This window comes from Marinobacter alkalisoli (assembly GCF_045449855.1).
Taxonomy (GTDB): domain Bacteria; phylum Pseudomonadota; class Gammaproteobacteria; order Pseudomonadales; family Oleiphilaceae; genus Marinobacter.
This window is the reverse complement of the sequence record NZ_JBJJLC010000042.1, coordinates 1-57,671: the sequence shown is the minus strand read 5'-3', so window position 1 is coordinate 57,671 and position 57,671 is coordinate 1. Positions and strand designations below refer to the sequence as shown.

Annotated in this window: 50 protein-coding genes and 2 riboswitches (1 of these 52 running past the window's edge); of the genes, 40 read left to right on the top strand and 10 right to left on the bottom strand. The window is 57.8% G+C overall.

The genetic code is table 11. From position 1 onward, the window contains the following. Both dnaN and dnaA read right to left on the bottom strand, forming a co-directional pair. Positions 1-429 carry the start of a DNA polymerase III subunit beta gene (dnaN, locus tag ACJO5Y_RS16625; protein ID WP_406988782.1) on the bottom strand. The gene continues 672 nt to the left of window position 1, outside the view, so the window shows 429 of its 1,101 coding nt (coding positions 1-429); the start codon lies at positions 427-429; its stop codon lies off the left edge, out of view. 56 nt (positions 430-485) lie between these two features. After that, on the bottom strand, positions 486-1,937 hold the full coding sequence (dnaA, locus tag ACJO5Y_RS16620) for a chromosomal replication initiator protein DnaA (RefSeq protein WP_406988780.1): 1,452 nt from the start codon (positions 1,935-1,937) through the stop codon (positions 486-488). A 647-nt stretch (positions 1,938-2,584) separates the two neighbouring features. Between dnaA and rpmH the strand changes: the two genes are divergently transcribed. From rpmH to ACJO5Y_RS16590, 6 genes are all read left to right on the top strand, one after another. Beyond that, complete coding sequence (rpmH, locus tag ACJO5Y_RS16615; protein WP_008172542.1) at positions 2,585-2,719, top strand: 50S ribosomal protein L34; 135 nt, start codon at positions 2,585-2,587, stop codon at positions 2,717-2,719. Positions 2,720-2,734: 15 nt separating this feature from the next. Then, positions 2,735-3,139, top strand: coding sequence for a ribonuclease P protein component (gene rnpA, locus ACJO5Y_RS16610; protein WP_406988778.1), 405 nt, complete (start codon positions 2,735-2,737; stop codon positions 3,137-3,139). Beyond that, positions 3,139-3,432: a membrane protein insertion efficiency factor YidD gene (yidD, locus tag ACJO5Y_RS16605; RefSeq protein WP_406988777.1), complete on the top strand. Its 294-nt coding sequence runs from the start codon at positions 3,139-3,141 to the stop codon at positions 3,430-3,432. Before rnpA ends, yidD begins: the two co-directional genes overlap by 1 nt. Before the next feature lie 4 nt (positions 3,433-3,436). Beyond that, on the top strand, positions 3,437-5,143 hold the full coding sequence (yidC, locus tag ACJO5Y_RS16600; protein ID WP_406988776.1) for a membrane protein insertase YidC: 1,707 nt from the start codon (positions 3,437-3,439) through the stop codon (positions 5,141-5,143). Positions 5,144-5,239: 96 nt separating this feature from the next. Then, the gene (mnmE, locus tag ACJO5Y_RS16595) at positions 5,240-6,604 is read left to right on the top strand and encodes a tRNA uridine-5-carboxymethylaminomethyl(34) synthesis GTPase MnmE (RefSeq protein WP_406988775.1); all 1,365 of its coding nucleotides are present in this window, start codon (positions 5,240-5,242) and stop codon (positions 6,602-6,604) included. A 144-nt stretch (positions 6,605-6,748) separates the two neighbouring features. Continuing rightward, positions 6,749-7,495, top strand: coding sequence for a substrate-binding periplasmic protein (locus ACJO5Y_RS16590; protein ID WP_406988774.1), 747 nt, complete (start codon positions 6,749-6,751; stop codon positions 7,493-7,495). Between the two features lie 60 nt (positions 7,496-7,555). On the opposite strand, the gene thpD is transcribed toward ACJO5Y_RS16590, so the two are convergent. The 6 genes from thpD to ACJO5Y_RS16560 form a co-directional block, all read right to left on the bottom strand. Next, entirely contained in the window at positions 7,556-8,491 is a 936-nt protein-coding gene (gene thpD, locus ACJO5Y_RS16585; protein WP_406988772.1) for an ectoine hydroxylase, read from the bottom strand. Between the two features lie 134 nt (positions 8,492-8,625). Next, complete coding sequence (locus tag ACJO5Y_RS16580) at positions 8,626-11,079, bottom strand: GNAT family N-acetyltransferase (protein WP_406988771.1); 2,454 nt, start codon at positions 11,077-11,079, stop codon at positions 8,626-8,628. Between the two features lie 13 nt (positions 11,080-11,092). Next, positions 11,093-12,271, bottom strand: a complete 1,179-nt coding sequence (locus ACJO5Y_RS16575; RefSeq protein WP_406988770.1) for an MFS transporter — start codon at positions 12,269-12,271, stop codon at positions 11,093-11,095. 1 nt (position 12,272) lies between these two features. Continuing rightward, positions 12,273-13,610, bottom strand: a complete 1,338-nt coding sequence (locus tag ACJO5Y_RS16570; RefSeq protein WP_406988769.1) for a lysine N(6)-hydroxylase/L-ornithine N(5)-oxygenase family protein — start codon at positions 13,608-13,610, stop codon at positions 12,273-12,275. Further along, on the bottom strand, positions 13,600-15,177 hold the full coding sequence (locus ACJO5Y_RS16565) for a pyridoxal phosphate-dependent decarboxylase family protein (protein WP_406988767.1): 1,578 nt from the start codon (positions 15,175-15,177) through the stop codon (positions 13,600-13,602). Before ACJO5Y_RS16565 ends, ACJO5Y_RS16570 begins: the two co-directional genes overlap by 11 nt. A gap of 215 nt (positions 15,178-15,392) precedes the next feature. Beyond that, positions 15,393-17,213, bottom strand: a complete 1,821-nt coding sequence (locus ACJO5Y_RS16560) for an acyl-CoA dehydrogenase C-terminal domain-containing protein (RefSeq protein ID WP_406988766.1) — start codon at positions 17,211-17,213, stop codon at positions 15,393-15,395. A 441-nt stretch (positions 17,214-17,654) separates the two neighbouring features. On the opposite strand from ACJO5Y_RS16560, the gene ACJO5Y_RS16555 reads away from it, so the two are divergent. The 24 genes from ACJO5Y_RS16555 to ACJO5Y_RS16440 all read left to right on the top strand — a co-directional run bounded on the left by ACJO5Y_RS16555 (position 17,655) and on the right by ACJO5Y_RS16440 (position 47,446). Next, positions 17,655-18,749, top strand: coding sequence for an efflux RND transporter periplasmic adaptor subunit (locus ACJO5Y_RS16555; protein ID WP_406988764.1), 1,095 nt, complete (start codon positions 17,655-17,657; stop codon positions 18,747-18,749). A gap of 3 nt (positions 18,750-18,752) precedes the next feature. After that, the gene (locus ACJO5Y_RS16550) at positions 18,753-21,899 is read left to right on the top strand and encodes an efflux RND transporter permease subunit (RefSeq protein WP_406988762.1); all 3,147 of its coding nucleotides are present in this window, start codon (positions 18,753-18,755) and stop codon (positions 21,897-21,899) included. Positions 21,900-22,281: 382 nt separating this feature from the next. Continuing rightward, a complete protein-coding gene (mnmG, locus tag ACJO5Y_RS16545) occupies positions 22,282-24,168 on the top strand; it encodes a tRNA uridine-5-carboxymethylaminomethyl(34) synthesis enzyme MnmG (protein ID WP_406988760.1) in 1,887 nt (628 codons plus the stop codon). A gap of 9 nt (positions 24,169-24,177) precedes the next feature. Beyond that, a complete protein-coding gene (rsmG, locus tag ACJO5Y_RS16540; RefSeq protein ID WP_406988758.1) occupies positions 24,178-24,822 on the top strand; it encodes a 16S rRNA (guanine(527)-N(7))-methyltransferase RsmG in 645 nt (214 codons plus the stop codon). A gap of 22 nt (positions 24,823-24,844) precedes the next feature. After that, entirely contained in the window at positions 24,845-25,639 is a 795-nt protein-coding gene (locus ACJO5Y_RS16535; protein ID WP_406988756.1) for a ParA family protein, read from the top strand. A gap of 50 nt (positions 25,640-25,689) precedes the next feature. After that, positions 25,690-26,562, top strand: a complete 873-nt coding sequence (locus ACJO5Y_RS16530; protein WP_406988755.1) for a ParB/RepB/Spo0J family partition protein — start codon at positions 25,690-25,692, stop codon at positions 26,560-26,562. Between the two features lie 193 nt (positions 26,563-26,755). Further along, a complete protein-coding gene (locus tag ACJO5Y_RS16525; protein WP_406988753.1) occupies positions 26,756-27,163 on the top strand; it encodes an ATP synthase subunit I in 408 nt (135 codons plus the stop codon). Between the two features lie 15 nt (positions 27,164-27,178). Then, complete coding sequence (gene atpB, locus ACJO5Y_RS16520) at positions 27,179-28,033, top strand: F0F1 ATP synthase subunit A (protein ID WP_406988751.1); 855 nt, start codon at positions 27,179-27,181, stop codon at positions 28,031-28,033. A 56-nt stretch (positions 28,034-28,089) separates the two neighbouring features. Beyond that, on the top strand, positions 28,090-28,317 hold the full coding sequence (gene atpE / locus ACJO5Y_RS16515; protein ID WP_203299202.1) for a F0F1 ATP synthase subunit C: 228 nt from the start codon (positions 28,090-28,092) through the stop codon (positions 28,315-28,317). A 94-nt stretch (positions 28,318-28,411) separates the two neighbouring features. After that, the gene (locus ACJO5Y_RS16510; RefSeq protein ID WP_406988749.1) at positions 28,412-28,882 is read left to right on the top strand and encodes a F0F1 ATP synthase subunit B; all 471 of its coding nucleotides are present in this window, start codon (positions 28,412-28,414) and stop codon (positions 28,880-28,882) included. A 12-nt stretch (positions 28,883-28,894) separates the two neighbouring features. Next, a complete protein-coding gene (locus ACJO5Y_RS16505; protein ID WP_406988747.1) occupies positions 28,895-29,431 on the top strand; it encodes a F0F1 ATP synthase subunit delta in 537 nt (178 codons plus the stop codon). 28 nt (positions 29,432-29,459) lie between these two features. Continuing rightward, complete coding sequence (atpA, locus tag ACJO5Y_RS16500) at positions 29,460-31,004, top strand: F0F1 ATP synthase subunit alpha (RefSeq protein WP_406988746.1); 1,545 nt, start codon at positions 29,460-29,462, stop codon at positions 31,002-31,004. 66 nt (positions 31,005-31,070) lie between these two features. Next, complete coding sequence (gene atpG / locus ACJO5Y_RS16495) at positions 31,071-31,931, top strand: F0F1 ATP synthase subunit gamma (RefSeq protein ID WP_406988745.1); 861 nt, start codon at positions 31,071-31,073, stop codon at positions 31,929-31,931. Positions 31,932-31,986: 55 nt separating this feature from the next. Continuing rightward, positions 31,987-33,381, top strand: a complete 1,395-nt coding sequence (atpD, locus tag ACJO5Y_RS16490) for a F0F1 ATP synthase subunit beta (protein WP_406988744.1) — start codon at positions 31,987-31,989, stop codon at positions 33,379-33,381. A 37-nt stretch (positions 33,382-33,418) separates the two neighbouring features. Then, positions 33,419-33,841, top strand: a complete 423-nt coding sequence (locus ACJO5Y_RS16485; protein WP_406988743.1) for a F0F1 ATP synthase subunit epsilon — start codon at positions 33,419-33,421, stop codon at positions 33,839-33,841. Between the two features lie 164 nt (positions 33,842-34,005). Continuing rightward, positions 34,006-35,373: a bifunctional UDP-N-acetylglucosamine diphosphorylase/glucosamine-1-phosphate N-acetyltransferase GlmU gene (glmU, locus tag ACJO5Y_RS16480; protein ID WP_406988742.1), complete on the top strand. Its 1,368-nt coding sequence runs from the start codon at positions 34,006-34,008 to the stop codon at positions 35,371-35,373. Positions 35,374-35,416: 43 nt separating this feature from the next. Beyond that, a complete protein-coding gene (gene glmS / locus ACJO5Y_RS16475; RefSeq protein ID WP_406988741.1) occupies positions 35,417-37,249 on the top strand; it encodes a glutamine--fructose-6-phosphate transaminase (isomerizing) in 1,833 nt (610 codons plus the stop codon). A 111-nt stretch (positions 37,250-37,360) separates the two neighbouring features. Then, positions 37,361-38,335, top strand: coding sequence for a helix-turn-helix transcriptional regulator (locus ACJO5Y_RS16470; RefSeq protein ID WP_406988740.1), 975 nt, complete (start codon positions 37,361-37,363; stop codon positions 38,333-38,335). A 113-nt stretch (positions 38,336-38,448) separates the two neighbouring features. Then, positions 38,449-40,554, top strand: a complete 2,106-nt coding sequence (locus ACJO5Y_RS16465) for a TonB-dependent siderophore receptor (RefSeq protein ID WP_406988739.1) — start codon at positions 38,449-38,451, stop codon at positions 40,552-40,554. A 173-nt stretch (positions 40,555-40,727) separates the two neighbouring features. Next, positions 40,728-40,826, top strand: a riboswitch (glycine riboswitch). A 188-nt stretch (positions 40,827-41,014) separates the two neighbouring features. Then, positions 41,015-42,241, top strand: a complete 1,227-nt coding sequence (locus tag ACJO5Y_RS16460; protein ID WP_406988794.1) for a D-amino acid dehydrogenase — start codon at positions 41,015-41,017, stop codon at positions 42,239-42,241. Positions 42,242-42,541: 300 nt separating this feature from the next. Then, on the top strand, positions 42,542-44,047 hold the full coding sequence (nhaB, locus tag ACJO5Y_RS16455) for a sodium/proton antiporter NhaB (protein WP_406988738.1): 1,506 nt from the start codon (positions 42,542-42,544) through the stop codon (positions 44,045-44,047). A gap of 85 nt (positions 44,048-44,132) precedes the next feature. Beyond that, on the top strand, positions 44,133-45,620 hold the full coding sequence (locus ACJO5Y_RS16450) for a SulP family inorganic anion transporter (RefSeq protein WP_406988737.1): 1,488 nt from the start codon (positions 44,133-44,135) through the stop codon (positions 45,618-45,620). An 85-nt stretch (positions 45,621-45,705) separates the two neighbouring features. Continuing rightward, positions 45,706-46,557 carry a universal stress protein gene (locus ACJO5Y_RS16445; RefSeq protein WP_406988735.1) on the top strand — a complete coding sequence of 284 codons (852 nt, stop codon included), beginning with the start codon at positions 45,706-45,708 and terminating at the stop codon, positions 46,555-46,557. 76 nt (positions 46,558-46,633) lie between these two features. Next, positions 46,634-47,446 carry a substrate-binding periplasmic protein gene (locus tag ACJO5Y_RS16440; RefSeq protein WP_406988733.1) on the top strand — a complete coding sequence of 271 codons (813 nt, stop codon included), beginning with the start codon at positions 46,634-46,636 and terminating at the stop codon, positions 47,444-47,446. Position 47,447: 1 nt separating this feature from the next. On the opposite strand, the gene ACJO5Y_RS16435 is transcribed toward ACJO5Y_RS16440, so the two are convergent. Beyond that, entirely contained in the window at positions 47,448-48,170 is a 723-nt protein-coding gene (locus ACJO5Y_RS16435; RefSeq protein WP_406988732.1) for a DUF3047 domain-containing protein, read from the bottom strand. Positions 48,171-48,255: 85 nt separating this feature from the next. Next, positions 48,256-48,477: riboswitch (cobalamin riboswitch) on the top strand. Between the two features lie 164 nt (positions 48,478-48,641). Between ACJO5Y_RS16435 and ACJO5Y_RS16430 the strand changes: the two genes are divergently transcribed. Together ACJO5Y_RS16430 and ACJO5Y_RS16425 are read left to right on the top strand one after the other, a co-directional pair. Beyond that, positions 48,642-51,413, top strand: a complete 2,772-nt coding sequence (locus tag ACJO5Y_RS16430; protein ID WP_406988730.1) for a ribonucleoside-diphosphate reductase subunit alpha — start codon at positions 48,642-48,644, stop codon at positions 51,411-51,413. A gap of 15 nt (positions 51,414-51,428) precedes the next feature. Then, positions 51,429-52,487: a ribonucleotide-diphosphate reductase subunit beta gene (locus ACJO5Y_RS16425; RefSeq protein WP_406988728.1), complete on the top strand. Its 1,059-nt coding sequence runs from the start codon at positions 51,429-51,431 to the stop codon at positions 52,485-52,487. A gap of 14 nt (positions 52,488-52,501) precedes the next feature. On the opposite strand, the gene ACJO5Y_RS16420 is transcribed toward ACJO5Y_RS16425, so the two are convergent. Beyond that, on the bottom strand, positions 52,502-53,467 hold the full coding sequence (locus ACJO5Y_RS16420) for an integron integrase (protein ID WP_406988726.1): 966 nt from the start codon (positions 53,465-53,467) through the stop codon (positions 52,502-52,504). 661 nt (positions 53,468-54,128) lie between these two features. On the opposite strand from ACJO5Y_RS16420, the gene ACJO5Y_RS16415 reads away from it, so the two are divergent. The 8 genes from ACJO5Y_RS16415 (at position 54,129) to maoP (ending at position 57,570) form a co-directional block, all read left to right on the top strand. Further along, a complete protein-coding gene (locus ACJO5Y_RS16415) occupies positions 54,129-54,416 on the top strand; it encodes a hypothetical protein (RefSeq protein ID WP_406988725.1) in 288 nt (95 codons plus the stop codon). Positions 54,417-54,496: 80 nt separating this feature from the next. Beyond that, positions 54,497-54,838 carry a hypothetical protein gene (locus ACJO5Y_RS16410; protein ID WP_406988724.1) on the top strand — a complete coding sequence of 114 codons (342 nt, stop codon included), beginning with the start codon at positions 54,497-54,499 and terminating at the stop codon, positions 54,836-54,838. Between the two features lie 108 nt (positions 54,839-54,946). Then, positions 54,947-55,150: a hypothetical protein gene (locus tag ACJO5Y_RS16405; protein WP_406988723.1), complete on the top strand. Its 204-nt coding sequence runs from the start codon at positions 54,947-54,949 to the stop codon at positions 55,148-55,150. Between the two features lie 123 nt (positions 55,151-55,273). After that, positions 55,274-55,735: a hypothetical protein gene (locus ACJO5Y_RS16400; protein WP_406988722.1), complete on the top strand. Its 462-nt coding sequence runs from the start codon at positions 55,274-55,276 to the stop codon at positions 55,733-55,735. A 112-nt stretch (positions 55,736-55,847) separates the two neighbouring features. Beyond that, on the top strand, positions 55,848-56,258 hold the full coding sequence (locus ACJO5Y_RS16395) for a hypothetical protein (RefSeq protein ID WP_406988721.1): 411 nt from the start codon (positions 55,848-55,850) through the stop codon (positions 56,256-56,258). A 95-nt stretch (positions 56,259-56,353) separates the two neighbouring features. Next, positions 56,354-56,752 carry a GFA family protein gene (locus tag ACJO5Y_RS16390; protein WP_406988719.1) on the top strand — a complete coding sequence of 133 codons (399 nt, stop codon included), beginning with the start codon at positions 56,354-56,356 and terminating at the stop codon, positions 56,750-56,752. A 101-nt stretch (positions 56,753-56,853) separates the two neighbouring features. Next, on the top strand, positions 56,854-57,132 hold the full coding sequence (locus ACJO5Y_RS16385; protein ID WP_406988718.1) for a hypothetical protein: 279 nt from the start codon (positions 56,854-56,856) through the stop codon (positions 57,130-57,132). 87 nt (positions 57,133-57,219) lie between these two features. Further along, positions 57,220-57,570, top strand: a complete 351-nt coding sequence (gene maoP / locus ACJO5Y_RS16380) for a DUF413 domain-containing protein (protein ID WP_061333867.1) — start codon at positions 57,220-57,222, stop codon at positions 57,568-57,570. The last annotated feature ends 101 nt before the right edge of the window (positions 57,571-57,671 follow it).

The following is a 57,671-nucleotide window of genomic DNA, read 5'->3' as shown; positions in this document are numbered from 1 at the left end:
CGCCGTGGCATCGAACATACGTCCCAACTCCTTCTGGGGCACCTCCAGACGAAAGCTCTCGGCATCATCCTCAACATTGGGAAAATGCTCGGCCGGCAACGTCGACAGGGTGAAATGACTTGCCCCGCAACGCAGGTGCAAGCGGTCGCCCTCCAGGGCCAGTTCAATGGGCGCTTCATCACCCAGTGCCCGGCAGATATCCGCCAGTTTGCGGGCCGGCACCGTGATCTTCCCGGGCTGATCCACATGCACCGGCGTGATCCGGCCCACCAACTCCACTTCCATGTTGGTGCCGGTCATGGTGAGGGTGTTGTCCTCGGCCACCAGCAACACATTGGACAGCACCGGCATGGTCTGTTTGCGCTCTACCACCCCGGCAATGGATTGCAGCGGGGTAAGCAGTGATTCTCGGCTGATCGTCAGTTTCATGGCACTCAGCATTCTTTTATTGGAAGGTGAATGTTTGTCCGCAACCATCCCGGTCATCAGGTGGTCAGCAGCCTCATAAAGTTCTGATAATCCTCACGGATACTGGGATCCGTCTCCTGCAGTTCCACGATCTTCTTGCAGGCGTGCAGGACGGTGGTGTGATCACGGCCCCCAAAGGCATCGCCGATCTCCGGCAGACTGTGGTTGGTCAATTCCTTGGACAAGGACATGGCCACCTGCCGCGGACGGGTGACCGTCCGGGTTCGCCGTTTTGACAGCAAATCCGCCACCTTGATTTTGTAATACTCAGCCACTGTGCGCTGAATATTATCAATGCTGACCTGCTTTTCATGCAGAGCCAGCAGGTCTTTCAGGCTTTCGCGAATGAACGGCGGGGTAATTTCCGACCCAGTGAAGTGAGCATTCGCTATCACCAAACGAAGCGCCCCTTCTAGCTCCCGAACATTCGATCGGATTTTCTGGGCAATAAAAAAAGCCGCTTCGCTGCTCAGCTTGACGTTAGCCTGCTCGGCTTTTTTCATCAGGATCGCAACCCGGGTTTCCAACTCCGGAGGCTCCACCATCACCGTCAGCCCCCAACCGAACCGCGACTTGAGCCGCTCTTCCATATCCACAATTTCTTTCGGGAAGCGGTCGCACGTCACGATGACCTGTTGCCCACCCTCAAGCAACGCATTGAAGGTGTGGAAAAACTCTTCCTGGGAACGCTCTTTGCGGGCGAAGAACTGAATGTCATCAATCAACAACGCATCCACCGAGCGATAGTACCGTTTGAACTCATTGATGGCGTTCAGTTGCAGCGCTTTGACCATATCCGCAACGAACCGCTCGGAACGCAGGTACGCCACCTTGGCCCGGGGGTTGCGCCGCACGATGTCATTGCCGATGGCATGCATCAGGTGAGTCTTACCCAAACCGACGCCGCCGTACAGGAACAATGGGTTATACGCGCCGCCCGGGTTTTCCGCCACCTGCATGGACGCGGCCCTGGCCAACTGGTTGGATTTACCCTCAACAAACGTTTCGAAGGTAAAGCCCTCATTCAGGAAGCTCTGATGCTTGATATCACCTTCTACCTGAACCGACCGCCGACCTCTGTCATGGGTGGGTTTCACGGAAGGAGACGAGACCGTCGCCGCCACGCCTTTCTCTTCTTCAGTCACCGAACTGCCGGCTTCTTCCTGCGCAGCCCCACCTGCCTGGTTGTCGGGCTCTGAACGTGTCACCAGATCGCCGGCCTTGGGCGCCGATCCGACTTTCATATTCACGCGGGGCGCCTGCCCCCCGTTCAAATCCTTCAGTACTTCTTCTATACGCCTGAGGTATTTTTCGTTCACCCAGTCCATAACAAACCGGTTGGGCGCAAACAGCATCAACTGACCTTCACGGTGGTCAGACTGTAAGGGCCTCAGCCAGGTGTTGAACTGTTGGGCGGGAAACTCGTCCCGGAGTACTTCTAGACACTGATGCCAGATGGTATTCGGCACAACAGCCTGCCTCCGATGCCTCAGAATTTTCTCAAACCGGATTGCTTCAACCCGATGCCAGAGATGACCCGGAATTCTACCCCGCGGGCCCTTCAAGTAAAAGAGGAAAAACCGGTTCATGAACAGCCTGTGGAAATTTATTTTATTTATTTTCAAGTTTTTACAAACTTACCTACAGGGTTGTGTACAGAAAAATAATGCAACTGTCGGTTACCCACAGCCCTGTGTGTATACCTTGCGTTTAACCCTGTGCGTATCCTCTTGACCCATGCAGGGATAAGTCGGGTTTTAACCACCACCCCGAATTACTCACAATCCCTGCATCGCTTATGCACAGATCTCACGCCGCCTTGTCAACCTCTTTGTAAACCTCTTAAAGCCATGAATTTCAAAGTCTAAATTCGCTTATCCACAGAAAAGGCGCTCAGTAATAACAGTAATAATTAATCCTTAAGAAGATTAAAAAAGACTTACTAATATTATTAGTGACTGGCCAGATGATGCCTTCCTCCGCACTTTCCACACCTCCGCCTGCATTAGCCATTGAATTCATCCCTCAGTTTGCATAGAATGCCGCTCCTGTTTTGGCTGTTCATTTTCCAGCCAACCATTGAATTTCCCAATACCTGAAATGTGAGATCATCACCATGAAAAGAACGTTTCAACCAAGCGTACTGAAGCGTAAGCGCGTTCACGGTTTCCGTGCTCGTATGGCCACTGCGAACGGTCGTAAAGTGATTTCCCGTCGTCGTGCGAAAGGTCGCGCACGTCTGTCTGCTTAAGACATCGTCCGCCTCATGAAGGCTTTGAGTTTCCCGAAATCCCACCGGTTACTGAAACCAGGCGATTACGGCAAAGTCTTCAACGACGTAAAAATCAGAGTTCCGCACCGGAATTTTCTGATCCTGGCAACTCCCAATTCGTTGGGACACGCCAGGGTCGGTCTGGTGTTTTCCAAGAAAAACCTGAAACTTGCCGTTCAGCGTAATCGTGTAAAACGACGTGTGCGGGAAACCTTCAGGCTCCAGCCCGATCTACCGGGCCTGGATATTATCGTTCTTGGCAGGCAGGGTCTGGCTCAGCTTGATAACCAGACCGTCACTGCTACGCTGAATGACCTCTGGTCACGGCTGAAACGAAAACATCGACATATTCAATCGTCGACACCGGATCCCTCTCCCACCGGTAAAGGAACGGATTAATGCGCAAACTGCTGCTCCTGCCAATCCGTCTCTACCAGTATGCAATCAGTCCCCTGATGGCCAGCCACTGCCGGCATTATCCAACCTGCTCGCAATACGCCGTTGAAGCCATCACCCATCATGGTGCTTTCAAAGGACTTTTTTTTGCCGTAGGACGATTGTTGAGGTGTCATCCATGGGCGGAAGGCGGGTATGATCCGGTACCGGGTACCGACCATTGCGGGGAAACCCCGGGATTAACGTCCTGTGGGCAGGCTACCCATTCCCATAACACGAACCAGACCAAACAGTAAGTTTATGGATATTCAACGCATCGTATTATTTGCCGGCCTCGCTATTGTCAGTTACCTGATGGTACTTGCCTGGAATGAAGATTATCACCAGCCGCAGCAGCAACAGGTTGCCGAGCAGACCACCTCTTCAGCACAGACCGGCAGCGCCGATAACCTGAAGCTTCCGGAAGAGTCTGGCGACGTGAGCGATGGTGAATTCGCCACTCCCGAGGATGACAGCCAGAGTGTCAGCAGCATGGACGGCGCAAGAAGCGGCGAAGTCAGCGACCAGTTGATTACCGTTCGCACCGATGTGCTGGAACTCAAGATTGATCCCGTGGGCGGCAACCTGGTGGAAAGTTCCCTGCTGGATTACGACAAATCCCTCGATAGCAAGGCATCCCTCAAGATTCTCACCAACTCGGGCAACCGCACGTATGTTCTTGAGAGTGGCCTCATTGGTCGCGACGGTATCGACAGTAGCCGTAACGGCAACCCTCCGGTCTATGAATCCGCTACCTCCAGTTATGAGTTATCGGAAGACGCCAATGAACTGGTTGTTGATCTCACCTTTACCACGGAATCCGGCGTTGAAATCACCAAGCAATACCAGTTTGCCAGTGACAGCTACGAAATAGGCATGCGCTACCTGGTCAACAATCAGTCCAACCAGGACTGGAAAGCCAACCTGACCGGCAAGATTGTCCGTGACCAGACTCCGGATCCCACCGCCCAGAACAGCCTCGGTATCAAGGCTTTCCTTGGTATGGTGGTGAGCACGCCGGAAGATCCCTATGAGAAGTATGATTTCGGTGACCTGACTGAAAACCCGATCAATCAGTCGGTGACCAACGGCTGGCTGGCCTTCCTGCAACATTACTTCCTGACCGCCTGGGTCCCGGAACGGGATCAGCCGGCCCAGTTCCAGACCACCCAGCGTGGCCAGCTTCATGTCATGGGCTTTGTTTACCCCGCCACGACGGTAGCACCGGGTGAAACCGCTGAAATCGGCGCCCGTGCCTACATTGGCCCGAAGATCATTGACCGGCTGGAAGCCGTCGCGCCGAACATGGATCGCACCGTCGATTTCGGTTTCCTGTTCTTCATCGCACTGCCGCTGTTTATCGTGCTGGAATGGTTCTACGGCCTGGTTGGCAACTGGGGTGTGGCCATCATTCTGCTGACAGTGCTGGTCAAGGCAGTATTCTTCCACCTGTCTGCGACCAGTTACCGTTCCATGGCGCGGATGCGGGCGGTGGCGCCGCAACTAACCCGTCTGAAAGAGCTGTACGGGGATGATCGTCAACGCATGTCCCAGGAGATGATGGCGCTGTACAAGCGGGAAAAGATCAATCCGCTGGGTGGCTGTCTGCCAATCCTGGTGCAGATGCCGGTGTTCATTTCCCTGTACTGGGTACTGTTCGAGAGCGTACAGCTGCGCCATGCACCGTTCATGCTTTGGATTAACGACCTGTCGGTGATGGACCCCTACTTCATCCTGCCGATCCTGATGGGCGCCAGCATGTTCCTGCAGATGAGCCTCAACCCGACGCCGCCGGACCCCATGCAGGCCAAGATCATGAAGATGATGCCGCTGATCTTCACCGTGTTCTTCCTGTGGTTCCCGGCAGGTCTGGTACTGTACTGGTTGGTGAACAATATTCTGTCCATCTCCCAGCAGTGGTACATTACGCGGAAGATTGAAGCGGAAGTTGCGGGAAAAAAGCACTGATTTGCGGATCCCGTGTCTGACACCGTAACCTGACAGAGGCTCCTTCGTGGAGCCTCTGCTGGTTCAGGACCACAGAAAAGGACCATCGAAAGCACCATGCAATACGTCACCGATACCATCGCCGCCATTGCCACCGCGCCCGGTCAGGCCGGTGTCGGTATTGTCCGGGTGTCCGGCCCGGGCGCGCGGGACATTGCCTGCCGCATGCTGGGGTATGAACCACAGCCTCGCTACGCCCATTACGGACCGTTTTACGACCAGCGCCATCAGCTGATCGATGAAGGTATCGGTCTGTTCTTCCCCAATCCCAACTCCTTCACCGGCGAGGATGTCTTTGAACTCCAGGGTCACGGCGGCACGGTGATTCTGGATCTGCTGCTGCGCCAGGTCTGTGAACTGGGTGCTCGCCTCGCCCGGCCCGGCGAGTTCTCCGAACGGGCATTCCTTAACGACAAACTGGACCTCACCCAGGCGGAAGCCATTGCCGATCTGATCGAAAGCAGTTCGGAGCAGGCTGCACGATGTGCTGTCCGCTCCATGCAGGGGGTGTTTTCCCGTCGTATCGAAAGTCTGGTGGATGCGGTCACGCACTTACGCATCTATGTGGAAGCCGCTATCGATTTTCCGGAAGAAGAAATCGACTTTCTTGCCGATGGCAAGGTGGCCGCTGATCTGCAAGACCTGATTACCGACCTGGATGGCATACTGGCAGAAGCGGAACAGGGCACGATCCTCCGTGATGGCATGAAAGTGGTGATTGCCGGCCGGCCCAACGCCGGTAAGTCGAGCCTGCTCAATGCGCTTGCGGGCCGTGAAGCGGCCATTGTGACCGCCATTGAAGGCACCACCCGGGATGTGTTGCGGGAACATATCCACATCGATGGCATGCCGTTACACATCATCGATACCGCCGGGCTACGGGACAGCCCCGATGAAGTCGAGCAGATCGGTATTGCCCGGGCCTGGGATGAAATCCGTCAGGCGGACCGGATCCTGTTGATGGTGGATGCTACCACCACGCCGGAAACCACCCCCCATGAGATCTGGCCGGACTTTATCGATCAGTTGCCGGCATCGGCGCCGGTGACGGTGATCCGCAACAAGGTGGACCTGTCCGGGGAAACCGTCGGACTTGTGGATAACCCGGCTGCCCCGGTCATTCGCCTTGCCGCCAAGTCGGCGGAAGGGCTAGAGATTCTGCGGGATCACCTGAAGGAGTGCATGGGGTTTGCCGCCACCACCGAGGGTGGTTTCCTGGCCCGGCGCCGGCACCTGGATGCCCTTGAGCGCGCCCGCACCTCCATGCTTCAGGGCCAGGGCCAGCTGGACGGCTTTGGCGCCGGTGAGCTGTTGGCGGAAGATCTGCGCGCCGCCCAGGATGCCCTGGGAGAAATCACCGGAGTGATGACCCCCGATGATCTGCTGGGGAAAATCTTCAGCAGTTTCTGTATCGGGAAGTAGCTATTGCAGCCATGGGCAAGCCGCCCTTACGAAAACAAACAGTAATTGTATAAAACACCGTTAAATCATCAGGTAAACTCCTCCGCCGCATATCGAGCGCATCACAGACCTTGTGGTGCGTACATCATTGCAAGGAGGAACGCTGTGCGGAAACTGTCTTTATTCCTGTCCCTGATTCTGGCGCTGGCTACGGCTCCCCAGGTCAGTGCATCCGAAAAGCTCTATTTTTACACTGAGAATTTCCCGCCTTACAACATGAGTGCCACCGGTCGAGCATTCGAGCACAACGGTGAAAGCATCGACGGCCTGTGCACCGAAATGGTCAAGGCCATTCTCAGCCACACCAGCCTGGATTATGTTATCAAGCTCCGTAACTGGGACTACGGCTACAATCGCGCCAAGGACAAGAAGAACCACGGTATCTTCTGCACCACCTACACCGATAGCCGCGCCCCCATGTTCAAATGGGTAGGACCGCTGACCAAGAACCTGTGGACGGTTTTCGCACCAGCCAACACCGACCTGCAAATCGACAAGCTGGAAGATGCCCGTGGGCTTTTGTTTGGTGGCTATCGTAACGACGTGATGACGGAGTACCTGCTGGAGCGCGGCTATAAGGTCTCTGCGCTGGACAGCGATGACCTCAACCCCAAGCGTCTGGAACTGGGCCAGATCGACCTGTGGATTGCCGACCGCCTGGCAGGGCCCTACTTCGCCTCCCAGCAGGATGTTGAGGGGTTACAGCCGGTTTATTCCTTCAATGACACGGAGCTGTACCTGGCGATCAACCCGGCCACTCCGGACAGTGTGGTTGAGGAATTGAACGCAGGGCTGAAGAAGGTTCATGAAACCGGTATGTACGAAGCCATCGAAACCAAGTACGGCCTCTGATTCCGACCGGTTTGATCAGACGCTGACGGGGAGTGAGCGCCCCCCGTCAGTGCGGGGCGCTCAGCCGGTGCGATCGAGAACCGGAACCCTTGTCGGCTGCAGCGCATCGATACGGCTCCGGTTGCCGAGGAAATCCGGCCGGGGCTTGTTGCCACAGAACGGGTTCACCAGCTGGTTTTCCACACTGTTGTAAACAAAGAACAGATTGCTTCTGGGCCAGGGCGACATATTGGCATTGGACGCGTGCAGGGTGTTGCACTCGAAAATGATCAATGAGCCCGCTGGCCCCGTGGGTGCCTGGATGCCGTGCTGGTCGATCATGCGATCCAGGTCCTGATCACTGGGCACGCCAAGTTCCTGCTTTTTCAGTGACGACTGGTAATTGTCTTCCGGCGTCCGCCCGACGCAGGGAATAAAGGTCTTGTGGGAGCCGGGTACCAGCATCAGCGGGCCGTTGAAGGGCGTGTTGTCAGTCAGGGCAATGGAGAAACTGACCGACCGCATGCCGGGCATGCCGTCCTCGGCGTGCCAGGTTTCGAAATCCGAATGCCAGTCGAACCCCTTGCCATGAAACCCGGGTTTGAAGTTGATGCGGGACTGGTGAATGTAAGCCTCGCTGCCCAGCAGCTGATGCACCATGTCGAGAATTCTGGGGTCCCGGGTGAGCTTGTCGAACCGATCCGACAGTTCGTGAATGCCGAAGATGGAGCGGATCTCCTGCTTGCCCGGTTCGGTGATGGTGCCTTCCGATTGCAGCACGGCTTCATCGTCTTCATAGGACCGCAGGTCCTCACGGAATTTTTCCACGGTGGCGGGATCGAGGAAGTTATTGAACACCAGGAAACCGTCCCGCTCGTACCGGGCCAGGTCGGTTTCACTCAACGGACCATCGTGCCGTTGGTTACCAGTGCTGTGGATAACCGGGTCCAGCCGCTCAAAGCTTGGTGACGGACGTTCCAGGCGAGTTGGATAAAAGTCGTCAGTACGAGTTTCCATAGTCGAACCTCCCTATCGTTCTACCGCACGGGCCCCCTGCATCGGGAGCCCGTGCCATAAAATAATGTGTTGATTCGTTGAGGAATTCCGCGCGAATGACGGACGTCTGTTAAGTAAGGACGATGGAACGGATTTCAACCGTCGGAATGCATCTCCGCTTCCCCGGTGGTCGTTTCCTTGCGGGCGTGGCACGCAATGGGGTTGATCAGGGTGCCATGGAACTGGAGGTTGCCCGCCGGGTCCGCCAGGTCGATCATCTGCTGGTTGTTGGCCAGTTGCAGGCGGTTCAGGCAGGAGCGGGTGAATTCCGGAGCAAACAGGTCGTGGCGGCGGAACTTATCGGCCAGCTCCGGATGGGCTGCCTGGTAATCGTGAACGCAGTCCGCCACCAGCTGCCAGAAACGGGATTCGGGAAAATCCCCCTGTTCATCAAGAATGGCGGCCATGAAGCGGAAAATGCAGTCGAACAGGTCGGTGAAGATCGACAGCACCTTGAGGTCCTCCGGCACCTCCACCTGCAACCGTCGGACGTCTTCCGAGAGCAGGATATCGGTGTTCATGATCGCTGCTTCCTCGGCGATATCCTTCATGATGGCCCGTACCGGCACCTGATTTTCCAGCACCAGAATCAGGTTCTCACCGTGGGGCATGAACACCAGGTCGTGGGCGTAGAAACAGTGGAGCAGCGGGCTCATGTAGCCGTGCAGGAAGCGCTGTACCCAGCTCGCGGTGTCCAGTCCGGACGCGGCAATCATTGCCGGCAACAGGGCGTTGCCCTCGGCATCCACGTGTAACAGCCCGGCCATGGTCATCAGTTTCTGGTTGTCTTTGAGTTGCGGAATCGGGCTTTCCCGCCATAGCGCCGACAACATCTTGCGGTAGGGGCTGTACTTATCCACAGCCTCTTCGAAATGGGCATTGGTGTAGCCAATACCGGCCACTTCCCGTAACAGGCTGAAGCCGGTGCTGGCCAGGTACGGATCCTGATTCACCAGATCGTACAGGAATTCGTTAATGGCCGGCGTCGTACTCATGTAATAGGGCGATAAGCCGCGCATGAAGCCCATATTGAGAATGGAAAGTGCCGTCTTCACGTAGTGCCGGTTCGGTCGATCAGTGTTAAAGAACGTGCGGATGGATTGCTGGGCGCGGTAACGGTCCTGCCCCTCGCCCAGGTAAACCAGCTTTTCTGTGGCGATATCGGCTGCAAACACGTGGGCCAGTTTGTTGTACCACTGCCACGGGTGTACGGGCAGCAGGTAATAATCCTCCGGGTTCAAAGACCGTTGCTTCAGCAACGTCATGAAGGCTTCGAACTGCTCGTCTCCCAGCTCATCCCGTATCATTCCGGTGAACCCCCGGTCTTCGCTGCTGGCCACGGTGGTACTGTCCTTATGCGCGGCCACCCAGATCAGCCGGATCGGCGCGCCGGCTTCCGGAGCATAGGCCTGGTAATCGCGGGCATCGAAGCCGATGCGGCCGTTGTTGGCGACGAAGCAGGGGTGGCCTTCCATCATCGCGGATTCCAATTGCTGGAAATCCGCATCGACCAGAGAGGTCACATCAAGACCCGGACGTCTGTGTTTGAAGGCGCTGCCATAGAGGGTGCTGGCGATCTCTTCCAGGTAGGTCGGTAGCATGGCGTCCTGGATGCCCAGGGTTTGGCGAAACTCGATGATAAAGCGCATGGCGTCGATGTCGGTTTTCTCGCCAGCGACCTCTTTGCGGATGGACGACGGGTCAATGTGCCAGTGTTCCAGGGCGAGAACCTTGCCGAGGAAACGGTACTCGATGTCCGGATTGTCGGCGACTACCCGATATTCCTGCCAGCCATCCTGCTCTGACAGGGGTTCTGGCTGAAAAAGCTTTTCATGAGCAAACTCGCTGAGGGCTTTACGGACCAATAGCGTATTCACGTGTTGCCACAGCTCCGGTTGCAGGTGGTCGCAGGCCAGAGCGGGATTGTGGGTAAGGGAAACGGTTCGGTCGGTGGTCATGTTGGATTCCTTGAGCAGAGAGTTGTTGGCCATGGCTTGCTGGAACTGCGCATAGTTGCAGAACGCGAGGTGGGCCTGTTTGTCGGGTAGAGAAATGACCCGGTCGTACTGGAAACCGGCAAAGCGGTTCAGGTCATGGATGCGGTCGTTGCTGCCATCCGGCTCGACAACAATGCGCCGGGCGTCCAGGGCTTCGAACAGGAAACCCATGATCACGGTGAACACACCACGGGTGAATCCGCGAATGGGGTGAGCGGTAGGGGCGATCAGAATGTGCATGCCCAGATCGCCGGATTGCACCGGGTAGTGATCGGCCAGTGGTGATTGCTCCGGTTGATAAGTCTCCATCAGGAAAGCGGGCTGGCCATTGTGCAGACCGACAAAGGCATCCCCTTCCCCGGATGACCGCAGGGTGCGGTAAAACTCGTCAAGCTCGTTCTTTGACATGTCCTGCATGCCCCAGAAACGGGCGTGGTCGTCACTGAGCCACTGATGTATCAGTGACAGATCGTGCGGCAATCGCAAGGGGCGAATGCGGAACTGGCCCAGTGAAGGCAGGCATTGTTCGTAGTGGTAGGTAACATCGTTCATGATCATTCCCTGGTCAGGTGGACGGTTGTAACTCGCGACGGGTGCGGTGAAACAGCGCGCCGTAAACGGCCGCGGTGAATACCAGGCCCGCGGCGGCGACGGCAAAGGGTATTTGCAGGCCCAGTAGCCCCACCAGTCCGCCGGCGGATGAGGCCGCGGCCAGTACCCCCAGCTGCTGGAAGATATTGATCTTGCTGAAATCGGTGGCGTAGGACTCGGGTTGGCTGAGGGCGAACAGCAGCTGGTCCAACTGAACCGTGGCCTGGAACAGGGCCCAGCCAAACAGACAACGCCCGCTCAGAATCAGCCACTCCTGGTTCAGTCCCTGCAGGGCCAGGCCAACGCTGCCCAGCATCATGGCGGTCAGCAGACCGTCTCCCGGCGACCGGGTATGCCCCCTGCGGAAGTTGAGCCACAATGCCAGGATGGCGATTCCGGCCGGAATGGCGAACACCAGCCCGGAGAGGACTTCTCCCTCGGCCCCGGTGACCGATTCCCAGTAACGCACGAAGAACGGACGGGTGAGATAGGCACTGAAATAGAACAGGAACATCACCAATCCCAGCTTGTAGATGACGGTGGAGGTTACCCGGCTCTTTTCAGGCATCGCGGTTGACGGTTCCTCAAAGTCGGCCCGGGCATCGGGGCGACGGAGGAGATAGAGACAGACGCCGGTCTGGAGGAAATCGCTCACCGCCATCACCAGGAACACCTGACGGGGTTCGAACCACTGCAACACCACACCACCGAGCACCGCGCCGGCAATGCCGCCAATGTGCACCACCACCGACAACAGGCCGATGGTATTGCCATGGTTATCCTTACGTTCGGCGGCCATGATCATTGGGTAGACCAGCAGGTAACTGCCCTTGAACACCAGCATCACCAGGGACAGTATCCAGAAGGAGACCGGGGTCTCTGCCCAATAACAGAGGATGCTCAGCCCTCCGGCCGCCAGTTGCGTGGGGATCAGCAGCTGCAGTACCGGGATCCGCCGCGAGATCCTGGCCCACATTGGAAACGCCAGCACGATGGTGAGACAGCACGCGCTGAGGTAGAGCCCGATATGACCCGGGTCGGTGATTCCGAATACGCTGGCGAAAAAATGCGGATAGAAGGGCAGCAGCATGGAATCGCTGACCACCGCTGCAATGGTGATCCCCACCAGCCAGTGTTTGACGGAGATAGCCATACTACGCCGGCTCCATAAGCGAACCGGCGCCTTGTGTGGCACCGAGTGATTCGGGAGCACCGAATTGCTGGAAGGCGATGGATTGCTCTACGGCGTAGGGTTCCCGCCCGGTCAGTTCCCGCAATATCCAGGCATTGCGATAGCATGCCATGCCCAGATCGGGGGTGACGAACCCGTGGGTGTGCAATTCCGCATTCTGTACGAAAATTTCCTGCCCCTGGTGATCAATGCTGTAGTTGCGGCGGACCGCAAACCGGCCCTGGTCATCACGGCGGATACGGTCGGCAATGCCCTCGAGGAAGGCGGGTTCCCGGTACTGGTAGCCGGTGGCCAGTACCAGGCCGGCGGTGTTCAGCGCGAACGGCCGGTCCTGCTCCAGGTGGCGGAATGCCAGTTCGTGGTGCCCGCTGTCGTCACAGTAACGGGCGGATTCCAGTCTACTGTTGGTGAGCAGGTTAATCGGCACATCGGCCACCAGGCGCTTGGTGTACAGCAGATCGAAGATATCGTTGATCAAGTCGGTATTAATGCCCTTATAAAGGTGCTTCTGATGGGTCACCAGGTCATCGCGGGTGTCCTGCGGCAGGTCGTGAAAATAGTCCACGTACTCGGGAGACGTCATCTCCAGGGTCAGCTTGCTGTACTCCAGTGGAAAGAAACGGGGGGAGCGGGTGACCCAGTTCAATTGGTAGCCATGGCGGTCAATGTCCTGGAGCAGATCGTGGAATATCTCCGCTGCGCTTTGACCGCTTCCGAGCACGGTGATGGAGGGCTGTGCCTGCAGGTCAGACTTGTGATGGAGGTAGCCGGACGAGTGGATGGCGGAGCTGTCCAGTTGTTCACAGCAGGGCGGCACCGCCGGGCGCGGTCCGGTGCCCAGCACCAGCCGGCGGGCATGGAACTGCTGCTCCTTGCCGCTTTGGGTACAGCGCGCCCGCACCACGTAATGGTTGCTGGCGTCATCGTAATGGATGGCTTCCACCCGGGTGTTGAAGCGGACATTGCTTAATTGATCGGCGGCCCACTGGCAGTACTGGTTGTACTCGCGGCGCAACAGGAAAAAGCTCTCGCGAATGTAGAACGAGTAGATGCGGCCCTGGGCCTTGAGATAGTTGAGAAAGCTGTAGGGGCTGGTGGGATCCGCCAGGGTCACTAGGTCCGACAGGAACGGGGTTTGTAGCCGGGCGTTCTCCAGCATCATGCCGGGGTGCCAGTCAAACTGTGGGTTTTCATCCAGTACCAGTCCGCTCAGATCCTCCAGGGGTTCCGCGAGGCAGGCCAGGCCCAGGTTAAAGGGCCCAAGACCGATGGCAATGAAATCCAGGGTGTTATCCGACATGGGCGACCTCCATTGGCTGCTGGGTGGAATCGGGTGTGTGGGCGGACAGAGCGTCGGCGCCATGGCGCTTGATCAGGCGCAGTACCGCCTGGATATCCCGTATCCGGGTATTGGGGTTGAGCAGAGTGAACTTCAGATACTGCCGGCCGTGGACCCGGGTAGCGGCCACAAGGGCTTCCCCGGAACGCATCAGTGCCTTGCGAATCGACTGGTTGAGCTCGTCCAGTGCCACGTCGCTCATCACCATGTCGGGGTGGTAACGGAACACCAGGGTACTCAACTGGGGCTGGTGAAGGATCTCGATGTCGTTGTCCGACAGCAGCAACAGGTAAGCCTGGCGGGCCAGGTGGATGACCTGATCGAAAGCGGCACCAAGCGCTTCGGGCCCAAGGGCGCGGAGGGTCAGCCAGAGTTTGAGAGCGTCGAAACGGCGCGTGGTCTGCAGGCTCTTGTCCACCAGGTTGGGGGTGCCTTCCTGGCGTTGGCAGAGGGGGTTCAGGTATTCGGCGTGCCAGGTCACACACCCCAGGGTGTGTTTGTCGCGCACCAGCAGGGCGCTGCAACTGACGGGCTGGAGAAAGGATTTGTGGTAGTCGACAGTGACCGAGTCCGCCTGCTCGATACCTTTCATCAGGTGTCGATGGCGGGCGGAAGTCAGCAGGCCGCAGCCGTAGGCCGCATCAGCGTGAAGCCACAGGCCCTCACGCCGGCTCAATTCCGCTATCGGGGTAAGCGGATCTATACTGCCAAAATCCGTGGTGCCTGCGGTCGCCACCACCGCCATCGGCAGCAGTCCCTGGGCCCGGGTTTCCCCGATCGCCTGTGTCAGGGCGGAGAGGTCCATGCGATAGTAGTCATCGCAGGGTACCGGAACCACGGCGTCATAACCCAGTCCCAGCAGTGCCGCCGCTTTCTGGATACTGAAATGACTGACCTCGGAGCAGAAAATGCGAAATCGGTGGGCGTCCGGATGCAGACCCTGCTCCCGGGTGCTGTGCTGCCACAAGCGTTGAGACAGGTTGTCCCGGGCCAGCAACATGGCCATCAGGTTGGATTGGGTGCCGCCGCTGGTAAATACCCCGTCAGCGTCGCTGTCGAACCCGATGCGGTTGGCTGTCCAGTCGATCAGTCGTTGTTCAATAAAGGTACCGCCGCCACTCTGGTCCCAGGTGTCCACGGAGGTGTTGAACGAGGCCTGGATCAGCTCCGCGGTGATCGCGGGAATGGTAACCGGGCAGTTGAGGTGAGCGGTATAGTGGGGATGGTGGAAGTAGACGGCGTCTTCCAGGTAGAGCCGGTCAAGCTCCTTGAGGGCTTCGCCCATGCCGTTACAGGGCTGGTCCAGGTCCAGGTGTTCGAACCGTTTGGCCAGTTCCCCGGGCAGTATACCGCTGAAAGGACGCTTGACCGTTTTCATCCGGGCCTCGACCAGTTCCAGGCCCTGGAGCAGGCTGCTCCTGTAGTGAGTCAGGTTAGCGGTGTTGAACAGTAAAGGATCCGTCTTCGTTGGCTGTGGCGAGGACGGCGTGGTCAATGCAGTGCTTGAAAATGCAGGGTGATCAGACATGGGCTGGGTCGTCCGTTTGTTGATTGTCCTTACAGATGATTTATCAAACGATAAACAAGGTGCGAATGATTCTCAATAACTTATTGACCGATGTCAATGTTGCCAAACACGACAGTTAACCTGTTGACCGCGATAGGTTGACGGGGATAAAAAAAAGGGGGAGGTAAAAAAAGAGGAGCCGGGCGGCTCCTCTTTCAGGGCAGGATCCGGGAGGATCAGGCGGTAAAGCTCATGTCCTCCGCATCCAGCTGCATCAGGTTCTTACTGGGGCTGAGCATGCTGGTGGCGTGGGCCTGTGCGCGGGGCAACAGGCGTTCGTAATAGAACTCCGCGGTGGCCAGCTTGGCCTTGTAGAATTCCTCGGACTCGTCACCGCCGTTGTCCAGCTTGTCGGCTGCGACTGCCGCCTGACGCGCCCAGATGTAGGCCATGGACACATAACCGCTGTACATCAGGAAATCGTGGGCGGCGGAGCTGACCACATCCCGATCCTTGCGGGCCGCCAGCATCAGGCGAACGGTCAGCAGGTTCCATTGCGCGGTGAGCTTCAGCAGTTCCACCGCGAATGGCCGCAGGCGTTTGTCGGTCAGGTGCTTGCGGGCGAAGTTGGCGATGATCAGGGTGAACTCGCGCACTGCCCCGCCCTGGGTCATCAACAGCACCTTGCGGCCCAGCAGGTCCAGTGCCTGTATGCCGGTGGTGCCTTCGTACAGTGTGGCAATCCGGGTATCGCGGGCAATCTGTTCCATACCGTGTTCACGGATGTAACCGTGGCCGCCGAAGACCTGCATGCCGATATTCGCCGCCTCGTTACCCAGTTCGGTCAGAAAGCCCTTGAGGATCGGGGTCAGGAAGCCGAGCTTGTCGTCGTATTTGTCGGCTTTTTTCTCATCACCTTCCGCATAACCTTCCACCATGTGATCCGCCACCCGGGCCGCGTAGTACAGCATTCCGCGTCCACCTTCGGCGATGGCTTTCTGGGTCAGCAGCATGCGGCGGACATCGGCGTGGTGAATCAGCGCATCGGCGACATGTTCTGGATCTTTCTTGCCGGACAACGCACGCATGGAGCGACGCTCCTTGGCATAGTCCAGTGCCCACTGGTACGACAATTCCGCAGGGCCAACGCCCTGGATGGCGGTACCAATACGGGCGGAGTTCATGAAGGTGAACATACAGTTCAGGCCTTCGTTCTCGGGCCCGATCAGGAAAGCGGAGGCGTCATCGAAGTTCATCACGCAGGTCGCGGAGGCCTTGATGCCCATTTTCTTTTCCAGGCTGCCACAGGTCACGCCGTTGCGCTCGCCGACGCCACCGTTGCCGTCCGGCAGGAACTTGGGAACGATGAACAGGCTGATGCCCTTGGTGCCTTTGGGCGCATCCGGCAGCCGGGCCAGCACGATGTGGACAATGTTTTCGGTCAGGTCATGGTCACCGGAGGAAATGAAGATCTTGGTGCCGGTGAGCTTGTAGCTGCCATCGGCCTGGGGTTCGGCCCTGGTTTTCACCTGGCCCAGGTCGGTACCGCACTGGGGTTCGGTCAGGCACATGGTGCCGCCCCAGCGACCTTCCGTCAGCGGTGTCAGGTAGGTCTGTTTCTGGTCCTCGGAGCCATGCAGGTAAATGGTGTTCATGGCGCCCAGGGACAGGCCCGGGTACATCGAGAACGGCCAATTGGCGGTGCCCATCATTTCCTGCTTCAGCAGGCCCATGGAAGCCGGCAGGCCCTGACCGCCGTACTCTTCCGGCGCGGACAGGCCCTGCCAGCCACCCATGGCGTACTGTTCGTAGGCTTCCTTGTATCCCTTCGGCGTGGTGACCACACCATCTTCCAGCTTGCAGCCCTCTTCGTCGCCAGGCTGGTACAGCGGGCTGAGGACTTCCTCGCAGAACCTGCCGCACTCGCTGAGAATCGCCTCAACAATGTCCGGGGTGGCGTTTTCACCGCTCTTCAGTGAGGCGTAATGGCCCGGGTAGTCAAACACGTCGTTGAGCAGAAATTTCATGTCGCGCAGGGGCGCCTTGTAAACCGGCATAACAATACCTCTGTCCTGTCAGGGAATCGGGTGGAAGGCGACAGGCCCTCCGATGAGCAATGTTTTACGGCATTCAAACGGGTGTTCCATTGACGAAAACCGCCTGCCCGGCTGTCAAAAAGGACAATTGGCTGAAATGACGATGCCGGAGCCGGGCGTCATGAAGGGTTGATCGAAAACCCGGTGTTGGGCGTATTTTCAGCAAGATAACGTGCGAATGAATTCGGTTTCGGGAGTGTAAAAGTCATGCAAATACCCAGACCTTCGGCTGAACAGGCTGGCCCGCGATTGCCCTTATGGTTATTGTTGTCGTTACGGTTTCTGCCCCTAAAATCTCGTTTGAAAGCGAACTTTCCGCCCGAGGCGTGGTCTAGGATGGGTCAAGGGAAGCGGTGCTGTGCTGGTGATTACCAAAAACGATGAAGACTGATTGAGACACTTATGCTGAAGCAATGGCTGATCGCGCTGGTTCTGGTGGCTGTAGCAGTCGGTGGGGTCTTTGCCTACCGTTATTTTGATCAGGGCCTGGATGGCGGCGACCAGCGGGTCCGCCCGGCAAGCGTGGTCAATATCACCACACCGAGTCTGGAAACCGTTCGGGATCGGGTTAATGCGGTGGGCAGCCTGAAAGCGCTGGAAGCCGTTGAACTGACCACCGAGGTCAGTGGTCGCGTGGTGGAGCTGAACCTGCGCAGCGGCCAGCGGGTAGACCAGGGCGATCTGTTACTTCGCCTGGACGATCGCCAGGCGCGGGCGGACGTGCGGGTGTCCGAAGCCCAGATAGCGGATGCGCGGCGTCAGTATGACCGGGCCCGCAGCCTGCGTTCAAACAACAGCATTTCCCAGTCCCAGGTGGATGAACTGCGAACCACCCTGGACGTGGCGCAAGCTCAACTGGAAGCGGCGCGAACCCGTCTGGATAACCACCGCATTACTGCCCCGTTCAGCGGTGTCGTGGGGCTGAGTGATATCAGCCTGGGTGCTTACCTGGAATCCGGCACCGCCGTTGCGACCCTGGACTCCACTGATCGGATGGAGCTGGGTTTTGCCATTCCCGAACGGTTTCTGGGGCAGATCAACCTCGGGCAGCCGGTACTGGGTCGTTCCCCTGCCTTCCCGGATGAAAACTTCAGTGGTGAACTGGTGGAGCTGGGTACCCGCATCAGCGAACTGAGCCGTACCCTGCCGGTGAGGGCGTTGATTGATAACCCTGACGGCAAGCTCCGTCCCGGCCAGTTCATGTCAGCCAGCCTGACCCTGCGTGAGCGCGAGGCCCTAGTGATTCCGGAACAGGCGGTGCTGATGCGCGGTGCAGACAAGTATGTATTCATTGCCGAAGACGGCAAGGCGCGCCGGGTGTCCGTGACCCTTGGTTCACGTCAGCCGGGATGGGTGGAAGTATCGGACGGGCTGGCGGTGGATGATCCGGTCATCATCACCGGCCAGGACCGACTCAGCAGCGGCGATCGCATCGAAGTGGTGAAAGACGACAAGGCGATTCCGGATAACCGCTTTGCCACATCGCTGGAGTCGTAATCCATGATCCTGTCCGATGTGTCGATCAAGCGCCCGGTCTTTGCCACCGTTCTCAGCCTGTTAATCCTGGTTTTCGGCCTCGCCGCCCTGCTGGGGCTGCCGGTGCGGGAGTATCCGGATATCGATCCGCCGGTGGTGTCGATATCCACTGACTATATTGGCGCAGCCGCCGAAGTGGTGGATACCCAGATTACCCAGGTCATTGAAGGCGCGATCAGTGGTATCGAGGGCATCCGTTCCATCGAGTCCAGCACCGAGCAGGGTGAATCCCGCACCAGCATTGAATTCAACACCTCCCGCAACGTCGATATTGCCGCCAACGATGTCCGTGATGCAGTCTCCCGGATCAGCAACGAGCTCCCGGAAGAAGCCGATCCCCCAGTGGTGAGCAAGGCCGATTCCGATGCCCGCCCGATGATGTGGATAACACTTCGCAGCGACATCTGGGACAGCGCCGAACTGAGCGATTTTGCCGATCGTGTGCTGGCGGACCGGCTCTCGGTACTGGACGGTGTGGCCGATGTGCGTATTGGCGGCGAACGCCGCTATGCCATTCGTGTCTGGCTGGATCGTGAACGTCTCGCTGCCCGCGACATTACCGTGGCTGAAGTCGAACGCGCCTTGCGTGCGAACAATGTGGAACTGCCGGCGGGCTCGGTGGAGTCCGCCACCCGCGACTTCACCGTGCGCGCCGAAGGCCGGTTATCCACCGTGGAAGAATTCCGCGAGCTGGTGATCCGCCGTGACGGCAATGACCTGCTGCGCCTTGGCGAGGTAGCCAACGTCCAGATGGGTGTGGAATCGGACACCAGCCGCCTGCGGGCCAACGGCCAGACCGCGATTGGCATGGGGGTGATCCGGCAGTCCAAGGCCAACACCGTGGCGGTGTCGGACCGGGTGCAGGAGGAACTGGAGACTATCCGCGAGACCCTGCCGCCGGAAATCACCATTGCCGAAAGCTACGACGAATCCATTTTCATCCGCGCCTCCATCAAGGAAGTGATGATCACCCTGGCCATCGCGGTGTCTCTGGTGATCCTGGTCATTTTTGTATTCCTGCGCTCCTGGCGGGCCACCCTGATTCCGGCCGTGACCATTCCGGTGGCGGTGATCGGCGCCTTCATCGGCCTGGGCGCCCTGGGTTTTTCCATCAACGTGCTGACGCTGCTGGCGGTGATCCTCGCCATCGGTCTGGTGGTGGATGATGCCATCGTCATGCTGGAAAACATCCAGCGCCGTATTGATGACGGCGAGCCGCCATTGCTGGCCGCCTACCGCGGCGCCAAGCAGGTGGCGTTTGCGGTCATAGCGACGACCCTGACCCTGGTGGCAGTGTTCGTCCCCATTTCGTTTATGGGCGGCAATGTTGGCCGGCTGTTCGCGGAATTCGGCTTTACCCTGGCGGCCGCCGTGGTGGTCTCCAGCCTGGTGGCGCTGACACTGACACCAATGCTGTGTTCCAAATGGCTGAAACACAGTCCGGAAACCGAAGAGGGACACCGGCTCTGGAGTGCCTCCGAGAAAGTGTTGAATGGCCTCACCCATGGCTACGAACGCCTGCTGCGGTTCTCGCTGGGTCAGCCGGGTTTGCTGCTTGGCCTCGGGCTGGTGGGCATGGTGCTGATTGCGGTGGTGTTTCCCAAGCTGCCCCAGGAACTGGCGCCGATCGAAGATCGGGGTGTGATTATCATGCCGGTCAGCGCACCCCGGGGATCGACGGTGGAATACACCGATCATCACGTGAAAAAGGCCGAGGAACAGTTACTACCCTACCTGGAGGACGGGATTGCCGATCGTCTGCTCTCCATCGTCGGGTTCCGTAATGAGGCGGACAATGCCTTCATTATCATGGGGCTCACTCCCTGGGAACAGCGGGATATCAAGCAGCAACAGGTCACCAGCGAACTCCGGGGCAAGCTTGCCGGTATTCCCGGCATCCGCGCCGTGGCGGTGAATCCGCCGGGACTGGGGCAGCGGGGGTTCAACCAGCCGGTGGAAATCGTGGTTGGTGGTCCGGACTATGAATCGGTCCAGGCCTGGAGCGAGGAACTGCTGGAACGGGCCAAGGAGAACCCCGATCTGCTGAACCTGGAGACCGATTTCGAACTGACCCGACCGGAGTTGCGGGTGAATATCGACCGTGAACGGGCGGCGGACCTGGACATTACGGTGGAGGATGTGGGGCTGACCCTGCAGACCATGCTGGCGTCCCGCCAGGTGACCACCTATGTCGATCGCGGTCGGGAATACGACGTTATTGTGCAGGCGGCGGATGCCGACCGCGCCACGCCTGAGGACCTTGGCCAGGTCTTCCTCCGCCCCCGTGAGGGCGGTGCGCTGATTCCAATGGAAGCCCTGGTGTCGGTGCGTGAAATCGGCGCCAATCCCGACCTGCGGCGTATCGACCGCTTGCCGGCGGTGGTTATCAGCGGCTCGCTCGCCGACGGTTACGATCTGGGCTCGGCCCTCACGTACCTGAATAACCTGGCTGTGGATAATCTGCCCCCGGAGGCCCGCATCAGCTACAAGGGGCTCAGCCGTGAATTCCAGGATTCCTCGGCGGCCATTTACCTGACTTTCGGGCTGGCCTTCGTCATCGTCTTCCTGGTGTTGGCGGCGCAGTTCGAAAGCTGGATACACCCGCTGATCATCATGCTGTCGGTCCCGCTGGCGGTCACCGGCGCGCTGTTTGCGCTGTATTGGGCCGGCATCAGCCTGAACATATACAGCCAGATTGGTATCGTCATGCTGCTGGGGCTGATGGCCAAGAACGGCATCCTGATCGTGGAGTTCGCCAACCAGCTCCGGGACAAGGGCTATGAGGTCCGGGATGCCATCCTTGAAGGGGCTATCCTGCGCTTCCGGCCGGTACTGATGACCACCATTTCGACGGTGTTTGGCGCCATACCGCTGGTGATCGCTACCGGTGCCGGTGCTGAAAGCCGCGCTTCCATCGGTGTGGTGATCCTGGGCGGGCTGGTATTCGCCACCACCCTGACCCTGTTCATCATCCCGGTGCTGTACAACCTGCTGGCACGCTTTGCCAAGTCCACCAACGCGGTGGCGGTGGAGTTGGAGAAGCAGGCCAGCCAGTCCGGTGGCGGCCAGGGGCTGGCAACTGCGCCACAAAAGCGGGCGGATGATTTCTGACCGGATTTTGCCCGTTCCCTGTCTGTCAGCTGTGGATAAAGGTTTGAATAAGCTACGGACAAGCGTTGGACGAATATAATTGAATTCAATAAAAACAATAAGTTATTGTGCATTTTCGGCTGTATAATAAGTGTTCTTGCATGTGGATAACTTTCTTGAAAACTTTTCTGAGAAGAGTTTTCCAAACCACTGAAAATATAACGATTTCTGTTTCGCTGTTGTCCCGCCGGGCATGTCGCGTGGCCTCTTCGGCATGGTTGTCCGGGCGTCGGTTTTCATTGCAAGTCGATCTGGTTAAAATTTGCACATTCTGACTGCATTTTCCGGGGCAAGGCGTTATACTCCCCGCCCTGTTTTTATCCCCCGATTTCCGAGGTGAACTGTGGATTTTCCGAGCCGTTTCGATGTCATTGTCATTGGTGGTGGCCATGCCGGTACCGAGGCCGCGCTGGCGGCCGCACGCATGGGTTCGCAAACCCTGCTGCTGACCCACAACATTGAGACCCTGGGACAGATGTCCTGCAATCCGGCCATTGGTGGCATTGGCAAGAGTCATCTGGTCAAGGAAATCGATGCCCTCGGGGGCGCCATGGCCGAGGCCACGGATCAGGCCGGTATCCAGTTCCGCGTGCTGAACAGCCGCAAAGGGCCTGCGGTGCGTGCCACCCGTGCCCAGGCGGATCGGGTGCTGTACAAGGCGGCCATCCGTCATACCCTGGAAAACCAGCCCAACCTGACCCTGTTCCAGCAGGCGGCGGACGATCTGATTGTGGAAAACGATCAGGTCACCGGCGTGGTCACCCAGACCGGTATCCGCTTCAATGCCCGGACGGTGGTGCTGACCACCGGCACCTTCCTGGGCGGAGTTATCCACATCGGCATGCAGCAGCATTCCGGCGGTCGTGCCGGCGATGCACCGGCCAACGCCCTGGCCAAGCGCCTGCGGGAGCTGCCGTTCAACGTTGGTCGCCTGAAGACCGGTACCCCACCACGAATCGACGCCCGGTCTGTGGATTTCTCGGTGATGCAGGAACAGTGGGGTGATGATCCCACCCCGGTCATGTCATTCATCGGCAGTCGCAACCAGCATCCCGAGCAGGTGTGCTGTTACGTCACCCGTACCACCGAGCAGACTCACGACATCATCCGCAGCGGCTTCGACCGTTCGCCGATGTTTGCCGGCAACATCGAGGGTATTGGTCCCCGTTACTGCCCGTCCATCGAGGACAAGGTCAACCGTTTTGCCGACAAGGACTCCCACCAGATCTTTGTGGAACCGGAAGGGCTGACCACCAACGAGCTCTACCCCAACGGTATTTCCACCAGCCTGCCGTTTGACATCCAGCTGGCGGCGGTGCGTTCCATCCCGGGGTTCGAGAATGCCCATATTACCCGGCCCGGTTACGCCATTGAGTATGACTTCCTGAACCCCCAGGATCTGCGCCATACCCTGGAAACCAAGTTTATCCAGGGCCTGTATTTTGCCGGCCAGATCAATGGTACCACCGGCTATGAAGAAGCCGGTGCCCAGGGCCTGCTGGCAGGCATCAACGCCGCTCTGAAAGCCCAGGAAAAAGACGAGTGGTACCCGCGCCGCGACGAGGCCTATCTGGGCGTACTGGTGGACGACCTGATTACCATGGGCACCTCCGAGCCCTACCGCATGTTCACCAGTCGTGCCGAATACCGGCTGATCCTGCGGGAAGACAATGCCGACCTGCGCCTGACCGAAACCGGTCGCAAGCTGGGCCTGGTGAACGACGACCGCTGGCAGAAGTTCAACAACAAGCGCGACGCCATTGCCAGCGAGCGCAGCCGCCTGGAATCCACCCGGATTCACCCGAATACTGACGCCGGTGAGCGGGCCAACGGGTTCCTCAAGCAACCGATGGCCCGCGACCAGTCCCTGGCGGAACTGCTGCGTCGTCCCGAAATTGTCTACAAACACATTGCCGAGATCGGCGCGGCGCAGGCGGACGATCCGGTGGTGGCTGACCAGGTGGAAATCGAGATCAAGTACGAGGGGTACATTTCCCGTCAGACCGACGAGATCGAGCGCCTGCGCCGTAACGAAAATACCGCGTTGCCGGTGGATCTGGACTACGATGCTATTGGCGGCCTGTCCAACGAGATCAAGCAGAAGCTCAAGACCGTACGGCCGGAAACCGTGGCCCAGGCTTCGCGCATCCAGGGCGTGACGCCGGCGGCGGTGTCCCAGTTGCTGGTGCACCTGAAAAAGCGCGACCTGTTGCGCAAGCAGACGGCCTGATCCGCGCTTATGAGTGACGCACTCTGGCAGCGCCAGCTCGAGGACGGGCTGGCGGACATGGGGCTTGACCTCGACGCACACCAGCAGCAGCAACTGCTGGCCTTTCTGGCGTTGTTGAACAAGTGGAACCGCGCCTACAATCTCACGGCGGTGCGTGATCCCCGGGACATGGTGTCACGCCAGCTGCTGGACAGCCTCAGCATCCTGTCATTTGTGACCACGGAGCATCTGCTGGACGTGGGCGCCGGCGGTGGCCTGCCCGGGATTCCCCTGGCCATTGCCCTGCCGGACAAGCGGTTCACCCTGCTCGACAGCAACAGCAAGAAAACCCGGTTCCTGACCCAGTGTGTGCTGGAGCTGGGTCTGGAGAATGTCGAGATCATTCACGGCCGCGCCGAGAGCTGCGATCCCGACCTCCGGTTCCGCCAGGTCAGCAGCCGGGCCTTTACCGCGCTGGAGAACCTGGTGACCTGGTGCGGGGATTTATTGGCAGATGATGGTGAGTTCCTTGCCATGAAAGGCCAGTTTCCGGATGATGAAGTAGCTGCGCTTCCGGCTGGATGGCAGGTAAAATCCCGCCATCCGTTGCACGTGCCCGCCTCAGACGGCGAACGGCACCTGCTGGTGATCGACCGGGCGGCGCAGTCCCAGTAATCCAGTATCAAGGAGGCAAGACATGGCGCGTGTGATTGCAGTGACCAATCAGAAAGGCGGTGTGGGTAAAACCACCACCTGCGTTAATCTTGCCGCCTCCCTGGCCGCGACCAAGCGCCGGGTGTTGCTGGTGGATATGGATCCCCAGGGCAACGCCACCATGGGCAGTGGTGTGGATAAAAATGCCCTGGAACTGTCCGGTTATGACATGCTGACCAAGCGTGCCACTGCCGCCGAAGTGACCTTCCTGGCCGAGGCCTCCGGGTTTGACCTGTTACCCGCCAATGGCGACCTGACCGCCGCGGAAGTGGAGCTGATGAACGAGATCGGTCGCGAACACCGCCTGCGTCTGGCCCTCAATACCGTTCGTGACAACTACGATTACATCCTGATCGACTGCCCGCCGTCCCTCAGCCTGCTGACCGTCAACGCCCTGTCCGCCGCGGACACCGTGTTGATTCCCATGCAGTGTGAGTACTACGCCCTGGAGGGGCTGGCGGCATTGATGAATACCGTTGAACAGATTCAGGAAACGGTGAACCCCAACCTGCAGATCGAGGGTATCCTGCGTACCATGTACGATCCCCGCAACAGCCTGACCCTCGACGTGTCCGGTCAGCTCAGCGAGTATTTCGGTGACAAGGTCTACCGGGCGGTGATTCCCCGTAATGTGCGCCTGGCGGAAGCGCCCAGTTATGGCGTGCCGGCGCTGAAATATGATCGTGCCTCCAAAGGGGCTGTGGCGTATCTGGCATTGGCCGGAGAAATGGTCCGTCGCCACAAAGCGCAAAAGACATCCACGGCCGTTGCCGTGTAGACTACCTTTCCTTTGCACACTGATTTTCACTGGGAAGAATGACAGACACCATGGCGGCGAAGAAACGAGGACTGGGTGAACGTGGACTGGGCGCCCTGCTACAGGGCTCCAGGGTCAATCTGGATCAGGAGCTCCATGACCACGACGGTGAACTCCGCGAGGTGCCGATTGACCTGATTCAGCGTGGCCGTTTCCAGCCCCGTCGTGATATGGACCCGGCCGCCCTGCAGGAACTGGCGGATTCTATTCGCCAGCAGGGTGTCATGCAGCCGGTCGTCGTCCGCCCGATTGCAGAGGGTCGCTACGAGCTGATCGCTGGTGAACGTCGCTGGCGGGCCACCCAGATGGCCGAGTTGGACAGCATTCCCGCCATCATCCGCGATGTGCCGGACGAAGCCGCCATCGCCATGGCGCTGATCGAGAACATCCAGCGCGAGAACCTCAACCCCATTGAAGAAGCGTTCGCTCTGCAGCGGCTGCAGGACGAATTCGGCCTGACCCAGGCCCAGGTAGCGGAAGCGGTGGGTAAAAGCCGCACCACCATCACCAATCTGTTGCGCCTGATCGGCCTGACCGAAGACGTTCGCCTGATGCTGGAACACGGTGACCTGGAGATGGGCCATGGCCGCGCCATGCTGACACTGCAGCCGGAACAGCAGATGCAGGTGGCGAAACAGGTGGTGGCCAAATCGCTGTCGGTTCGTCAGACCGAGGCGCTGGTTCGCCGCGTGCAGCAGGAAACGCCGGATCGCAAGAAGTCCCGGGGCGAAGTGGATCCGAACATTCGCGCGCTGCAGGACGATCTTGCCGAACGCCTGGGTGCGCGGGTATCCATTGATCATGGCCAGAGAGGCAAGGGCAAACTGGTGATCGAATACAGCTCCCTCGACGAACTGGATGGGATTTTGGGCCACATCCGATAAGGTTTGTAACATTTCATCCCAAAGTACCGTTTGAGCCTGAAACCACCACATGTCGTGATTGTGATGGTTAGGCAGCACAACTTGTGTGAAGTTGCTGTGATCTGGCGAGAATTCTGGTTATTTTTCCACCAAATTTTCCCATCGGTTCTGTTGAACACCTATCGGTTAACACATATAATTTCGCGCGCTTGGAATGACAGCAGGTGGTATGAGTAATAACCGATCACGAATCACCCGCTTGCCTCTGGCCCGATGGTTGGCCATTGAGTTTACCTTTATCGTCATTCTGAGCCTGTTATGGACTATTGAAAGTCGTTTGGCCGGGTATTCCGCTTTTGTGGGCGGTCTTATATTTGTCATACCAAACGCGTATTTTGCCCACCGGATGTACCGGTTTGAAGGCGCCCGACAGGCGCACCTGATGGTGGGAAACATGTTCCGGGCGGAAAGCATCAAGATCGCCCTTACCGCAGTGTTTTTTGCGGCCGTTTTCATCTTAATGGAGCCAGTACACGTACCGGCTCTGTTATTCACTTTTGCTGTGATGGTTGTGATGAGTGCAGTGTTGCGCTTCCTCATCCGGCCGCAACCACAGCGATGACTGGACGAGAGCAGTATGGCAGCTGATACCCCAGTAGAGTATATAAAGCACCACCTAACGAACCTCACCTACGGCAAACTCCCGGAAGGCTACGAGCGCGCGGACGGTACCCTTGTCGATGAAGCCACCTGGACGTTCGCACGAACTGCCCAGGAAGCTTCGGACATGGGCTTCATGGCGTTTCACGTAGACACCCTGGGCTGGTCCCTGTTCATGGGTATTCTCTTCCTCGGCTTGTTCCGCTTTGCGGCCAAGCGTGCAACCACCGGCGTACCAACTGGCCTGCAGAACGTGGTGGAGATGACCGTTGAATTTATCCAGGGCGTGGTGAGAGACGGTTTCCACGCCCGCAATCCGCTGATTGCGCCGCTGGCACTGACGGTCTTCGTCTGGATCCTGCTGATGAACACCCTGAAGCTGATCCCGGTCGACTACATCCCCACCATTGCCCACGCGATGGGACTGGAATACTTCAAGATCGTGCCGACCACCGATCCCAATGGTACCTTCGGTATCTCCCTCGGCGTGTTCCTGCTGATTATCTTCTACAGCCTGAAAGTGAAAGGCATCGGCGGCTTCGCCAAGGAACTGTCCATGCAGCCCTTTAACCACTGGCTGCTGATACCGTTCAACCTGTTCCTGGAAGTGCTGGTACTCATCGTTAAACCGATCAGTCTGGCATTGCGTCTGTTCGGCAACATGTACGCCGGTGAGGTCATATTTATCCTGATTGCGCTGCTGCCGCTGTGGGCCCAATGGACGCTGAACGTACCCTGGGCCATCTTCCATCTTTTGGTAATTACGCTGCAGGCCTTTATCTTTACAACGCTGACTGTGGTATATCTCAGCGCGGCGCACGAAGATCACTGATTAAAACGCTTTAAAACACAAACCCTTAACTATCTGAGAAAACTGAGGAGTCTTCAATGGAAATGGTATTTATTGCAGCAGCGATCATCATCGGTCTGGGCGCTCTGGCTACTGGCATCGGCTTCGGCCTGCTGGGCGGCAAGCTGCTCGAGTCCACTGCACGTCAGCCGGAAATGGCTAACCAGCTGCAAACCAAGACATTCATCATGGCTGGTCTGCTTGACGCGGTTCCGATGATCGGCGTTGGTATCGCGATGTACCTGATCTTCGTTGTTGCTGGTTAATCAGCCGTAAGATGCGGGCGCTGCGTCACTGAATTGAGGTCGCGCCCGATTTTCCGGACACCAGGACGCAACGAATAGCAAGAGGTATATTGCCGTGAATATAAACCTTACGTTGATAGGGCAATCGATTGCCTTCGCTATTTTCGTCTGGTTCTGCGTCAAATATGTATGGCCGCCGATTACCGCGGCCATGGAAGCGCGCCAGAAGAAAATTGCCGACGGCCTTTCTGCCGCAGATCGGGCATCCCTCGATCTGGAACTTGCGCAGGAGAAAGCCTCCAAGGAACTGCACAAGGCGAAAGAAGAAGCTGCAGCCCTGATTGACCAGGCCAACAAGCGTGCCGCCCAGATTGTCGAGGCGTCCAAAGACGATGCCCGCAAGGAAGGCGATCGGCTTATTGAGCAGGCCAGGGCGGAAATTCAACAGGAGCGTATTCAGGCTCGCGACGCACTGAGAGCAGAAGTGGCAGCACTTGCCGTTGCCGGTGCCGAGAAGATTCTGGAAACCTCTGTAGACGCCAAAGCTCACAGCGAGATGCTGGAAAAGCTGGCCGCAGAACTCTAAAAGAGGGTCATCATGGCAGAACTGACAACGTTAGCCCGACCCTACGCGAAAGCCGTTTTTGGCGCCGCGCAAGACCAGAACGCCGTTGATCTCTGGGATCAGGCTCTGGCTTTCGCCGCTCAGGTTGCGGCTGACCAAGAGGTAAAGAACATCCTGGCCAATCCCGGCCTGTCTGAGCAACGCAAGGCGGAACTCTTCGCTGACTGTTTTGAAGAGCCGCTGCCTGAAGCACTCAGAAACTTCCTGTTGATTCTTGCTGAAAGCAAGCGTCTGGCCCTGCTGCCGGAAGTTTCAGCCCTGTTCAACCTGTACCGTGCGGATCTTGAACGCACTGTAAACCTTCAGGTGAGCACGGCGTTTGAAATGACCGCGGAACAACAGCAGCAGCTAATCGACGCGCTGTCCAAAAAGCTGGAGCGCAAGGTGACCCTGGAAACCGCAGTGGATCAGTCCCTGATCGGCGGTGCAGTAGTAAACACGGGTGACCTGGTTATAGACGCTTCAGTCCGAGGCAAGCTGGCCAAGATGGCCAAGTCTCTGGGCTCCTGATTTCAGCACAAGGTTTGAGGACAAAGGCATGCAGCAACTGAATCCATCCGAGATCAGTGACATCATCAAGAAGAGAATCGAAAAGCTCGATATCTCTTCCGATGCTAAGAACGAAGGTACGATTCTTTCCGTTTCCGACGGTATCGTACTGATCCACGGTCTTGCCGACGTTATGTACGGTGAGATGATTGAATTTGCCAACGGCACTTACGGCATGGCGCTGAACCTGGAGCGCGATTCTGTTGGTGCGGTTGTACTGGGTGACTACGAAGATCTGGCTGAAGGCCAGAAAGTTCGTTGTACCGGTCGTATCCTGGAAGTTCCGGTTGGTCCGGAACTGATGGGTCGCGTGGTCGACGGTCTGGGTAACCCGATTGACGGCAAGGGCGAGCTGGGCACTTCCCAGACCTCTCCGGTCGAGAAGGTTGCACCGGGCGTTATCGCCCGTCAATCCGTTGATGAGCCGGTACAGACCGGTCTCAAAGCGATCGATACCATGGTTCCGATCGGTCGTGGTCAGCGTGAGCTGATCATCGGTGACCGTCAGATCGGTAAGACCGCGGTTGCGATCGACGCGATCATCAACCAGAAGAACACCGGCATCAAGTGTATCTACGTTGCCGTTGGCCAGAAGCAGTCTTCCATCGCAGCGGTAGTCCGCAAGCTGGAAGAGCACGGCGCCATGGACCACACCATCGTGGTTGCCGCCGGTGCCGCCGACCCGGCCTCGATGCAGTTCCTCGCCCCGTACTCCGGTACCTCCATGGGTGAGTACTTCCGTGACCGTGGTGAAGACGCCCTGATCATTTACGATGACCTGTCCAAGCAGGCCGTCGCTTACCGTCAGATCTCCCTGCTGCTGCGTCGTCCGCCGGGCCGTGAAGCCTTCCCGGGTGACGTATTCTACCTGCACTCACGTCTGCTGGAGCGCGCATCCCGCGTGAACGCTGACTACGTAGAGCAGCTGACCAATGGCGAAGTGAAAGGCCAGACCGGTTCCCTGACCGCCCTGCCAATCATCGAGACCCAGGCCGGTGACGTATCCGCGTTCGTACCGACCAACGTGATCTCCATTACTGACGGTCAGATCTTCCTGGAAACCAACCTGTTCAACTCCGGCATCCGTCCGGCGATGAACGCCGGTATCTCCGTATCCCGGGTAGGTGGTTCAGCCCAGACCAAGATCATGAAGAAGCTCGGCGGTAACATCCGTCTGGCCCTCGCCCAGTACCGTGAACTGGCGGCGTTCGCCCAGTTCGCCTCTGACCTGGACGAAGCCACCCGGAAGCAGCTTGAGCACGGTCAGCGCGTTACCGAGCTGATGAAGCAGAACCAGTACAGCCCGATGTCCGTCGCGGAAATGGGTACCGTACTGTTCGCAGCTAACGAAGGTTTCCTGGACGATGTCGAGGTTAACAGTGTGGTTAAGTTCGAAGCGCAACTGCTGGACTGGATGCGTTCCGAACAGAAAGAACTGCTCGACAAGATCGGTGAAGACGGTAATTTCAACGACGAAATTACTGCCGGCCTGAAAGCTGCTCTGGAAAAATTCAAGACCACTCAAAGCTGGTAAGCCCGAGGCCCGCTGCGGCGGGCCCGTTGGTCTACATGAGTGTCTAACTTGAAAAGGCAGTGACTTATGGCCGTCGGAAAAGAAATACGTAACCAGATCGGAAGCATCAAGAGCACGCAGAAGATCACTTCCGCCATGGAAATGGTGGCGGCAAGTAAAATGCGTAAAGCTCAGGAACGCATGCAGGCGACGCGCCCGTATGCGCAAAAGATGCGTCAGGTAATCGGGCACATTGCCAAGGCAAACCAGGATTACCGACACCCGTTCATGCAGGATCGTGACGTCAAACGCGTGGGTTACATCGTGGTTTCCTCCGATCGGGGACTCTGTGGTGGCCTGAACGGCAACACGTTCAAGCTTCTCGTTCGTGAAATGCGTGAATGGAAAGGCAAAGGTGTTGAGACCGACCTCTGTGCCATCGGGCAGAAAGGTGCATCATTCTTCCGCAATTATGGCGGAAACGTGGTTGCCGCTCTGACCCATCTGGGCGACAACCCCAGTGCAGAACAGCTGATCGGTAACGTCAAGGTTATGCTCAACTCATTCGAATCAGGCAAGATTGACCGCCTGTACCTGGTGAGCAACGAGTTCGTGAACACCATGACGCAACAGCCGAAAGCGGAACAGCTTCTGCCGTTGCCTGAAGGCGAAGATGAAGAAGTCGGTCACCAGTGGGATTACATCTACGAGCCCGATGCACGCCCCATCCTGGATGGGCTGCTACCACGTTATATCGAATCCCAGGTGTATCAGGGAGTGGTAGAGAATCTGGCTTGCGAGCAGGCTGCTCGGATGATTGCCATGAAGAGCGCGACTGATAACGCTGGCAGCATCATTGACGAGCTTCAACTGGCTTATAACAAGGCCCGTCAGGCAGCCATTACGCAAGAGATATCGGAGATTGTGAGCGGCGCGGCTTCGGTCTGATCCGGCCCACAATCCTACTGGTTTTAATGACTATCAAGATAACGAGGAACCGAGCATGAGTAGCGGACACATCGTTCAGATCATTGGCGCGGTTATCGACGTGGAATTCCCACGTGACTCCGTGCCAGGCGTTTATGACGCACTGCTGCTTGAAGGTGGTGAGACAACTCTGGAAGTCCAGCAGCAGCTGGGTGACGGCATTGTACGTACCATCGCGATGGGCAGCACCGAAGGCCTCAAGCGTGGCCTGAAAGCAGACAATACTGGCAAACCGATTTCAGTACCCGTGGGCACCCAGACTCTGGGACGTATCATGGACGTGCTGGGTCGTCCCATCGACGAACAGGGCGAGATCGGCGAAGAAGAGCGCTGGGCGATTCACCGCAAAGCCCCGGGCTATGCCGACCAGGCGGCGTCTGCCGACCTGCTGGAAACCGGCATCAAGGTTATCGACCTGATCTGCCCGTTCGCCAAGGGTGGTAAGGTTGGTCTGTTCGGCGGTGCCGGTGTTGGTAAGACCGTCAACATGATGGAACTTATCAACAACATCGCCAAAGAGCACTCCGGTCTGTCCGTATTCGCCGGCGTAGGTGAGCGTACCCGTGAAGGTAACGACTTCTACTACGAGATGAAGGACTCCAACGTACTGGACAAGGTAGCCATGGTTTACGGGCAGATGAACGAGCCTCCCGGAAACCGTCTGCGTGTTGCCCTGACCGGCCTGACCATGGCCGAGAAGTTCCGGGACGAAGGTCGTGACGTACTGTTGTTCGTGGACAACATCTACCGTTACACCCTGGCCGGTACCGAGGTATCCGCACTGCTGGGCCGCATGCCGTCCGCGGTAGGTTACCAGCCGACCCTGGCCCAGGAGATGGGTGAACTGCAGGAGCGTATCACCTCCACCAAAGCCGGTTCCATCACGTCCATCCAGGCGGTCTACGTACCGGCGGATGACCTGACCGACCCGTCTCCGGCAACCACCTTCTCGCACCTGGACGCGACCGTGGTACTGAGCCGTGACATCGCCTCCAAGGGTATCTACCCGGCGATCGATCCGCTCGACTCCACCTCCCGTCAGCTGGATCCGCTGGTGATCGGCGATCAGCACTACGATGTTGCCCGTGGCGTGCAGAACGTTCTGCAACGCTACAAGGAACTGAAGGACATCATTGCGATTCTGGGTATGGACGAGCTGTCTGAAGACGACAAGCTGATCGTATCCCGCGCCCGTAAGATCGAGCGTTTCCTGTCCCAGCCGTTCCACGTTGCTGAAGTATTCACCGGTTCTCCCGGTAAGTACGTGTCTCTGAAAGAGACCATCGCCAGCTTCGAGGGCATCCTCAATGGTGAATACGACGATATGCCGGAGCAGGCGTTCTACATGTGCGGCGGTATCGAAGAAGCGATTGAGAAGGCTAAGGCAATGAAGGCGAAGGAAGGTAAGTAATTCTTTTCTTCACTTTCTGACCCAAGAGGCGTAATAAATGGCTATGACCGTACATTGTGACGTCGTTAGTGCCGAGGAGAAAATCTTCTCCGGCCTGGTGGAGATGCTGACCGCTACCGGTACCGAAGGTGAACTGGGTATCCAGTACGGCCACGCTCCGCTGCTAACGGCCCTGAAGCCCGGTGCAGTCAGGATCGTCAAGCAGGGTGGCGCTGAGGAAGTGCTGTACGTTTCCGGGGGTTACCTGGAAGTACAGCCCAACCTGGTGACCCTGATGGCCGATACCGCCGTTCGCGCGAAGGATGTGGACGAGGCAGCGGCACTGGAAGCCCAGCGCGAAGCCGAGAAGGCACTGGCAAACAAAACAGGCGAATTCGAGTATTCCCGTGCCGCAGCAGAGTTGGCGGAAGCCGCCGCCCAGCTGCGCACCATCCAGAAACTGCGCAATCACATTCGTTAATAGCGATTGTCAGCCTGGTATCGCCTGATCTGAAGCCGCATCCCGAAGCGGATAGCCGGTTTCTTTCCGAATCGTCCGATTCGGAGGGAAATCCGCCATCTGTCAGGGACGCGGTTTTTTCGTTTATATAAACAACCCGACCATTGACCTGGGGTTCCGTTGTTATGAGTCCGCTACACGTCGTTATCCTGGCTGCCGGCCAGGGTTCGAGAATGAAATCCGCACTGCCCAAAGTCCTTCACGCCGTGGCGGGCCGCCCCATGCTCCATCATGTCATCGCGACCGCGCGTCAGCTTGAGGCCGAGCAGATTCATGCGGTGATCGGCCATGGCGCGGATCAGGTCAAAGCGGCCACCACGGAACAACCGGTGAACTGGGTGCTGCAGCAGGATCAGCTGGGAACCGGCCACGCGGTGGCCCAGGCATTACCGGACCTGCCGGATAATGCCCGGGTACTGGTGCTCTACGGTGATGTGCCGTTGACCGGCGCCGGCACTCTGGAGGCACTGGTGTCGCAGATCGATAACGACACCCTGGGCCTGCTGACGGTGACTATGGAGAATCCCCAGGGTTATGGCCGGATTATCCGCAACGACGAGGGCAAGGTGACGTCCATCGTCGAACAAAAAGACGCCAGTGAAGCCCAGCAGCAGATCCGTGAGGTTAACACCGGCATCCTGGCAGTATCGGCCCGGCGCCTGAAGGACTGGCTGCCCCAGCTCTCCAACCGCAACGCCCAGGGCGAGTACTACCTGACCGACATCATCGCCATGGCGGTGGAGCATGGCATGCAGGTGGCTGTGTCCCAGCCCAGGGATGCCTTTGAAGTGCAGGGTGTGAATAACCGCCTGCAACTGGCGGAACTGGAACGCTGGTTTCAGCGTCGGGAAGCTGAACGCCTGATGACAGAAGGCGCCACGCTCGCTGATCCCGCCCGGGTAGACGTTCGGGGTAATCTGACGATTGGCAACGACATCCTGATCGACGTCAACGTGGTGTTTGAAGGTGATGTGGAACTGGCGGACGGTGTCTCCATTGGTCCGGGCTGCGTTATCCGCGATGCGAAAATTGCCGCCGGCGCCCGGATCAACGCCCATTCGGTTATTGAAGGCGCCGAGATCGGCGCCAATGCTCAGATTGGTCCGTTTGCCCGCCTGCGCCCCGGTACCCGCCTGGCTGACGACACCAAGGTGGGCAACTTCGTTGAGACCAAAAAGGCGGTTGTCGGCGAGGGTAGCAAGATCAACCACCTCAGTTATGTGGGCGATGCCTCACTGGGTCGTAATGTGAATGTGGGTGCAGGAACCATCACCTGCAATTATGATGGTGTGAATAAACATCAGACGGTGATCGGGGACGGTGTCTTTGTGGGCTCCAATACCTCCCTGGTGGCACCGGTAACGGTTGCCGAAGGCGCCACCATCGGCGCGGGCTCCACCATTACCCGTGATGTGTCTGATCGCGAACTGGCGGTGGCCCGTGGTCGTCAGCGCAACATTGCAGACTGGGACCGGCCGGTCAAAAAGTCCTGACCGGTCCGGTAACACAGCGAATTTTCTGACAGGTGAGTAACACATGTGTGGCATTGTAGGTGCGGTATCGGAACGTGAAGTTCAGGGCATTCTTCTGGAAGGCCTGCGGCGGCTCGAGTACCGGGGATATGATTCCGCCGGCATGGCGGTCATGGATGGCGGCAATACCGTGCAGCGTGCCCGGGAAGTGGGAAAGGTCGCTGCTTTGGCGGATGCCATTGGTGCAAACGCCCTGGAAGGCACCGTTGGTATTGCCCATACCCGTTGGGCAACCCACGGTGAACCGTCCCGCCTCAATGCGCACCCCCACATGTCCGGTGACAGGCTGGCCATTGTCCACAACGGCATTATCGAAAACTATCAGGACCTGCGGGATGAGCTCAGGGCCGAGGGTTTCGAGTTCACCTCCCAGACCGATACCGAAGTGGTCGCCCACCTGATCGAAAAGCACTACCGTGAGCAGGACAACCTGCACGATGCGGTCAAATCAGCGATCAGACTTCTTCGTGGCGCCTACGCACTGGCCGTGGTCCATGCCGATGAGCCCGACCACCTGGTGGTCTGTCGTGAAGGCAGCCCGTTGGTGATTGGCGTGGGCATTGGCGAGAACTTCATCGCCTCCGACCAGCTCGCGCTGCTACCGGTCACCGACCGTTTCATGTTCCTGGACGAGGGCGATATCGCCGATATCCGCCGCGACCGCGTCGAGATCCATGATCGCGACGGCAACCTCGTTGAGCGCCCGGTTACCCGCTTCGAACACGGTGCGGATTCTGCCGACAAGGGCGAATACCGCCACTTCATGCTCAAGGAAATCCATGAGCAGCCGCGCGTGATCAAGGCCACCATGGAAGGTCGCCTGACCAAGACCAACGTGCTGGAGCAGGCCCTGGGCACCTCGGCGGGCAAGCTGCTTGAGAACGTGCGCCACGTCCAGATCATTGCCTGTGGCACCAGCTACCACGCCGGTATGGTGGCGCGGTACTGGATCGAGGAACTGGCCGGCGTGCCCTGTTCCGTTGAGGTAGCGTCCGAGTTCCGTTACCGCAAACACGTGATCCAGCCCGACACCCTGTTCCTGTGCATATCCCAGTCCGGTGAAACCGCCGATACCCTGGCCGCCCTGCGCCAGGCCAAGCAAGCGGGATTCCGCGCCGCGCTGGCCATTTGTAACGTACCGGGCAGTTCCCTGGTGCGGGAATCCGACCTGGTGATCATGACCCAGGCGGGCCCGGAGATCGGTGTGGCGTCCACCAAGGCGTTCACCACCCAGTTGACGGCATTGCTGATCTTTACCTTGGCACTGGCGCGTCACAATGGCCTGTCTGCAGACACCGAAGCAGAGATCGTGGAAGCCATTCACCTGTTGCCGGGCCAGGCCGACCAGGTACTGGCGCTGGATGGCGAAATTGCGGAGATGTCCAGGGCGTTCATGGACAAGCACCACAGCCTGTTCCTGGGCCGTGGCTCACAGTTCCCGGTAGCCCTGGAGGGCGCGCTGAAACTGAAGGAAATCTCCTATATCCATGCCGAAGCCTACCCCGCCGGTGAGCTCAAGCACGGCCCGCTGGCGCTGGTGGACAGTGAAATGCCGGTGGTTACGGTGGCGCCCAACAACGACCTGGTTGAGAAACTGAAATCCAACCTGGAAGAAGTCCGCGCCCGCGGCGGTGAACTGTTCGTGTTCGCCGACCAGGCCGCCGATGTGAAGCCCCAGGATGGTATTCACGTCATGAAGCTGCCCTCGGTTCACCCGATCACCGCGCCGATTGTCTACACCATTCCGCTCCAGTTGCTGTCCTATCATGTGGCGGTCCTGAAGGGCACCGATGTGGATCAACCGCGGAACCTAGCGAAGAGTGTGACGGTGGAATAATGGCCGTCATCATCAGTGGATGATAATAACTCTCATTATTATTGAAGCTGTCCGAAGCTCCTGATATTCTGGCCTCCGTTAAGACCCGCTAATAACGGAGGCCAGATTCCCTTGCCGGAACTTCACGGCTTTTCTCCAACTCGCCCGTTTTCCGCCCATGATTTCCTGAGCTTTGGCCGGGATCATGGCATTGATTACCAGTTTCCCAGCCTGTCCGGCCTGGGCCATCAGTCATTTAACCAGCCGGTAGCCAGAGGGTTGGTTAACGAGATCGTGCTGCCATCCGGGTTCCGGCTGACCAATTCCGATCTGGACGTGTTACAGCCCTACGAGTCGCTGTCACTGGGGCATTCGCCGCTGTTAATCGTTGTGGTATTGCAGGGGCGTATCAGTCTCGAAGCGGGGGGCTGGCAAAGCGAGTTGCATCCCGGCATGGCCCTGAGCCTTCAACTTGGTCCGAACCACCCGCTCCATGCCGTGCAGTTGCCGGGCCAGCGCCTGAAAACCGTCACCCTGGCGCTGGACCCGCGCCATCTTGCAAGCCCCAGCCCCCACAATGCCCTCCTGACCGAGTTGCTGGAAGCCTCGCAGCACCCGGTGTATTCCTGGCGGGTACCGTCAAGCCTGCTCAACGTGCTGAAGCAACATCTTGAAACCTCACTGCCTGAATTGCAGAGGAAACTCCTGCTGGAGGGCGTTGCCTTGCAACTGATGGCGCTGGGGTTGCCCGGTCGTGACATCCGGGAGCCGGGTCATGCCGGGGTATCCCGACAGGATATCCGGCGCCTGGAATCGGTACGCAGTGTCCTTGAATGTGCGCCGGCCGAGGACCATTCCCTGGGCGATCTTGCTCACCGGGCCGCCATGAGCACCAGTAGCCTGCGTTACAAGTTCCGGCGGGTCTATGGCCAGACGGTGTTTGAATACCTCCGGAGCTGTCGCCTGGAGCTCGCCAAGCGTTGCCTTGAAGAGGGATACAGCGTGCAGCAGTCGGCGCATCGGGCCGGTTACCGCCATGCCACCAACTTTGCGACAGCCTTCCGTAAACAGTTCGGTGTTTCACCCAGCGATCTAAGTTCCACCTGAACCACCTGTTTGGCATTCCGCATACGAATTCCAGCACTTCCCATACCTGTGCCGTAGGTTAAAGTATAATAATTCTCATTCCCAAATTAAGACGTACAATTGAGGTCTCACCCATGTTCCAACGCTCCAGGCTGCCATTGGCGGTGGCCCTGACTATTGCTGGCCTGACATCCCCCGTAACTGCCTCGGAAACCGACCAACAGAATGATACGACGGTACTGGAAGGGCTGGACGTTATTGCGACTCGCGGTGCAACCAAAACCGAAACACCCTATGTCGAAACGCCCCAGGCCATTTCCGTGATTGATCGCGAGGAATGGGAGGAAAAAGGCGCAAAGACAGTTCAGCGGGCAGCAAACTATACGCCGGGCGTGTCCACGAACCAGGTGGGCGCCTCCAACCGCTATGACTACCTGATTCTCCGCGGTTTCTCTGACGGCAGCATCAATAACACCTACCTTGACGGCCTCAAGGTCATGAGTGATGCCGGTTCTTTCAGCTCGTTCACCATTGATCCCTGGTTCCTTGAGCGCATTGAAATCGTCAAGGGCCCAACGTCCGTGCTTTATGGTCAGGGCTCGCCGGGCGGTCTGGTCGCCATGACCAGCAAGAAGCCCGAATTCCAGCAAGGTGGAGAGGTTCGGGTGACTGCTGGCAATAACGCCCAGCGCAGTTTTGCGTTCGACCTGACCGGCCCCCTCGATGAAGAGAAGCGGGTGGCCTATCGCCTGACAGGTATTACATCCGCCTCGGATACCCAGTTTGACCATGTGGAAGAGGAGCGCCACGCGATCGCCCCGTCACTCACCTGGGATATGACCGACGACACCAGCCTGACCTTGCTGGCCTACCTGCAGAAAGATCCCGAGGGTGGGCATCACAGTGGCTTGCCGTATGAGGGTACCGTCGAATCCCGTAACGGCCAGAAAATCGACAATACTTTCTTCGAGGGCGAACCGGATTACGATAAGTTCAAACGCGACATGTATATGCTCGGCTATGAACTGGAGCACCGCTTCAACAATACATGGACCGGCCGGCAGAACCTTCGCTATCTGGAATCCGATGTGGAACTCAAGCAGGTATATGCGTTTGGCTGGGCCAACGATACCGAGCTGTTCCGCTATTACTCCGGTGGCGACGAGGAGCTTGAGGCACTGACGGTGGATAATCAGCTTCAGGCGGATTTCTTCACCGGACCGGTTGACCACACTGTCCTGGTGGGCCTCGACTACCAGCAGCGGGAAAACGACGTGGTCTGGCCGTCCGGCGCGTTCCCGAACATTGATGCATTCAACCCTGTCTACGGTGCCGAACCAACGGCCCTGTTCCCGCCGGTACGCAACCTGCGCGAGCAGAAGCAGACCGGCGTGTATCTGCAGGACCAGCTGGCCATGGGCGGCTGGCGTCTGACCCTGGGCGGCCGTCATGACTGGGTGGAAATCGACAATACCGACCGGGATACCGGCAATGTCACCAGCCTGGACGACACCCAGTTCAGCGGTCGGGCGGGGTTGCTTTACCTGTTCGATAATGGCATTGCGCCCTACGTGTCCTACTCCACGTCGTTCTCGCCCAGCGCTTTCACCGACGAAAACGGCGACTTGCTGGAGCCTAGCGAAGGCCAGCAGATCGAAACCGGGCTGAAGTACCAGCCAGCGGGTACGCGTGATCAGTACACCGCTTCCCTGTTCCGCATCAAGCAGGAAAACCTGGCCACCAAGCTGCCCCAGGACACTTTTTATCGCGGTATTGGTGAAATCCAGTCCCAGGGCCTGGAACTGGAAGCGAAGGCCTGGATCAACAACAACCTGAACGTACAGGCAGGTTACGCCTACACCGATGTTACCTTTGAGAAATCGGAAGCCTATCGCCAGGACAATACCGCCAGCCAGGTACCGGAGCACCAGCTGACCCTGTGGACCGGGTATCGCTTCAACGATGGTGTGCTGGATGGCGCCAATGCCGGTGTGGGGGTTCGCTATGCGGCGGATATCTATGCCGACGACGCCAACACCGAAAAGGTGCCGGACTACACCCTGGTGGATCTGGCGCTGGGCTATGACCTCGGCAAGGTGGGCCTGGAAGGTGTCAGTACCCAGCTCAATGTGCACAACCTGCTGGACAAGGAATACGTGGCCTCCTGTTACAACATCCTGGAGTTCTGCTACTTCGGGGCCGAGCGTAATATAACGGCGTCCGTCTCCTACCGCTTCTGATCACCGCGCCCGGACACCCGGGAAAGCACGATCATTTCCTGCCGCAGCTTGTTCAACGGGCGCGGCAGGCTCACCATTTCCCCGAATCCCACATCCTGTGTGTGGCAGTAAAGGTGTTGTAAAGCCGAGTTATTTGCTACTTTCTATGGCAGTCTGTTATTAGTGACAGAATAGATGTGTCAGCGGGAGAGACTGAGTCGCACAACCGTGCGCTCGGCGCCGAAGGAGCAACTGCCCCGGAAACTCTCAGGCAAAAGGACCGCTGACATGAATACTTTCCGAAGAGCTGTCGACGACTGCGTCAGTCGGCACACCGAAGGAGCAAGCCGCCAGTTTCGCTGAAACGGTGCGTGAATCTCTCAGGTTCCGTGACGGAAGGGGTGCTTCCTGCCCCTCTGGGTAGGGAGGGAACCCTGGACGCCTTGCGGAAAGTGCCCTGGAGATTGCCATGAAGAGTGCCATGAAGAGAATTGCGGTTATTGGCGGTGGTATCACCGGCATCACCACAGCCTACACGCTGGCCAAACGCGGCCTGGATGTTACCGTTTACGAAAAGCACCGTTACGCGGCGATGGAAACCTCCTTTGCCAACGGTGGCCAGCTTTCAGCCTCCAATGCGGAGGTCTGGAATAACTGGCAGACGATTATCAAGGGCATCAAATGGATGTCCCACAGAGATGCGCCGCTGCTGGTCAATCCCAAACCGTCCTGGCACAAACTGAGCTGGTTTGCCGAGTTCATCGCTGCGATTCCCCAGTACGAAAAGAACACCACTGAAACGGCCCGTCTGGCGATCGCCGCCCGTGAGCATCTGTTTAATTGGGCGCAGGAAGAAGGCATCGATTTCGACCTGAAGAAACAGGGCATCCTGCACATCTATCGGGACAAGGCCGGCTTCGACCACGCGGCGAATGTCTCGAAACTGTTGGCCGCCGGCGGCCTGGAGCGTCGGGCAGTGACGCCGGACGAAATGCGTGCGATTGAGCCGACGCTGGCGGGAAGCTACTACGGCGGTTTCTATACCGAGAGCGACTCCACCGGTGATATCCACAAGTTCACCAACGGCCTGGCCGAGGCGATCCTGCGCCTTGGGGTCAGGACCTGCTACGGACACACCGTCACCGAACTCAGCGCGGATCAGAACCACGCCTGGGTGACAGCCGATGATGGCGAACAGCAACACCGGGACACTTTTGATGGCGTGGTGATTTGTGCCGGCGTGGGTAGCCGGGCGCTGGCGGCAAAGCTGGGCGACCGGGTCAACATCTATCCGGTCAAAGGCTACTCCATCACCGTCGAGCTCGACGACGAGGACTCGCGGAAATCAGCGCCGACGGTCAGCCTGCTGGACGATGCCACCAAGATCGTCACCAGCCGCCTCGGTGATGGCCGCTTCCGTGTTGCGGGTACCGCGGAATTCAGTGGCTACAATCGCGATATCCGGGATGACCGGATTCAGCCGCTTACCCGCTGGGTCGAGCAGTGTTTCCCGGGGGTCTGTACCCGACGAGTGGTGCCGTGGGCGGGGCTGCGTCCCATGCTGCCCAACATGATGCCGCGAGTCGGGGCGGGTCGCCTGCCAACGGTGTTCTACAACACCGGTCACGGTCATCTGGGCTGGACCCTGTCGGCGATTACCGCCGAGATGCTGGCGGATTCCGTTGAAACGTCGTCAACCAGACCCTGACCGAAGAGGAGCGTAGGGTAAGCGACGATGTCTCATCTGCTTACCCTCAGTTCATTTTTCTGGTACTATTCGCGCCCCAAAACACGCGCACCCGGAACCGTAGTCCATGCCCGCCCCCTACAAACACTCTCTGATGATCACTCCGCCCTAGCGTGCGATTGACCTGTGCTGCTGGTTAACTACGACCAATGGTGGGGATTTTTACCACCTGTGGCTGACTGACCGGTACACAAATATCAAGGAAGATGCGGCTTCTCCGTCGCATTATGGTTATCGCCCGATCACTCAGAAGATTTTGTAATGCCCAACTCGGTCATCTCAGGTTTTACCCACAACTTTCTCGGCAAGGCGCCTGTCTGGTACAAACAGGTCATTCTGCTGTTCCTGATCATCAACCCCATCGTGTTGTATGTGTTTGGTCCCGGCGTCACAGGCTGGCTGCTGATCGGTGAGTTCATCTTTACCCTCGCCATGGCGTTGAAGTGTTACCCGCTGCTGCCCGGTGGCCTGTTGGCGGTGGAAGCTCTGCTGATCGGCCTTACCACGCCTGACGCAGTGTATATGGAAGTACTCACTAACTTCCCCGTCATCTTGCTGCTGATGTTCATGGTGGCCGGCATCTACTTCATGAAGGAGTTGCTGCTGGTGACCTTCACCCAGATCCTGGTGGGTGTGCGTTCCAAGTCGGCGTTGTCGCTGCTGTTCTGTGCCGCCGCCGCGCTGCTGTCGGCTTTCCTGGATGCGCTGACCGTGACGGCGGTGATTATCAGCGTGGCGGTGGGCTTTTTCTCGGTGTACCACAAGGTGGCGTCGGGCAAGGGCTACCAGCACAAGGATCACAACGCCAACAGCGATGACGATGTCATCGAACTGCACCGGGAAGACCTGGAAAACTTCCGCGCCTTCCTGCGCAGCCTGTTGATGCACGGTGCCATCGGTACCGCGCTGGGCGGCGTGGCGACCATGGTGGGTGAGCCCCAGAACCTGCTGATTGCCAAGGTGGTGGGCTGGGATTTTGCCAGCTTCTTCCTGCACATGGCGCCGGTCAGTATTCCGGTGCTGTTTGCCGGCCTGACCACCTGCTGGCTGCTGGAGAAGCTGCGCTGGTTCGGTTATGGCGGTCGCCTGCCGAAGCCGGTGCGGCGCGTGCTGGAAGAGTTTGCCGACAACGAGCGCAATAAACGCACCAAGGCCGATCAGGCGGCCCTGTGGATTCAGGCCCTCGCGGCGCTGATCCTGGTGGTGGGGCTGGCGTTCCATCTGGCGGAAGTGGGGTTGATTGGCCTGCTGGTGATCATCCTGATCACCTCGTTCACCGGCATCACCGATGAGCACCAGATCGGCAAGGCGTTCCAGGAATCCCTGCCATTCACCTCGCTGCTGGTGGTGTTCTTCGCTATCGTGGCGGTGATCCACGAACAGCATCTGTTCAAGCCCATTATCGAGTATGTCCTGTCACTGCCGGTGGAGCAGCAACCGGGCATGTTCTTTATCGCCAACGGCCTGCTGTCGATGATCAGTGACAACGTCTTCGTTGCCACTGTCTATATCAGCGAGATCAAGCAGGCACTGGATGCGGGCAGCATCAGCTACGACCACTTCCAGACCCTGGCCATTGCCATCAACACCGGCACCAACCTGCCGAGTGTGGCAACCCCCAATGGGCAGGCCGCGTTCCTGTTCCTGCTGACTTCCGCCATTTCACCATTGGTGCGGCTTTCCTACGGTCGCATGGTGGTGATGGCTTTCCCCTACATGATTGTGATGGGCGCCGTCGGCCTGTACATGGTCATTAATCACATCTGAACATTACGGTTTTATAGTCCCCGTCTGGCTTATGGTCGGGCGGGGATGCCGTCGTTCTGCAGTCCTGAATTAACCGGAAACGTTTATGATCAAATCGATAAAAGACAATTGGTTCTCCAATGTTCGCGGTGACCTGCTGGCAGGCATCGTGGTAGCGCTGGCGCTGATTCCCGAAGCCATCGCCTTCTCCATCATTGCGGGTGTGGACCCCAAGGTCGGGCTATACGCCTCCTTCTGTATTGCGGTTATCATCGCCTTCGTGGGCGGTCGCCCGGGCATGATCTCCGCCGCCACCGGCGCCATGGCGCTGCTGATGGTCACCCTGGTGAAAGAGCACGGCCTGGAATACCTGCTGGCCGCGACCCTGCTGACCGGCGTGTTGCAGATCGGTGCCGGCTACCTGAAGCTGGGCGGGCTGATGCGGTTTGTGTCCCGCTCGGTGGTGACCGGCTTCGTCAACGCCCTGGCGATCCTGATCTTCATGGCCCAGTTGCCGGAGCTGACCAATGTCACCTGGCACGTGTACGCCATGACCGCCGCTGGCCTGGGCATTATCTACCTGTTCCCGTTGATTCCGAGGGTTGGCAAAATCCTGCCATCTCCGCTGATCTGTATCGTCGGTCTGACCGCGGTGGCCATTTTCCTGAATCTGGACATCCGTACCGTCGGCGATATGGGCGAGTTGCCGGACACCCTGCCGATCTTCCTGTGGCCGGATGTGCCGCTGAACCTGGAAACCCTGATGATTATCCTGCCGTATTCCGTGGCTCTGGCCGTGGTTGGCCTGCTGGAGTCTATGATGACCGCCACCATCGTGGACGATCTCACCGATACCTCCAGTGACCGCAACCGCGAGTGTAAAGGCCAGGGTATCGCCAACATCGGTTCCGGCCTGCTGGGCGGCATGGCGGGCTGCGCGATGATTGGTCAGTCCATTATCAACGTCAAATCGGGTGGCCGTGGCCGTTTGTCGACCCTTACCGCGGGTGTTTTCCTGCTGGTGATGGTGCTGGTACTGGATGCCTGGCTGGTGCAGATCCCCATGGCCGCGCTGGTGGCGGTGATGATCATGGTGTCCATCGGTACCTTTTCCTGGGACTCCATTCTCAACCTAAAAGAGCACCCGCTGTCCACCAACATCGTCATGGTGGTGACGGTGATTGTCGTGGTCGCGACCCACAACCTGGCGTTCGGTGTGCTGGCCGGTGTGCTGCTCGCGGCACTGTTCTTTGCCAACAAGATCGGCCACTTCATGTTCGTCGGCTCGGAACTCGATGACGCCAGTGAAACCCGCACCTACCGTGTGGTGGGCCAGGTGTTCTTCAGCTCCTCGGAGAAATTCATCGCCGCCTTCGATTTCAAGGAAGCCCTGGACAAGGTGGTGATTGACCTCAGCCGTGCCCACTTCTGGGACATTACCGCCGTAGGCGCCCTCGATAAGGTGGTGATCAAGTTCCGCCGTGAAGGCGCGGATGTGGAGGTGATCGGCCTCAATGAAGCCAGCGCCACCATCGTTGACCGTTTCGGCGTGCACGACAAGCCGGATGCAGTTGACCAGCTGATGGGGCACTGATATGACTACTCATTATGCTCAAGGCAGTGCTGATGCAAATCCGCATAATGACAATAAAAAGTCGAACCAAGGTAGCGAGGTAACGATGACCCGGGTCGTAGGATGTATTGATGGTTCCAGGGCGGCACTGGCCGTCTGTGATTATGCGGCGTGGGCCAGCCAGCGCATGGAAACACCGCTGATGCTGTTTCACGTGCTGGATGAGGAGCGTTACCCGGCAGAGACAGATATGGCGGGCAGCATTGGCCTGGGTAGCCGGGAACACCTGATGGAGGAACTGGCGGAACTGGACCAGAAGCGCAGCAAGCTGGCGCTGGAGCAGGGCCATCATATGCTCAATGCCGCCGAAGAACGGGTGAAATCCCGCGGCGTTCAGGATGTGATCAAGCGCCAGCGCCACGGTGACCTGACCGACTCCCTGCTGGCGATTGAAAGCGAGACCCGCCTGCTGGTGATGGGCCTGCACGGCGAAACCAGTACCGAACGTGATGTACACATCGGCAGCCAGCTGGAAACCGTGATCCGCAGCGTACACCGTCCGATTATGCTGGTGCCCGATAACTTCTCCGAGCCGCGCAGCGCCATGCTGGCGTTCGATGGTTCCGCGACCGCGTTCAAGGGTATCGAACTGCTGGCCAACAGCCCGGTGTTCAGGGGCTTTCCCCTGCACCTGGTGATGATTGGCCCGGATACCAACGATCGCTGGGAACAGCTCAAGAAAGCCGAGCGCATGCTGGCGGACCTGGGGTGCGAAGTGCATCTGGCCATTCGCGCCGGCGATGTGGAGAAAACCCTGCACGCCTATCAGGAAGAGCACGATATCGACCTGCTGGTGATGGGCGCCTATGGCCATTCCCGCATTCGTCAGTTCCTGGTGGGCAGCACCACCACCAATATGCTCAAGACTGCGGAAAAGCCGCTGGTTATCCTGCGCTAGGTACGGGTGAGAGCGACGTGCATAATCGCTGCACTCTGTTAGTCTTTAATAAGACCGCAACAAAATGATGAAGGCTATGGGCAGACAGTGTTTCCGGTTTTTCAGGGAGTGGGCACTGGCCACCATGCTGGCCGCTGCGGGGCTGATGGTGGCCGGGCCTGCCCAGGCCGAGGACGACCGCCCGGTGTTGAGGATTGCCTACGCGGAGTTCCCGCCCATTGAATACCGTAATGCCGATGGCGAAGCGGATGGCCTGTTCATTGACCTGACCCGCAAGGTGGCGGAGGAAGCCGGTTACACGCCGGATTTTATCTATCTGCCGGTGAGCCGGATCTATCTTTACATGCAAAACGGAAACATCGATGTCTGGCCCGGCTTGACCGGCATTCCGTCCCTCAAGGATGCGGTGCTGGAAACCTGGGTCAGTCCGATTCCAGTGCAACTCAGTGCCTGGTACGTGGAGGGCACGCCACCGCTGACCCACCTGGACGACCTCAAGGGCAAGACACTGATTGTGATTGGCGGCTACACCTATGGCGGTCTGCTGGGCAGGCTGAAAGCCGCCGATAACATAGACATAACCGAAGCGCCCAACCACCGCTCCGGCATCGATATGTTAAAGCGCAAACGCGGTGACTATCTGCTCGACTACCGGCAGCCCGTGCGGGAAATTCTCACGCATCCTTCGGACCGGGTGCTCAGGGATTCCGAAGTCAGGACCCGCAACGGCGCCTGGATCTTCTCCCTGGCCAACCCGAAGGCCGCCATCCTGCGCGAGGAATTCGACGATGCTTACCTGAGGCTGTCGGAACGGGGTGAAGTGCCGCCGGCGCGACAGGCGGACATGGGATCCTTTATTCCCGGGTTCCCCGAGGACCTATTGCAGTAGGTCATTCACGCAATTCCAGATCGCCGTACCAGGCCGTGGCGGACTCCCCGGTATTGTCGGAATCCGACATGATGGCCACGCCCCGCAGGCGCGGGGGCTCGTCACCGAATGCCGCCCGGTAATCCGCCACGATATCCCGCTCCACGGTCACCCATTCGCCGGCCTTATCCTCACCGGAGGCGACCGCGATCATCATGGTTTCTTCCGAGTAAGGGTTGGCTACGGTTTTCCCCTCCGCCAGCTGGTTGGCCCAGATGTAGTTGATGGCGTTTCCGGGCAGTTCCTCGCCAAACACGGCTTCCACGGTCTTGCGTTTGGCCCGTTCGAACCAGCCGGCCTTGTCCGGTTCGAACTCGAACGCCACGTAGATGCGGGCAGGGTAGTCGTCCCCGGATTTCTTGCGGGCATCCCCTTTCTCAAAGGTGTTGGACACCTTCCATCGCCATCGCAGGACCAGTGAATCTCCGGGGTCGACATCCAGGCGGGCAATCAGGCCCGAGGCACTGTTGCTGGTTTGTGCTTCGATCACCTGGGTGCCGTCTTCCTCAATCAGTCGGTAGGTGGTGTGGCGATCGATTTTCGGGAATTCCAGTGGCTCCCAGCCATCGTCCAGATGGTCCATTTGCGAAAACGGCTTGATGCTGGTGTCTGCAACGACAGCTCCGCTGGCGACCAGCAGTGCCGTGCCCAGAAACAGGGCGTTCAGTGAATCCGGTTTTTTCATACTCGCTTCCGTTGATGAACCCGATGTCTGTGTGGTTGACCGCGGCCGTCATAAAAAGTGCCTTGTTGCCGTGGCATTTCGTGTATATAGTGTCCCTATCCTTGGTCATATACCAGATATAGTGTTTATTTTGTAAACACTTCGACGGTATCGGGAATCCGGTGAGACTCCGGAACTGACGCGCAGCGGTATTGGGGAACGAGCGTGGCACCATGACACTGGCAACCGCCGGGAAGTCGCCACGCAAGGCCGAACCACACGGTTCACGCCCCTGAGTCCGAAGACCTGCCAGGGAAAACAACTGCACCTTCGCGTTTACAAGGTGAGCAGAATCGACAAACACGGCCTGACCGAACACCGATGTCGGATTACGCTTTGCTAATCCGACCTACGTGTAACCTGCGTGCCGCCTCTCCGATTCTCTGCCTACGCGAAGGACATGGAAACCAACGCGTACTCAGGAGAACCGAGATGTCCACTGCCACTGTGGCCCAACCCCCGGCCGACGCTTCCCAACCAGACGATACCGCTTCCCTTCAGGTAATTAAACGCAACGGCACCCTCGTTGGATTCAATCCGGCGAAAATCAGCGTGGCCGTCACCAAGGCCTTCCTGGCGGTGGAAGGCGATAAAGCCGCCGGCTCCGCCCACATCCACGATGCCGTCCAGCGCGTCACTGAGCAGGTCATACACGCCATCAGCCGGCGCCTGAAAGCCGGTGGCAAGGTCCACATCGAAGACATCCAGGACCAGGTGGAACTGGCGCTGATGCGGGCCGAGGAACAAAAGGTCGCCCGCGCCTACGTGCTGTACCGGGAAGAACACGCTCGCGAACGGGCCCGTCATGCGCCGATGGAAGCACACCCCCACCTGACCGTCAAACAGGCCAATGGCGACACCGTGCCGCTGGACCTGGGCCTGATGAAGCTTCAGGTAGAGCAGGCCGCCGCCGGGCTGGAAGGCATTGATGGCGAATCCCTGGTGGAAGACGCCCTGCGCAATCTCTATGACGGCATCGGCGAGGAAGACGTGCTGTCGGCGCTGGTGATGACCGCCCGTGGTCGCATTGAACAGGAGCCGGACTACAGCGCGGTCACCGCCCGCCTCCTGCTGGAACAGCTGCGCATGGAAACCGCCACGGCACTGGACCTGCCCCGCAGCCTGCCGCTGGCGGAGATTTATCCCCAGGCCCTGAGTGCCTTTATCGAAGCCGGCATCCAGTACGAATTGCTGGACGAGGCCCTGGCCACGTTCGACCTGGAACGCCTGGGCGCGGCCATCAAGCCGGAACAGGACCTGCAATTTGGCTTCCTCGGCCTGCAGACCCTGTACGACCGCTACTTCCTGCACTGGAACGGCGCCCGCCTGGAACTGCCCCAGGTGTTCTTCATGCGCGTGGCCATGGGTCTGGCGCTGCGGGAAGACAACCCGAACGAACGAGCCATCGAGTTCTACAACCTGTTGTCGTCCTTCGACTACATGGCGTCCACCCCGACGCTGTTCAACAGCGGCACCCGCCATTCCCAGCTGTCCTCCTGCTACCTCACCACCGTGGGTGACGACCTGGAAGGCATCTACGGCGCCATCCGCGACAATGCCATGCTGTCCAAATGGGCCGGCGGCCTGGGCAACGACTGGACCCCGGTGCGTGCGCTGGGCTCCCACATCAAGGGCACCAACGGCCAAAGCCAGGGCGTGGTGCCGTTCCTGAAAGTGGTGAATGACACCGCCGTGGCGGTGAACCAGGGTGGCAAGCGCAAGGGCGCGGTGTGCGCCTACCTGGAAAGCTGGCACCTGGACATCGAGGAATTCCTGGAACTGCGCAAGAACACCGGCGATGAACGCCGTCGCACCCACGACATGAACACCGCCAACTGGGTGCCGGACCTGCTGATCGAACGCATGCGCGAAGACCGCGACTGGACGCTGTTCTCCCCCAGCGATGTGCCGGATCTGCACGACCTGTACGGCAACGCCTTCCGCGAACGCTACGAGCATTACGAAGCGCTGGCGGAGCAGGGCAGAATCAAACTGTCCAAGAAAATCCCCGCCAAACAGCTGTGGCGCAAGATGCTCACCGTGCTGTTCGAGACCGGCCACCCGTGGATTACCTTCAAGGACCCGTGCAACCTGCGGTCTCCGCAGCAGCACCGGGGCGTGGTGCACAGCTCCAACCTGTGTACTGAAATTACCCTCAACACCAGTGCCGACGAAATCGCCGTGTGCAACCTGGGCTCGGTGAACCTGGCCGCCCATATCCGCGATGGCGAACTGGACGTACAACGCCTGGAACAAACCGTAGCCACCGCCGTGCGCATGCTCGATAACGTCATCGACATCAATTACTACGCTGTACCCCAGGCCAGAAACTCCAACCTGAAGCATCGCCCGGTTGGCCTGGGCCTGATGGGCTTTCAGGATGCGCTCTATCAACTCGGCCTGCCGTACACCAGCCCGGAAGCGGTGGAATTCGCTGATGTCGCCATGGAACAGCTCAGCTACTTCGCCATCCGCGCATCGGCTACCCTGGCCGGCGAACGAGGCGCCTATGAAACCTACGAAGGCTCCCTGTGGCATCAGGGCACCCTGCCCATCGACTCCATCAACCTGCTGAAGGAAGCCCGGCGCGAAGGCGACCTGTCCGTGAACACCAATACCCGCCTGGACTGGACACCGGTGCGGGAGCTGATCGCGAAGAACGGCATGCGCAACAGCAACGTCATGGCCATTGCCCCCACCGCGACCATTTCCAACATCGTGGGTGTGTCCCAGTCCATCGAACCGGCGTACCAGAACCTGTTCGTGAAATCGAACCTCTCCGGTGAGTTCACCGTGGTGAACCCTTCCCTGGTGCGGGACCTCAAGGCCGAAGGCCTGTGGGACAACGTGATGGTCAACGACCTCAAATACTTCGACGGCAGCGTGCAACAGATTGACCGCATTCCGAATGAACTCAAGGCCCGCTACGCCACCGCGTTCGAGATCGACCCACGCTGGCTGGTGGAAGCCGCCGCAAGACGCCAGAAATGGCTCGACCAGGCCCAGAGCCTGAACCTGTACATGGCCGAACCCAGCGGCAAGAAGCTGGACGCACTGTACCAACTGGCCTGGGAACGCGGCCTGAAAACCACCTACTACCTGCGCTCCCTGGGCGCCACCGGCGCCGAAAAAACCGCTCCGGTCGCCGCCCCGCAACCGCAGGTATGCAGCATCGACGAACCAGACTGCGAAGCCTGCCAATAATACCGGAGACCTATCATGCTCAACTGGGACGACGAATCAAAAACCGCATCCCGGCCGGAGGCCACGGGCGCCCCGGCCCCCGTCAACGTCGACGACAAACGCGTCATCAACGGCGAAACCGACATCAACCAGTTGGCGCCGTTCAAGTACCCCTGGGCCTGGGAGTACTTCATGAACGCCAACAAGAACCACTGGACCCCGCTGGACGTCAACATGGCCCAGGACGTCCACGACTACCACCACCGCCTGACTGCGCCGGAAAAGCACGTATACGAGAACGTGCTGGCCTACCTCACCACCTCTGATATCCTGGCCATGCGCAACATCGGCCTGGCGGTGATGGAGAAAATGAGCGCCCCGGAACTGCAGATCTACCAGGCGCGGCAGGTGTACGAGGAAGCCATGCACACCTGGGCCTACCAGCACTGCATCGAAACCCTCAACCTGGACCAGAGCGAAATCTACAACCGCTACCGCGTGGTGCCCGCCATCAACGGTAAGATCCAGATGGCCAACCGCCGCCTCGCCGCCGCCATGCGCTCCGACATGAACCTGCGCAACAAGGACGACTTGCAGGAATTCATCATGTCCTACCTGTTCTTCGCAGCGGTGTTCGAAGGCGCCTGGTTCTACAACGGCTTCAGCCCCATCTTCGCCCTGCAACGCCGCGGCCTGATGCGTGGTACCGGCGAACAGCTGCAATACATCCTGCGGGACGAAGCCATGCACTTCTCCTTCGGCCTGAAAGTGGTCAACCAGATCCTGGAAGAGGAAAACATCACCCTGGACCCGAAAGCCGTGCGCGACATGTGGGACGAATCCGAAGCGGCGGAAACCGCCTACGCTGACTACATCCTGCGCGACCCGATTCTGGGCTACTCCGCCGAGTACCACAGCGAACAGTTCCGCTTCGTGGCTAACCGCAGGGCCAGAACCGTGGGGCTGGAAGAACCGTTCCCGGGGGCGAAGAACGTATCGCCCTGGCTTGATGAGCAAGCCACCATGCGCAAAGAGAAGAACTTCTTTGAGACACGGGTGATTGAGTACCAGACCGGGGCGCAACTGGAGTGGTGAGGACTCACTGACCCTTAACCCAGTGGACTGCGAACCCCGGCAAAACCCTGACCCAGAACATGGGTGTAGATTTGAGTGGTTCGCAGGTCCGCATGGCCAAGCAGATCCTGGACCGTGCGGATGTCGTTGCCCCGTTTCAGTAATTCCGTTGCGAACGTGTGCCGGAAGGTGTGGCAGCCGGCAGGTTTGCCAATGCCAGATTCAGCGACAGCAGCTTTTACTGCCTTTTGGACGGAGCTGGTATGAATGTGATGACGAACGACCTTGCCCTGGTCGGTTTTGCTCAGACTCTGTGAGGTAAACAGCCATTGCCAGTCCAATGACATATCGGCGCTGGGATACTTGCGGGCCAGCGCAAATGGAAGGCTTACCGGTGTCTGGAAAGCCAGCTCCTTTGCCTTCCACGCCTTTCGAACTGAGGCGATATGGCGCTCCAGCTCTGAGATCAGGCTTCCAGGCATGAGGGTTGTTCTGTCTTTCGCGCCTTTTCCATCCCGAACAATGATGACCTGATTATTGAAATCGATATCCTTGAGTCTTAATCGGCAGGCCTCGGTCACCCTCAGGCCGGAACCGTACATCAATGATGCCAGAAGGTGATAGGGAGCCCCCAGTTTCCTGATGATCTTCATAGCCTCATCATGAGAGAGCACAACGGGCAAACGCTTTGGTTTTTTTGAACGAACAACCGAGCCAATCTCTCCCAAGGGTAAATCAAGAACCTTGGCGTAAAGAAACACCAGTGCATTCAACGCCTGGGCCTGAGTGGCGGCGGCTACATTGCGATGAACCGCTAGCCATGTGAGAAATTCATTTACCTCCACCGGCCCCATATCCCTCGGATGCTTCATCTGATGGAAGCGGATGAAAAAACGGATCCAGTACCAGTAGGATTTTTCGGTACGAATGCTGTAACGATTAACACGAATAACCGCGCGCACATGGTCGCGAAGGCGCGGTTGAGGTTGTTTGCCGTCCAATTTGGCAATCCTCCTTGTTGCTGTATATATGTACAGTATTATTGGTTGGGCAAAAACAGGAAGTCAAGCGATTACGTGGTGGTTTGAGAATAGCTGGGCTAAGCTGTTGTTAAATTTGAGACTTAAGGCCGTGAAGCGCGATAGAAAAGTGGTGTTATCGAGAACGCACTTTTTTGCAATATCGTGGAACTCGGTCTAGTTGCTGTTAAAGCTTCTATGGTCTGGCATATTTTATTAATCGTCGCAGTTGGAGTGCCAGGAGCCTTTTTGGCCACATTGGGCTATGTGGGCGCGCTTCTCCGCATAGCGAGGCATTTTTCGGGTGCTCTCAAGATGCTAATCGCTCTGCCCGTGTACGTGTTGTATTCAATGGTGTTGGTTGCTCCGCTTTTCTACATGCTTGGCGAGTTCAGACCTGAGATGCAGACGTCCAACTTAAATTTGAGCGCAGTATTGGTGGCGTGGGGAGTCGTTGTAATTCCAAGTGTGTTCTACCTTGGTAGATACAGAATTCAGGAGCTTCGGAATGCCGGCTACTTCCTGCCACCCCGATAAAGGCTTTAACAATGCCAGTCACGGCGACGCCTTTTTCGTTGCGGCTTCGCCTCCACTACAAAGCCGCGCGTGCTGGCGGCGTTAAATGTCCTAGGGGAGAAAAGTAATGGACTGGCTTACCTATATCTCAATCGCCGCTCTGGCTATGGGCGTTTGGCACGAGATTAATCGCTTCCCCGCGACCGCTGAATCTTTACGTAATCTCCAAGATCGAATCGACGATTTACAATCTGATAACGAAGATCTTCAGCAACGCCTTTCTACGCTGGAAGATGATTACCGCGAAGTATGTGAGCAGGTAGATCGAATTCGTGATCCCGCCTATTGGAGTGCCATTGACGCAAAAGATGGGCAAACTCTGTACGAGATGGATAAGGACCGAGAAAACATTTAACCAGAGGGTCAAGCTGACCGGTACTCCGCTGCGCTCCGAACCGGCAGCTTACCCAAGGCGTTAAATTCTTGGGAGGCGTCGTGTCACTGCGGCATGTGCTAGGGATAATCATACTCGGCCACTCCGCTTTTGTAGCCGTTCAACTGGCCATGAACTTCAATGATCTCCGGCAGCAGACAACGGCTTTCGCAGCACCACAAGACCCGTTTTTGTATCTTTCAGGCTTCGTTGCTTTCAATGCTTTAATCATCATTGCAGCAGCCAGCCTTGGGGCCTATTTAATGCGGGCGAAAGAGCTCAGGCTCTTGTGGATACTACCTCCTGCAATAGTAGCTTCGCTCTACGGTGGTTATAGTTTGGGGATTGGTGCCGCGGCACTCGGCCTATGCCTACGGGAGCGGTATCAGTCCAGAAAAATTTAACAAAGTGTTGTAGTACGTTCCGGGCCTGGCGGCCCTACACCGGACGCCCATTTCGCTGCGCTACATGGGCGCCGCTAAACAACAGCGTTATAGGGCTTCTAGACGATCATGAGCAAACTGGCTGGAATGACCATCAATGAGCGTCTCTTTCATGTCGGTATCATGGATGAGTTTGATGCGGCCATTTTGTCTCGCGATCAAGAAGAAGCAATTGCTCTATTGCAACGTGTAGAGCTTTCGAAGGAAGAGGCAATGGCGACTGTGGCAACCATTTTTGAGGCCCCGGATACCTATGGCTACACCAAGCGGTAACCCAGGTGCTTTGCAGCCCAATAACAAGGCCATTAAGTCTGTTCCGGGCCTACGGCCCTCCACCGGACGCCCTTGTCAGGGCGCCGCTTATGGCTGGCGTTAGGCTCATAGGAGAATAAATACGTGCAAGAGATTATAGATGCCGCTACGAACCTTCCCATTTTGGTACAGGGAGCGCTAGGGTCTGGATTATTTTGGCTGGTGTTACTGTTTTTGAACTTATCAAGAAAATGGCTTTTTTCTCATGCGGTCCTGCTGGGAAAAAAGGCACGAAAAGATATCCTTGAAGATCGTCGTTTTTTTTACAGATCAGTAGTATCTAATGATCACGCGATGCTAACTTTATCTTCGGTAGCCCTCTTGTTTGCAGCGTTCAGAAATTTTATGCACGCTTTAATCTGCCTTGTCATTGGGTTTATATTTAGCCAGTTTTTGTCAGTATTTTTATACATAGGATGTCTATTTGCTTTGTATTTCTTGTTAGTTGCGTCAATTAGAGTTGGTGATCTCCATACTACAGATGACAGTGACATTACTGAAAGGATAGAAGAAATAGATCTCCAAATAGGTAAGGCTGGTGAATAGGCCTAACAAGGCCATCAAGGTTGTTCCGGGCCGATGGCCCTCCACCGGACGCCCTTGTCAGGGCGCCGCTTATGGCTGGCGTTATGGCATACGGTAGGTGAGCAGAGTATTTATGTCCGAAGATGTTCCAACTTACCCGTTCATGATAATTGCGGCCTTGTTGGGTGGGCTTTTCCTGTTCGCCAACGCCAGAATGTCTCGATACCGGGAAGCGGCCTCGAAGTTTCGTGAGACCATTGAGCCGACGATTTCTAAGCTAAACCACAGCGAGGGTGGCACTACGGCCATACTGGAGGCCGATTTCGAGAAGCATGAGCAGGCAGTTCGAGAATTCTCACGGTACCTGGCCTTCTCGAAAAAGCAGTTTCTCGGTTGCTGGCGTGATTACGCCTTCCATCCAGAAGCAGGCATCCACTTTTTGGAAGCTTACTCTTCGGTTGGTGTGTCAGTTTCAAAGGCCAAAAGTAATCGAGAGTTGGCTATTTCTAAGCTGACAAGGTTGGTGAACTATGCCAAGCCATAACAAGGCCAAGCACAGCGACAGCTTTTTCGTTGCGGCTTCGCCTCCACTACAAAGCTGCGCGTGTTGGCAGCGTTATCACACAAGGAGGTGCATCAATGAAGCAAACAGGTAGTTGTCTCTGCGGGGGAATTCAATACGAAATCAACGGTCCGCTGACCGATGTTCTGAACTGTCACTGTTCAATGTGTCGAAAGCTTCATGCCTCGGCGTTCAGAACCCGCGCTAAAGTGCAATCCACGGATTGGCACACCGTCAAAGGTCAAGAGTTGCTGAAGTTCTACGAATCTTCTCCGGGTGAGCACAAAGGTTTCTGCTCAAACTGTGGCTCCAGCCTCTATACAAAATTCGATGCAGCCCCCGAGGTCTATGGTTTCCCACTCGGAACACTCGATACCGACCCAGGAGTAAAAGCAGAGCGCCATGTATTCGTAGGCAGTAAGGCTCATTGGTTCGAGATTGCGGATGATCTACCTCAGCATGCAGAGTATGACTGAGACAGTGATAACCAAGCGGTCAACCGGACGCCAAAAGCGTACCGCTTTTGGTTCCCTTCGCTGCGCTACGGCGCCGGTTACCATCAGCGTTAGAGGGCTAGATGTCAGATCTGTGTGAATTGATAGATCTTTTAGAAGCAGCCCAGTCGGGTCGCTTTGACCTCAGAACTTTTGTCAGCTCTTTTGATGCAGTGTATTGGAATCTTAACGATAGAGCTGTCTCTGGAAATTCGGCCGCTTGGGTGGCAGTCAATGAGCTCGCTGAGCAATTGGAATATTTTGATCCGGTAAATCAGGATGCACCTGGGCTTTTCGGCGAGACCGAGCTTCGAGCGCTAATTGATAGGGCATTACTTAAATGCCAGCTCTCTAACAATTAGTTCCAGTTCGTTTCGGCCTTCGGCCTCCACCGGACGCCCTTGTCAGGGCGCCGCTGAACAAAAGCGTTATGTTTCCTGGAGTGATCAGTGGCTTCAGCAGAGCACATGAAATATCGGAAAATGGAGTTTCAGCCCAACGTGCCCGATACACTCTTTTCCGAGGACGAGATCGAGCTGTTGGTCACATACGGCTCGTGGCTTGCAGCTCTCATGCGCGGGGCAATTAGTCCTGAAACACCAGCCCAAGAGCGCTTCGTCGAGGTTTGTAATGGAAACAAAAATCCGGAAAGTCAGTTCGAAAAAGTCTGGGCCAAGTACATTAAACGCAAAATCTGGGAGTCAGAAAATCCAGACTATGTGGGCAAGCAAGAGGCTGACTTGCTGGTGAATCTGGGCATAACTGGTCGTGGCTGGGGCGTTTACGGCCATTTCAAGTAAAACATAACAAGGCGCATCAATTCGCGGCCGGTGGCCGCCGGACGCCCTTTTCATTGCGGCTACGCCTCCATTACAAGGGCGCCGTTGTGCGCTGGCGTTAA

What these genes read in the sequence shown, in the direction of transcription:
- rpmH (WP_008172542.1), top strand. Translation starts at nt 2,585, where the DNA reads ATGAAAAGAACGTTTCAACCAAGCGTACTGAAGCGTAAGCGCGTTCAC.
- rnpA (WP_406988778.1), top strand. Translation starts at nt 2,735, where the DNA reads ATGAAGGCTTTGAGTTTCCCGAAATCCCACCGGTTACTGAAACCAGGC.
- yidD (WP_406988777.1), top strand. Translation starts at nt 3,139, where the DNA reads ATGCGCAAACTGCTGCTCCTGCCAATCCGTCTCTACCAGTATGCAATC.
- yidC (WP_406988776.1), top strand. Translation starts at nt 3,437, where the DNA reads ATGGATATTCAACGCATCGTATTATTTGCCGGCCTCGCTATTGTCAGT.
- mnmE (WP_406988775.1), top strand. Translation starts at nt 5,240, where the DNA reads ATGCAATACGTCACCGATACCATCGCCGCCATTGCCACCGCGCCCGGT.
- thpD (WP_406988772.1), bottom strand. Translation starts at nt 8,491, where the DNA reads ATGGAAACTCGTACTGACGACTTTTATCCAACTCGCCTGGAACGTCCG.
- ACJO5Y_RS16580 (WP_406988771.1), bottom strand. Translation starts at nt 11,079, where the DNA reads ATGAACGATGTTACCTACCACTACGAACAATGCCTGCCTTCACTGGGC.
- ACJO5Y_RS16575 (WP_406988770.1), bottom strand. Translation starts at nt 12,271, where the DNA reads ATGGCTATCTCCGTCAAACACTGGCTGGTGGGGATCACCATTGCAGCG.
- ACJO5Y_RS16570 (WP_406988769.1), bottom strand. Translation starts at nt 13,610, where the DNA reads ATGTCGGATAACACCCTGGATTTCATTGCCATCGGTCTTGGGCCCTTT.
- ACJO5Y_RS16565 (WP_406988767.1), bottom strand. Translation starts at nt 15,177, where the DNA reads ATGTCTGATCACCCTGCATTTTCAAGCACTGCATTGACCACGCCGTCC.
- ACJO5Y_RS16560 (WP_406988766.1), bottom strand. Translation starts at nt 17,213, where the DNA reads ATGCCGGTTTACAAGGCGCCCCTGCGCGACATGAAATTTCTGCTCAAC.
- ACJO5Y_RS16555 (WP_406988764.1), top strand. Translation starts at nt 17,655, where the DNA reads ATGCTGAAGCAATGGCTGATCGCGCTGGTTCTGGTGGCTGTAGCAGTC.
- ACJO5Y_RS16550 (WP_406988762.1), top strand. Translation starts at nt 18,753, where the DNA reads ATGATCCTGTCCGATGTGTCGATCAAGCGCCCGGTCTTTGCCACCGTT.
- rsmG (WP_406988758.1), top strand. Translation starts at nt 24,178, where the DNA reads ATGAGTGACGCACTCTGGCAGCGCCAGCTCGAGGACGGGCTGGCGGAC.
- ACJO5Y_RS16535 (WP_406988756.1), top strand. Translation starts at nt 24,845, where the DNA reads ATGGCGCGTGTGATTGCAGTGACCAATCAGAAAGGCGGTGTGGGTAAA.
- ACJO5Y_RS16530 (WP_406988755.1), top strand. Translation starts at nt 25,690, where the DNA reads ATGGCGGCGAAGAAACGAGGACTGGGTGAACGTGGACTGGGCGCCCTG.
- ACJO5Y_RS16525 (WP_406988753.1), top strand. Translation starts at nt 26,756, where the DNA reads ATGACAGCAGGTGGTATGAGTAATAACCGATCACGAATCACCCGCTTG.
- atpB (WP_406988751.1), top strand. Translation starts at nt 27,179, where the DNA reads ATGGCAGCTGATACCCCAGTAGAGTATATAAAGCACCACCTAACGAAC.
- atpE (WP_203299202.1), top strand. Translation starts at nt 28,090, where the DNA reads ATGGAAATGGTATTTATTGCAGCAGCGATCATCATCGGTCTGGGCGCT.
- ACJO5Y_RS16505 (WP_406988747.1), top strand. Translation starts at nt 28,895, where the DNA reads ATGGCAGAACTGACAACGTTAGCCCGACCCTACGCGAAAGCCGTTTTT.
- atpA (WP_406988746.1), top strand. Translation starts at nt 29,460, where the DNA reads ATGCAGCAACTGAATCCATCCGAGATCAGTGACATCATCAAGAAGAGA.
- atpG (WP_406988745.1), top strand. Translation starts at nt 31,071, where the DNA reads ATGGCCGTCGGAAAAGAAATACGTAACCAGATCGGAAGCATCAAGAGC.
- atpD (WP_406988744.1), top strand. Translation starts at nt 31,987, where the DNA reads ATGAGTAGCGGACACATCGTTCAGATCATTGGCGCGGTTATCGACGTG.
- ACJO5Y_RS16485 (WP_406988743.1), top strand. Translation starts at nt 33,419, where the DNA reads ATGGCTATGACCGTACATTGTGACGTCGTTAGTGCCGAGGAGAAAATC.
- glmU (WP_406988742.1), top strand. Translation starts at nt 34,006, where the DNA reads ATGAGTCCGCTACACGTCGTTATCCTGGCTGCCGGCCAGGGTTCGAGA.
- glmS (WP_406988741.1), top strand. Translation starts at nt 35,417, where the DNA reads ATGTGTGGCATTGTAGGTGCGGTATCGGAACGTGAAGTTCAGGGCATT.
- ACJO5Y_RS16465 (WP_406988739.1), top strand. Translation starts at nt 38,449, where the DNA reads ATGTTCCAACGCTCCAGGCTGCCATTGGCGGTGGCCCTGACTATTGCT.
- ACJO5Y_RS16460 (WP_406988794.1), top strand. Translation starts at nt 41,015, where the DNA reads ATGAAGAGAATTGCGGTTATTGGCGGTGGTATCACCGGCATCACCACA.
- nhaB (WP_406988738.1), top strand. Translation starts at nt 42,542, where the DNA reads ATGCCCAACTCGGTCATCTCAGGTTTTACCCACAACTTTCTCGGCAAG.
- ACJO5Y_RS16450 (WP_406988737.1), top strand. Translation starts at nt 44,133, where the DNA reads ATGATCAAATCGATAAAAGACAATTGGTTCTCCAATGTTCGCGGTGAC.
- ACJO5Y_RS16445 (WP_406988735.1), top strand. Translation starts at nt 45,706, where the DNA reads ATGACCCGGGTCGTAGGATGTATTGATGGTTCCAGGGCGGCACTGGCC.
- ACJO5Y_RS16440 (WP_406988733.1), top strand. Translation starts at nt 46,634, where the DNA reads ATGGGCAGACAGTGTTTCCGGTTTTTCAGGGAGTGGGCACTGGCCACC.
- ACJO5Y_RS16435 (WP_406988732.1), bottom strand. Translation starts at nt 48,170, where the DNA reads ATGAAAAAACCGGATTCACTGAACGCCCTGTTTCTGGGCACGGCACTG.
- ACJO5Y_RS16430 (WP_406988730.1), top strand. Translation starts at nt 48,642, where the DNA reads ATGTCCACTGCCACTGTGGCCCAACCCCCGGCCGACGCTTCCCAACCA.
- ACJO5Y_RS16425 (WP_406988728.1), top strand. Translation starts at nt 51,429, where the DNA reads ATGCTCAACTGGGACGACGAATCAAAAACCGCATCCCGGCCGGAGGCC.
- ACJO5Y_RS16415 (WP_406988725.1), top strand. Translation starts at nt 54,129, where the DNA reads ATGGACTGGCTTACCTATATCTCAATCGCCGCTCTGGCTATGGGCGTT.
- ACJO5Y_RS16405 (WP_406988723.1), top strand. Translation starts at nt 54,947, where the DNA reads ATGAGCAAACTGGCTGGAATGACCATCAATGAGCGTCTCTTTCATGTC.
- ACJO5Y_RS16395 (WP_406988721.1), top strand. Translation starts at nt 55,848, where the DNA reads ATGTCCGAAGATGTTCCAACTTACCCGTTCATGATAATTGCGGCCTTG.
- ACJO5Y_RS16390 (WP_406988719.1), top strand. Translation starts at nt 56,354, where the DNA reads ATGAAGCAAACAGGTAGTTGTCTCTGCGGGGGAATTCAATACGAAATC.
- ACJO5Y_RS16385 (WP_406988718.1), top strand. Translation starts at nt 56,854, where the DNA reads ATGTCAGATCTGTGTGAATTGATAGATCTTTTAGAAGCAGCCCAGTCG.